The sequence below is a fragment of the Pseudoalteromonas sp. T1lg122 genome, from assembly GCF_002964825.1.
Lineage (GTDB): Bacteria > Pseudomonadota > Gammaproteobacteria > Enterobacterales > Alteromonadaceae > Pseudoalteromonas > Pseudoalteromonas gelatinilytica.
Genome location: NZ_PQCG01000001.1, coordinates 519,043 through 576,713 on the forward strand (window position 1 = coordinate 519,043; position 57,671 = coordinate 576,713).

The 57,671-nt window shown below is 42.1% G+C and carries 43 protein-coding genes and 2 pseudogenes (2 of these 45 only partly in view); 29 read left to right on the forward strand and 16 right to left on the reverse strand.

What is annotated here, in order from left to right; translation table 11 throughout:
* The 3 genes in view from C2M33_RS02415 to C2M33_RS02425 are tightly spaced (at most 39 nt apart) and all read left to right on the forward strand, a layout consistent with a single transcriptional unit that may run on beyond the window.
* Positions 1–1,162, forward strand: the 3' portion of a protein-coding gene (locus tag C2M33_RS02415; protein ID WP_105173601.1) for a methyl-accepting chemotaxis protein. It extends 464 nt beyond the left edge of the window; 1,162 of the gene's 1,626 nt are visible here — the last part of the coding sequence; its start codon lies beyond the left edge, outside the window; its stop codon occupies positions 1,160–1,162.
* Between the two features lie 39 nt (positions 1,163–1,201).
* Entirely contained in the window at positions 1,202–2,008 is an 807-nt protein-coding gene (locus C2M33_RS02420; protein ID WP_105173602.1) for a substrate-binding periplasmic protein, read from the forward strand.
* A 2-nt stretch (positions 2,009–2,010) separates the two neighbouring features.
* Positions 2,011–2,481 carry a DM13 domain-containing protein gene (locus C2M33_RS02425; RefSeq protein ID WP_105173603.1) on the forward strand — a complete coding sequence of 157 codons (471 nt, stop codon included), beginning with the start codon at positions 2,011–2,013 and terminating at the stop codon, positions 2,479–2,481.
* An 84-nt stretch (positions 2,482–2,565) separates the two neighbouring features.
* Here the strand turns inward: C2M33_RS02425 and ahpF are convergent, their stop codons facing one another.
* The 4 genes from ahpF to C2M33_RS02445 all read right to left on the reverse strand — a co-directional run bounded on the left by ahpF (position 2,566) and on the right by C2M33_RS02445 (position 6,631).
* A complete protein-coding gene (ahpF, locus tag C2M33_RS02430) occupies positions 2,566–4,146 on the reverse strand; it encodes an alkyl hydroperoxide reductase subunit F (RefSeq protein WP_105173604.1) in 1,581 nt (526 codons plus the stop codon).
* Between the two features lie 155 nt (positions 4,147–4,301).
* Positions 4,302–4,871: an alkyl hydroperoxide reductase subunit C gene (gene ahpC, locus C2M33_RS02435; RefSeq protein ID WP_063701183.1), complete on the reverse strand. Its 570-nt coding sequence runs from the start codon at positions 4,869–4,871 to the stop codon at positions 4,302–4,304.
* 195 nt (positions 4,872–5,066) lie between these two features.
* Positions 5,067–5,582, reverse strand: a complete 516-nt coding sequence (locus C2M33_RS02440; protein WP_105173605.1) for a 2,4'-dihydroxyacetophenone dioxygenase family protein — start codon at positions 5,580–5,582, stop codon at positions 5,067–5,069.
* A gap of 47 nt (positions 5,583–5,629) precedes the next feature.
* On the reverse strand, positions 5,630–6,631 hold the full coding sequence (locus C2M33_RS02445; protein ID WP_105173606.1) for an NAD-dependent epimerase/dehydratase family protein: 1,002 nt from the start codon (positions 6,629–6,631) through the stop codon (positions 5,630–5,632).
* Between the two features lie 148 nt (positions 6,632–6,779).
* Here C2M33_RS02445 and C2M33_RS02450 point away from each other — a divergent pair, with 148 nt between their 5' ends.
* The 8 genes from C2M33_RS02450 to C2M33_RS02485 all read left to right on the forward strand — a co-directional run bounded on the left by C2M33_RS02450 (position 6,780) and on the right by C2M33_RS02485 (position 14,678).
* Positions 6,780–7,793 (forward strand): AraC family transcriptional regulator, encoded by a 1,014-nt coding sequence (locus C2M33_RS02450; RefSeq protein WP_105173607.1) that lies wholly within the window; start codon positions 6,780–6,782, stop codon positions 7,791–7,793.
* A 103-nt stretch (positions 7,794–7,896) separates the two neighbouring features.
* Complete coding sequence (locus C2M33_RS02455; protein ID WP_158685551.1) at positions 7,897–8,577, forward strand: SDR family NAD(P)-dependent oxidoreductase; 681 nt, start codon at positions 7,897–7,899, stop codon at positions 8,575–8,577.
* Positions 8,578–8,586: 9 nt separating this feature from the next.
* Positions 8,587–10,125: a long-chain-fatty-acid--CoA ligase gene (locus tag C2M33_RS02460; RefSeq protein WP_105173609.1), complete on the forward strand. Its 1,539-nt coding sequence runs from the start codon at positions 8,587–8,589 to the stop codon at positions 10,123–10,125.
* A gap of 78 nt (positions 10,126–10,203) precedes the next feature.
* The gene (locus tag C2M33_RS02465; protein ID WP_105173610.1) at positions 10,204–10,623 is read left to right on the forward strand and encodes a DUF3429 domain-containing protein; all 420 of its coding nucleotides are present in this window, start codon (positions 10,204–10,206) and stop codon (positions 10,621–10,623) included.
* A 54-nt stretch (positions 10,624–10,677) separates the two neighbouring features.
* Positions 10,678–11,049, forward strand: coding sequence for a hypothetical protein (locus C2M33_RS02470; protein ID WP_063701198.1), 372 nt, complete (start codon positions 10,678–10,680; stop codon positions 11,047–11,049).
* Between the two features lie 3 nt (positions 11,050–11,052).
* Complete coding sequence (locus C2M33_RS02475; protein WP_105173611.1) at positions 11,053–11,853, forward strand: class I SAM-dependent methyltransferase; 801 nt, start codon at positions 11,053–11,055, stop codon at positions 11,851–11,853.
* A gap of 2 nt (positions 11,854–11,855) precedes the next feature.
* Positions 11,856–12,842 carry a Gfo/Idh/MocA family protein gene (locus C2M33_RS02480; protein WP_063701205.1) on the forward strand — a complete coding sequence of 329 codons (987 nt, stop codon included), beginning with the start codon at positions 11,856–11,858 and terminating at the stop codon, positions 12,840–12,842.
* Positions 12,843–13,001: 159 nt separating this feature from the next.
* Entirely contained in the window at positions 13,002–14,678 is a 1,677-nt protein-coding gene (locus C2M33_RS02485) for a methyl-accepting chemotaxis protein (protein WP_063701208.1), read from the forward strand.
* A 31-nt stretch (positions 14,679–14,709) separates the two neighbouring features.
* On the opposite strand, the gene C2M33_RS02490 is transcribed toward C2M33_RS02485, so the two are convergent.
* Positions 14,710–16,725 (reverse strand): TonB-dependent receptor, encoded by a 2,016-nt coding sequence (locus tag C2M33_RS02490; RefSeq protein ID WP_063701349.1) that lies wholly within the window; start codon positions 16,723–16,725, stop codon positions 14,710–14,712.
* Between the two features lie 444 nt (positions 16,726–17,169).
* Here C2M33_RS02490 and C2M33_RS02495 point away from each other — a divergent pair, with 444 nt between their 5' ends.
* The 5 genes and pseudogenes from C2M33_RS02495 to C2M33_RS02520 all read left to right on the forward strand — a co-directional run bounded on the left by C2M33_RS02495 (position 17,170) and on the right by C2M33_RS02520 (position 24,196).
* A complete protein-coding gene (locus C2M33_RS02495; RefSeq protein WP_063701211.1) occupies positions 17,170–17,460 on the forward strand; it encodes a hypothetical protein in 291 nt (96 codons plus the stop codon).
* Positions 17,457–19,028 carry a PepSY-associated TM helix domain-containing protein gene (locus tag C2M33_RS02500; protein ID WP_063701214.1) on the forward strand — a complete coding sequence of 524 codons (1,572 nt, stop codon included), beginning with the start codon at positions 17,457–17,459 and terminating at the stop codon, positions 19,026–19,028. Before C2M33_RS02495 ends, C2M33_RS02500 begins: the two co-directional genes overlap by 4 nt.
* Positions 19,029–19,178: 150 nt before the next feature.
* Positions 19,179–20,060 carry an EamA family transporter gene (locus C2M33_RS02505; protein WP_105173613.1) on the forward strand — a complete coding sequence of 294 codons (882 nt, stop codon included), beginning with the start codon at positions 19,179–19,181 and terminating at the stop codon, positions 20,058–20,060.
* A gap of 166 nt (positions 20,061–20,226) precedes the next feature.
* Positions 20,227–21,879 carry a hypothetical protein gene (locus C2M33_RS02510; RefSeq protein ID WP_063701220.1) on the forward strand — a complete coding sequence of 551 codons (1,653 nt, stop codon included), beginning with the start codon at positions 20,227–20,229 and terminating at the stop codon, positions 21,877–21,879.
* A 237-nt stretch (positions 21,880–22,116) separates the two neighbouring features.
* A pseudogene (locus tag C2M33_RS02520) lies at positions 22,117–24,196 on the forward strand (TonB-dependent siderophore receptor).
* Positions 24,197–24,242: 46 nt separating this feature from the next.
* Here the strand turns inward: C2M33_RS02520 and C2M33_RS02525 are convergent.
* Complete coding sequence (locus tag C2M33_RS02525; RefSeq protein ID WP_105173614.1) at positions 24,243–26,423, reverse strand: extracellular catalytic domain type 1 short-chain-length polyhydroxyalkanoate depolymerase; 2,181 nt, start codon at positions 26,421–26,423, stop codon at positions 24,243–24,245.
* Between the two features lie 221 nt (positions 26,424–26,644).
* Complete coding sequence (locus tag C2M33_RS02530) at positions 26,645–28,621, reverse strand: ligand-gated channel protein (RefSeq protein ID WP_105173615.1); 1,977 nt, start codon at positions 28,619–28,621, stop codon at positions 26,645–26,647.
* A gap of 118 nt (positions 28,622–28,739) precedes the next feature.
* Between C2M33_RS02530 and C2M33_RS02535 the strand changes: the two genes are divergently transcribed.
* Positions 28,740–29,648, forward strand: coding sequence for a LysR family transcriptional regulator (locus C2M33_RS02535; RefSeq protein ID WP_063701233.1), 909 nt, complete (start codon positions 28,740–28,742; stop codon positions 29,646–29,648).
* Between the two features lie 58 nt (positions 29,649–29,706).
* On the opposite strand, the gene C2M33_RS02540 is transcribed toward C2M33_RS02535, so the two are convergent.
* Positions 29,707–30,324, reverse strand: a complete 618-nt coding sequence (locus C2M33_RS02540) for a LysE family translocator (protein WP_105173796.1) — start codon at positions 30,322–30,324, stop codon at positions 29,707–29,709.
* A gap of 91 nt (positions 30,325–30,415) precedes the next feature.
* Positions 30,416–31,177, reverse strand: a complete 762-nt coding sequence (locus C2M33_RS02545; protein WP_199775191.1) for an SDR family NAD(P)-dependent oxidoreductase — start codon at positions 31,175–31,177, stop codon at positions 30,416–30,418.
* Positions 31,178–31,283: 106 nt separating this feature from the next.
* Between C2M33_RS02545 and C2M33_RS02550 the strand changes: the two genes are divergently transcribed.
* Positions 31,284–32,189: a LysR family transcriptional regulator gene (locus tag C2M33_RS02550; RefSeq protein WP_105173617.1), complete on the forward strand. Its 906-nt coding sequence runs from the start codon at positions 31,284–31,286 to the stop codon at positions 32,187–32,189.
* Between the two features lie 131 nt (positions 32,190–32,320).
* Here the strand turns inward: C2M33_RS02550 and C2M33_RS02555 are convergent, their stop codons facing one another.
* Positions 32,321–34,774, reverse strand: coding sequence for a S9 family peptidase (locus C2M33_RS02555; protein ID WP_105173618.1), 2,454 nt, complete (start codon positions 34,772–34,774; stop codon positions 32,321–32,323).
* Positions 34,775–34,936: 162 nt separating this feature from the next.
* Here C2M33_RS02555 and C2M33_RS02560 point away from each other — a divergent pair, with 162 nt between their 5' ends.
* The 4 genes and pseudogenes from C2M33_RS02560 (at position 34,937) to C2M33_RS02575 (ending at position 40,928) form a co-directional block, all read left to right on the forward strand.
* Positions 34,937–35,944, forward strand: coding sequence for a LacI family DNA-binding transcriptional regulator (locus tag C2M33_RS02560; RefSeq protein ID WP_063701247.1), 1,008 nt, complete (start codon positions 34,937–34,939; stop codon positions 35,942–35,944).
* Complete coding sequence (locus tag C2M33_RS02565) at positions 35,941–37,161, forward strand: glycosyltransferase (RefSeq protein ID WP_105173619.1); 1,221 nt, start codon at positions 35,941–35,943, stop codon at positions 37,159–37,161. The genes C2M33_RS02560 and C2M33_RS02565 overlap by 4 nt, the downstream gene beginning before the upstream one ends.
* Before the next feature lie 149 nt (positions 37,162–37,310).
* Positions 37,311–38,536: pseudogene (locus tag C2M33_RS02570) on the forward strand (threonine/serine ThrE exporter family protein).
* 151 nt (positions 38,537–38,687) lie between these two features.
* Complete coding sequence (locus C2M33_RS02575) at positions 38,688–40,928, forward strand: CDC27 family protein (RefSeq protein ID WP_233999076.1); 2,241 nt, start codon at positions 38,688–38,690, stop codon at positions 40,926–40,928.
* 55 nt (positions 40,929–40,983) lie between these two features.
* Here C2M33_RS02575 and C2M33_RS02580 read toward each other — a convergent pair whose 3' ends face one another.
* Positions 40,984–42,480 carry an arylsulfatase gene (locus tag C2M33_RS02580; RefSeq protein WP_063701256.1) on the reverse strand — a complete coding sequence of 499 codons (1,497 nt, stop codon included), beginning with the start codon at positions 42,478–42,480 and terminating at the stop codon, positions 40,984–40,986.
* Positions 42,481–42,869: 389 nt separating this feature from the next.
* Here C2M33_RS02580 and C2M33_RS02585 point away from each other — a divergent pair, with 389 nt between their 5' ends.
* From C2M33_RS02585 to C2M33_RS02595, 3 genes are all read left to right on the forward strand, one after another.
* Complete coding sequence (locus C2M33_RS02585; protein WP_063701259.1) at positions 42,870–43,661, forward strand: hypothetical protein; 792 nt, start codon at positions 42,870–42,872, stop codon at positions 43,659–43,661.
* A 44-nt stretch (positions 43,662–43,705) separates the two neighbouring features.
* Positions 43,706–44,875, forward strand: a complete 1,170-nt coding sequence (locus C2M33_RS02590; RefSeq protein WP_233999077.1) for a BamA/TamA family outer membrane protein — start codon at positions 43,706–43,708, stop codon at positions 44,873–44,875.
* A gap of 111 nt (positions 44,876–44,986) precedes the next feature.
* Positions 44,987–45,448 carry a hypothetical protein gene (locus C2M33_RS02595; protein WP_063701263.1) on the forward strand — a complete coding sequence of 154 codons (462 nt, stop codon included), beginning with the start codon at positions 44,987–44,989 and terminating at the stop codon, positions 45,446–45,448.
* A 91-nt stretch (positions 45,449–45,539) separates the two neighbouring features.
* Here the strand turns inward: C2M33_RS02595 and C2M33_RS02600 are convergent, their stop codons facing one another.
* The 3 genes from C2M33_RS02600 to exaC form a co-directional block, all read right to left on the reverse strand.
* Entirely contained in the window at positions 45,540–47,024 is a 1,485-nt protein-coding gene (locus C2M33_RS02600) for a S41 family peptidase (RefSeq protein WP_063701267.1), read from the reverse strand.
* Between the two features lie 591 nt (positions 47,025–47,615).
* The gene (locus C2M33_RS02605) at positions 47,616–48,101 is read right to left on the reverse strand and encodes an arsinothricin resistance N-acetyltransferase ArsN1 family B (RefSeq protein WP_105173620.1); all 486 of its coding nucleotides are present in this window, start codon (positions 48,099–48,101) and stop codon (positions 47,616–47,618) included.
* A gap of 139 nt (positions 48,102–48,240) precedes the next feature.
* Positions 48,241–49,761: an acetaldehyde dehydrogenase ExaC gene (exaC, locus tag C2M33_RS02610; protein WP_063701273.1), complete on the reverse strand. Its 1,521-nt coding sequence runs from the start codon at positions 49,759–49,761 to the stop codon at positions 48,241–48,243.
* A 177-nt stretch (positions 49,762–49,938) separates the two neighbouring features.
* Between exaC and C2M33_RS02615 the strand changes: the two genes are divergently transcribed.
* The gene (locus tag C2M33_RS02615; RefSeq protein ID WP_105173621.1) at positions 49,939–50,847 is read left to right on the forward strand and encodes an AraC family transcriptional regulator; all 909 of its coding nucleotides are present in this window, start codon (positions 49,939–49,941) and stop codon (positions 50,845–50,847) included.
* Here C2M33_RS02615 and C2M33_RS02620 read toward each other — a convergent pair.
* Positions 50,837–51,508, reverse strand: coding sequence for a YoaK family protein (locus C2M33_RS02620; protein ID WP_063701278.1), 672 nt, complete (start codon positions 51,506–51,508; stop codon positions 50,837–50,839). The two genes, C2M33_RS02615 and C2M33_RS02620, sit on opposite strands and share 11 nt — an antisense overlap.
* 129 nt (positions 51,509–51,637) lie before the next feature.
* On the opposite strand from C2M33_RS02620, the gene C2M33_RS02625 reads away from it, so the two are divergent.
* Positions 51,638–52,669, forward strand: a complete 1,032-nt coding sequence (locus tag C2M33_RS02625; RefSeq protein WP_063701281.1) for a LacI family DNA-binding transcriptional regulator — start codon at positions 51,638–51,640, stop codon at positions 52,667–52,669.
* Here the strand turns inward: C2M33_RS02625 and gtfA are convergent.
* Positions 52,666–54,138 (reverse strand): sucrose phosphorylase, encoded by a 1,473-nt coding sequence (gtfA, locus tag C2M33_RS02630; protein ID WP_105173622.1) that lies wholly within the window; start codon positions 54,136–54,138, stop codon positions 52,666–52,668. The two genes, C2M33_RS02625 and gtfA, sit on opposite strands and share 4 nt — an antisense overlap.
* Before the next feature lie 138 nt (positions 54,139–54,276).
* Here gtfA and C2M33_RS02635 point away from each other — a divergent pair, with 138 nt between their 5' ends.
* Together C2M33_RS02635 and C2M33_RS02640 are read left to right on the forward strand one after the other, a co-directional pair.
* Positions 54,277–55,497: an MFS transporter gene (locus C2M33_RS02635; protein ID WP_105173623.1), complete on the forward strand. Its 1,221-nt coding sequence runs from the start codon at positions 54,277–54,279 to the stop codon at positions 55,495–55,497.
* Between the two features lie 152 nt (positions 55,498–55,649).
* Positions 55,650–57,671 carry the 5' portion of a TonB-dependent siderophore receptor gene (locus C2M33_RS02640; RefSeq protein WP_063701290.1) on the forward strand. 378 nt of this gene lie beyond the right edge of the window, so only the first 2,022 of its 2,400 coding nucleotides appear in the window; it begins with the start codon at positions 55,650–55,652; the stop codon falls past the right edge of the window.

Sequence of the window (57,671 nt, forward strand, 5' to 3'; positions counted from 1 at the left end):
TGACCCACTCAGTGAAAGTTATCAAGGGCTAATAAACTTACAAATCAATGAGGCTAACAAGTTTAAAAACGCCGCAGATAAAGACTTTGCTCAAGTCACCATCGCTATGACCGCATCTATCACCATTTTAATAATTGTGTTGCTGGCTATTGCCTTTATCATTTACCGATCTATTCATAACCCATTGTTATCGTTAAGTGAAACGATAGGTTCTATCTCTGAAAATGCCGATTTACGTCTGCGCGCAAAAACCCATGGTAATGACGAAATAGCCCAAGCAGCAAACCACTTTAATGCCATGATGGAGCGCATTCATGCATTAGTAAATGATGTAACGAGCGCCACTCTCACCCTTTCATCTGCTGCTGAGCAAATGAACTCAATTAGCGACCAAGTTGCAAGCACAGCCACAGAGCAAGAGCATCAATCAGCGATGATTGCCACCGCCATTACACAAATGAGTAGTGCCATTGAACAAGTGGCCGCAAATGCATTATCAACATCAGAAAAAGCCACTCACACTGATAAAACAGCCAAGCAGGGTCAGCAGTCTGTGCAAGAAAATATCGATGCAATAAACCGTTTATCACATATCGTTAATGCGAATACAAAACTAATCAATGAGTTAAATACACAATCAACCGATATCAATCAAGTGGTGATGATGATCCAAGGCGTTGCAGAACAAACCAATTTACTTGCATTAAATGCGGCCATTGAAGCAGCACGCGCAGGTGAGTCGGGTCGCGGTTTCGCGGTGGTGGCCGATGAAGTCAGGCAGCTTGCGCACAACACGCAAAAAGCAACAGCCAGTATTAACGAAATGATCAGTAAACTACAAGCAATGGCGCAGCAAGCAGTTACCGCCATGGGTAATGCAGACGAAAGTGCTAAACAAAGTGTTGAATATGCAGAGCGCTCATCACAATTACTGACTGAAATTACTAAAGAAATGGCACTTATTGCCGATATGAACAACCAAGTATCAACCGCAACGGATGAGCAAACCACTGTTGCCAACGAACTAAGTTGTAATATTAATGAATTTAGTAGTAGCATTTCACTGGTTAGCGAAAGCTCGCAACAAAATGCGCAAGCCAGCCAAGAATTGGCCTCATTGGCTTCGCGTTTACAACAGCAGGTGCATGTTTTCAAAGTATAGTCGTCTAAAACTGCGCTCAAAAAGCAGAGACTCGAAATAATGAATAGAGCAATACTGATATTACTAATGACCTTTGCTCTGTCGAGTCTACAAGCCTTTTGCCATGAACAAATTGTTATACAGCTTGCGAAGCCAAATTATACCGATGCGGTAAAAAACCAATATATTCACGATATTCTCGACAAAAGTTTTGCCGCAATGGATGCGGATGTAGTGCTGCTATACAATGTTAAGCCAATGAATAATAAACGTATTGTAGAGCAGCTGAGTCACAATAAAACAATTACATTAGCATGGCTTTCTTTACCTCACGAGCACACTGATTCTCTCGTCAAAACGACAATCCCACTCTATAAAGGGCTACACGGCAAGCGCTTACTGATTATTCGCCATGAAGACCAAGAAAAGTTTAGCGGCATTAAAACCCTTGCTGATTTAACTCCCTTGGTTGGCCTGCAACAACAAAGTTGGTCAGATTATACCGTATTGAAAAACAATGGTTTAACAGTTAATGGCGAGCTTGATTACCCAGGAATGGTAAAAGCCCTTGAAACAGGACTCGGTGATTACTTTCCACGCTCAGTACTGGCTATTGGCACCGAACTGAATAGACTAAAACAGTTCAATTTTGTCATTGCGCCAAACATTATGTTGCAATACCCCAGCGACTATTACTTTTACCTAAGCAAAGAGAATCAACACATTAGAGATATGCTAGAGCAAGGTATGCAAAAACTGCAGCAATCAGGTGAACTTGAGCAACTCTATTTGCAATATTTTGGTGATGTTGAAAAACAATTTTCTTTAAAGCAACGTCACATCATCACGCTAAAAAATAAGGAGTAAGCATGCTAAAAGCGCTGCTAATTATCATTATGACATTGGCGATTTTTGCTGCGGGTTTTATAGCTGGCGTGTACAGTTTACCTATTTTAACTGAACAACCAGCACCCGATATTGCGGTTTTGAAGCAGCACCAAGGTCGAGCTCAGTTTAGTGCAACGTTTAAACCCGACCTTAAAGGCTCAGATCGCTTTCATTATGGTGATGGCATGGTGTATCTAACCAATGATGCTATTTCTATGCAAGGCACGTTATCACCAGGGCCTGACTATCAACTTTATCTATCGCGAAACTTTATTGATAACGAAGCCGATTTTTTAGCACAAAAAGGCACTATGCAGCGTGTTGCAGGGGTGCGTTCGTTCAATGGCTTTAAATTAGTTGTACCACAAGGTATTGATGTCAGTGATTACAATACAGTGGTTATTTGGTGTGAAAGTTTTGAGGAATTTATAACCGCAGCGCAATATCAGTAGCTGGATTAATAAAAACAAAGCCGCCTTTGGAGAGGGCGGCTTTAAAGCGGCAGCTATGGGTGTGAGCTGCCTAATCAAGAGTCATTAAGCTGCATCTTCTGTGCTTTGAGTCTCATCGCTGTGGCGAATTAAGTAATCAAATGCACCTAAACTTGCCGTTGCACCACTGCCCATTGCAATAATGATTTGCTTAAACGGTGTTGTTGTTGCATCACCTGCCGCGTAAACACCCGGTAGTGATGTCGCACCTTTGCTATCTATTTCGATTTCGCCAAAGCGAGTCAGTGATAACCCTGAATCTTTTAACCATTCAGTGTTTGGCACCAAACCGATTTGCACAAAGATACCTGCAAGCTCAAGTGATTTTTCATCGCCAGAAATGCGGTCAATATAGCTTAAGCCTGTTACTCGTTTACCATCACCAACAACTTCTGTCGTTTGCGCATTTTTGATAATCGTAATGTTCTTTAAGCTATTTGCTTTACGAATAAGTACTTCGTCAGCACGTAAAGTATCAGCAAATTCAAGCACGGTGACATGCTCAACAATGTTTGCAAGGTCGATTGCAGCTTCAATACCTGAGTTACCACCGCCGATCACCGCAACAGCTTTACCTTTAAATAACGGACCATCACAGTGAGGACAATAAGCAACGCCATGACCGCGATACTCTTTTTCACCTGGTACGTTCATTTCACGCCAGCGTGCACCGGTTGCTAATACCACTGATTTAGCATTTAAAACCGCTCCATTTTCTAGCGTGATTTGGTAATTACCTTGCTTAGTAAGCGATGCCGCACGTTGATTTTGCATAACATCAACGTCGTATTCTTTTACGTGCTCTTCTAGTTGAGCAACTAATTTAGGACCTTCGGTCGCTTTCACTGATATAAAGTTTTCAATTGCTAACGTGTCAGAAACCTGACCACCAAAACGCTCTGCAACCACGCCGGTATTTAAGCCTTTACGTGCTGAATAAATTGCCGCAGAAGCCCCTGCTGGTCCACCACCCACAACCAGTACGTCAAATAACTCTTTGTCGTTTAGCGCTTCGGCTTGGCGTGCAGCCGCTTTGGTATCTACTTTATTTAAGATATCAGTCAGATTAACTGCACCTTGACTAAACAGCTCGCCATTTAAATACACCGCTGGCACCGCTAGGATATTGCGCTCGTTAACTTCGTCTTGGAACAAGGCACCATCAATCATAGTGGCCGTAATGTTTTCGTTGTGTGCTGCCATTAAGTTCAGTGCTTGCACTACTTGCGGGCATGTTTGACAACTTAATGAAATATACACTTCAAAGTTAAGTGGCCCAGGTAATGATTTAATTTGTTCAATCTCAGTCTCTGATGCCTTACTTGGATGACCACCTGTGTGAAGAAGTGCAAGGATCAAGCTCGTGAATTCGTGGCCCATAGGCACACCCGCAAATGTGATTTGCGTATTGTTTACAGGTGAAGACACCACCATAGACGGACGACGTACGCTTTGGTTAGGGTTATCTCGCACCGAGAATTTGTCGCTTAACGATGCTAAATCGTTTGCTAAGTTTTTAAGTTCTGTTGATTTATTGCTGTCATCCAAGGCGATAAGCAGCTCAACAGGGCTGGTAATAGAAGCAAAGTGGCTTGTTAATTGGTTTTTGATATTCGTATCTAACATGGCTTAGCCCTTGAGTTCAGAATCAATAATCTAGAAAAAATTTAGGGATAACTGCCCATCACCCGCTAATGTGCTTAATGTGAGTTGTGATGGGCAATTAAGGTTGCATTGAGATAGCAAAGCAACACTTTGCTATCGTTTAATGCAGTGGCAAATTAGATTTTGCCAACTAGGTCTAGTGAAGGAGCAAGTGTCTCTTCACCTGGCTGCCATGATGCAGGACATACTTCACCGTCGTGGTTAGCAATGTACTGTGCAGCTTGTACTTTACGTACTAACTCTTTCGCGCTACGGCCGATGCCTAAGTCGTGAGTTTCGATTACTTTGATTTCGCCTTCTGGGTTCATTACGAATGTACCGCGAAGAGCAAGACCTTCGTCTTCAATCATCACACCGAAATTACGTGTAATACGACCTGTTGGGTCACCGATCATTGGGAATTTGATTTTACCAATTGTGTCAGACGTATCGTGCCATGCTTTATGAGTGAAGTGAGTGTCAGTTGATACTGAATAAACTTCAACACCCATTTCTTGTAGTTGCTCGTAGAAGTCAGCAACATCACCTAGCTCAGTAGGACATACGAAAGTAAAGTCTGCTGGGTAGAAGAAGAAGATTGACCACTTACCTAGCACGTCTTTTTCTGTTAGTTCAACAAAGTCACCATTGTGGTAAGCTGTTGCATTGAATGGTTGTAGTTTTGTGTTAATTAATGAAGTGCTCATAGTATTCCTCATTGATGTATTTAAAAATGTTTAATTAACGCAGCCTTGCGTCTGCTTGATTAATACAATAGAGGTGTGAGCGATTAAAATAAAATTGATTGTTTAGATTAAATTGATTTGTTTTTTAGATTGAAAATTAAAAAGAAGCAAAAACTACAAAGCCCTCAAACACTTACGTCATAGAGGGCTTTCTCTTCAGGGATTAAAGTTACTTACTAAAACCGTATAAACCTTTGGTTTAATGTAGTTAGGCTCAATTCCTTGCTCTTTTGCAGCTGCTAACATCACTTGTTCAATCCAACCTGCATCCATAATGTTCATATAGTTGCCATCTGGGTCAAAGTTAATGTTAGACCCCATAACCACCATAAAGGTATCGGTCACTTCAGTGTTGTCTGCTGGTACTTGAAATTGATGAATCGAACCGCCTGGTTCAAACAAATAGCTGCCTGCCACTTGTAAATCATCTGGGTATTCTGTGTAGTGCCAGCTGCCTGCTAATGTATACAAATGTACAACACCGGTATGAAAATGCTTTGGTAATACCGTGCCTGGCTCAAATAATACGCGTAAGACCCATACCCCATTCTCAGAATCCAGCATGAGTGGATAAATGTGTACCCCTGGTAAGGCGTTTTTAATCAGCTTTTCATCATTGGTATGAATAGTCAGTAAGAAATCTTGATGATTAATAATATCTGGTAATGCCATGTGTGTGCCCTCTTTTCACTTGCTTTCAATAAGTTAACTAGTTGTCTTTAATTTGCTGTGGCGGTATCTGTGTGTGGTTCTTTTTTACAAAGCCCTTGCCCATACGCCCACTGCAAAGCATGTTGCATACCTTGCTGTAAGGTAAATTCAGGTTTATAACCAAAAATATGCTGTGCCTTTTCATTACTATACGCTGCACTTTTACGACTCAACATGCGCATGGTCGACGGATTGATATCTGTGGTTTTACCAACTAGGTGATAACACCACTCAATAAACCCTGTTAGCTTTAACGCTAAAGCCAAATTCACTACTGTGACGTGCTTTTTCCCCTGTGCTTGAGCCAAGTAATTAAAATAAGTTTGGTTAGTTACTTGCTCAGGGCCCGATAGATTAAAAATTTCACCGCTTGCATCGTCGCTTATCGCACTTTGGTAAATACCTTTGACTAAGTCATCAATATAAACAGGCCCAAACATGCCCTCTGGTACCATAAACATGCCTTTAGCAATTTCTTGTAATGGGTAAGCTATCCACGGTCTTGAACCGGGCCCATAAACATCGCCCGGGCGAATTATTGTGACATTGAGCTTTTTACTGGCATGATAGCTTAGCGATAAATGCTCGCTCATCATTTTCGAATCGTTATAGGCTCTGCCATCAGGGAACAATAGTGCATCTTCTTTAATATCAGTTTGCCAATCACTGCCATAGACGGCCGTCGACGAAATATGAATAAAGCGCTTTACGGTGTTTGCAGCCACCGCTGCATCCAGTAAGTTTTTCGTCCAACCCACATTCGCCTGCCATGTTTGCTTATAACTAAACGCATTTGAAACAATTGCCGCTGTATGAATAACTAAATCGCAGTCATTCATTAATGAGCACCAACTCGCTGGTTCATTCAAATTACCTGCAACAATGTTAAACTCTTCACAGGGCGTTAAATCAACGCCGCATACATCGACCCCATGCGCTTTAAAGTAGCGTGCGAGTGTGCGGCCAATAAAACCATTGCCGCCACTGATAAAAACTTTTGAATAGTTCATTGTGTGTTCCTCTAAGCACGTTACAGCCTTAATTGCAGTTCGCAGGCTGATTGGTTAATACATTGTTAAACTTTAATGGCATCATTTACTTTACTTTTCACGCAATTTTTTTTACTTTTTACGCCAACGCACTAAAAAAGAGCACACTATGCCCCGGCTAACACACGCACCTGATCTAATTAGAGTATCTGCTCTACATGGTTATATTGAGCTGATCGAAAGTAAATTGGTGAACCCTGATGCACTACTATCGCGCGTTGGTTTAGATCGAAAGCAACTCTCTGAGCCAAATAATTTTGTGCAGTATCATCAATTGATCCAGCTGTTAGAAATCACGGCTAAAGAGTTAAACCTGCCCTATTTTGGCCTTGAGCTAGGCCGCTGGCAGAGCTTAAATATCTTGGGCTCAGTCGGTTACTTGATGGGGAACTGCGACACCCTTGAAATGGCGCTAAAGAACTTAACTAAGTACTATCATGTACATCAAAATAGTGCTGATTTACTGCTCGAAGTTGGTCAAGACTATGTAAAACTCTCGTTTTTAGTACGCAATAGTTTAAAAATAAGTGTTCACCATGGCGCGGATTTAGCTATGAGCGTAGGCGTCAATTTATTAAAACAATTAACCGATGACCAAATAAAACTACATCGCTTAGAACTTCCCCATAGTGGGAATGAAAATCCTAGCGTATATCGTCAAGCGTTAGGTCAACTCCCGGTATTCAACTGTGCCCATACTGCAGTGGTATTTGATAGAAAGTATTTAAAGATCCCTATCAAAAACTCAGATAAACAATTATTTTCGATACTTAGCCAGCAGCTTGGGGATCTTAAGGACACTAAACGAGAAAACATTTCAGATCACGTTGAGGTGCTGATCAAGCAATACCTACTTCACGAAGACTTTGGTGTAAACCTGATAGCTGAAAAACTATCAATGAGTGCCCGTAGTTTACAGCGGCACTTAACAAAGCATGACACAACCTTTCGTGAGTTAGTTGACGATGTACGTTGCAATTTAGCACATCAATATTTAACTGAAACTAGTCTCAGTTTATCGAACATCTCAGATATCTTAAGCTTTTCTAATTACAGCGAATTTACTCGTGCGTTTAAACGCTGGTATGGCATACCACCAAAAGATTACCGTAAATCACTTTAGCCTTTTTGGCGCAAAAAGTTAAAAACAGGTCGTGTAAAGCTAAGTTTTCGGTTAACAATTTATATATATTGACTAGCTAGTTTCGCTAATTAGTGGTCGTGCAATGTTAAGAAGAGTGTTTATTACCGGTGCCAACAGTGGTATCGGATTCGAATTGGCAAAGCAATATATTCTTAGAGGTGACGATGTTGCATTATTCGACTTACATTTTTGCGAACAAACTAAACAATCGCTCGGTGAGCTTGCCGATTATTATCAATACGTTGAGTTTTTTGCGACGCCTATCTGTGATACTGAAGCACTGCAAACCCAAGTGAATAATGCAATTGCAGCGATAGGAAAGCCTGATTTGGCTATTTTCAGCTGCCATACTTATGAGCAGCTAAGTAACGAAAATAGTATTGCTTGTCAGCACTTTGCAACAGTCATCACGCCACACTTGGGCATGAACAGTCACCTAGCACTGACCACACCGCTTATTGATGCCACTCAATTTACACCACAGCCCAGCGCCTTGATTTTAGCCAAAGAACTCCGTAAAAAATTTAAACCTAACAACATAAAAGTCAGTTTAATTTGCGCAAGTAAAACGCACAGTACTTTAGCCAACCCAGCCTATGCTGCAAAACACATTTTGCGCGGCTTGGATAAACAAAAATTAATGGTGATCCTAGGCTTACAATCTAAACTAACCTATATCATGAGTCGTTATTTGCCAAATTGGATAATGGATTCAGTGATGGATCGCTTGATAAAACAACAACTAATAAGAACAACACGCTAAGGAATACCCATGAACACACATGATAACCTCACGCAATTAATTGAGCATACGTGTCAGACTTATGCCGAACTTCCAGCCTATAACAGTGCGGGAAAAACGCTCAGCTATGCACAAGTTGAACAACAGTCTCGTTATTTAGCGCAGTGGTTTCAACAGCAAAGTGGCCTTGTTGCAGGGGACAGAATCGCCATTCAATTACCGAATATTGTTGATTACCCTATCGTTACCTATGCAGCATTTCGTGCCGGATTAATCGTTGTCAATACCAACCCACTTTACACCGCTCGCGAAATGCTACATCAGTTTAATGATGCCGATGTAAAAGCCATTGTTATTCTTGACGCCCTTACCGAAAAATTAGCAACGATTATCGATGATACGTCAATCAAAACCGTTATTGTTGCAGCCGCGGTTGCTGAGCCGACATTGCAAGAGGGTCAATTTTCGTTAAATGAACTTATTCGCCAAGGTGAAAGACTCGCTCCTCTTAACGCTCATCAAGCCAGTCGTGATGATATTGCTGTTTTACAATACACAGGCGGTACCACAGGAGTTGCCAAAGCAGCGATGCTGAGTCATGGCAACATATTAGCCAATGCCGAGCAAATGAATGAGCGCTTTGATGACATTTTAACGCCAGGTCAAGAAACCGGTATTTGCCCGCTTCCGCTTTATCATATTTACGCCTTTACGGTGAATATGGTTGGCCTATTTGCCATGGGCCAATTTAATGTACTGATACCAAATCCTCGTGATTTAGATGCCTTAGTTAAACAAATCGAACCATTTGATATTAATTACTTTTCAGGCATCAACACCTTATTTATTGGCTTGTGTATGCACCCGGGGTTTAAAGCACTGAATTTTTCAAACTTAAAAATGACCGTCTCTGGGGGCGCAGCCCTCACACATGCTGCAGCCGATGCGTGGATGAATACCACAGGTTGCACAATCACAGAAGGCTATGGCTTGTCAGAAACCTCGCCTGTTGCAACCTTAAACGACTTTAAAAAAGAAGAAATTGGTAGCATAGGCCGCCCACTTTCAAACACCACCGTCGAAATTTGGAATGAAAATGATGAGCCTGTAGCTGACGGTGAGTCCGGCGAGATCGTTGTTAAAGGCCCGCAGGTGATGATGGGTTATTGGCAGCGCCAAGATGAAACCGATAAATGCATGAAACGGGGCTTTTTCAAAACCGGTGATGTGGGTCTGAAGCTTCGAAGTGGTAATTACAAAATTGTAGACCGCTTAAAAGACATGATTATTGTTTCTGGCTTTAACGTGTACCCTAATGAAGTTGAAAACGTACTTTGTCAGCACCCTGCTATCTGCGAAGCGGCCGTAATTGGCGCAAAAGATGAAAAAACTGGGGAGCGTGTTTGTGCCTACATTACCTTAAAAGAGCAGATTGATGAGCAACAAGTGAGTGACTATTGCCGCGAAAACTTAAGTGCTTATAAAGTGCCTAAATCAATCATTTTTATGGAACAATTACCTAAATCGACGGTTGGCAAAATTCTACGTCGAGAGTTACGCCAACAATAAAGCGATCGTTTTAGCCGCCTAACTGGTATAAAATAACCACGAGTTATTTTATACCAGTTAGGCGGCTTTAAGGTCATTATGGAAAAGTTTATTAATCACATTCAACTCGGTTACTTCGGTTTACTGCCATTTTTAGGCTGCGTTGGCTGGCCACTCATTGCTGGCAGTAATGCCGTCAACTTAGACTTTTTCACTTTTTATAGTATCGCCATTTTAGCCTTTATGGCTGGTAACTTATGGCATGCAGGCCAGCAAACCCATGCTGATGCCATTAAAGCGATTATTCCTATTCTACCGATTGGCTTTTTAAGCTTTTTACCAACAACCTGGACTCTCGCTTGGCTCGCTGCAAGTTTCTGGTTGGTGCTGTTATTCGAAAAAAGCTCACCACAGTGGCAAACCTATCATATTGATTATCAAAAAATGCGTTTCGTTTTAACGTCTGTGGTTTTTGTTTGCCATATTTTTGTAATTGGCATGAGTATCTATCCTGAGTAGCCCTTTTATCGCGATTGCGGTAACATCCGCGGCTCAGTTTTTTAAGGACTTGCTATGATAGATCAACTTCGCGCTAAACTAGATCACCTTGGCGAAAATTACGTCGAGAAGAATGCTCACTTCAAAGTGAAAGTGATCCCGTTTTTCTGTTCCATTCAAATAAAAAAAGACCATAAAAAACAAGGTGGCTTAACTTTTTATTCGAATCAACTGATTGAAATCTTCTTGGCAACACTATTTTTGTTGTTTGGCTTAATGCTGTTTGATGCCGATGCTGGATTGACCCACGGACCTATACATATCGCCTTTGCAGTGCTAATAAGCTTTAACTTGATCATCAAGCAAATTGCCATCGAAGGACTCAAAACGCGCTTAGCGCTTTGCCCTGAAATAACCATCGAAGAACAGCCTGAGCAAGGCAAATAAGCTATGTTTTTAGACCCTAGTTGGCGCATCTTAACGGTGGGCGATGGTGACTTATCTTTTTCTTTGGCCTTAGCTCGCCATTTAAAACCCGCCATGCTGATTGCATCAACCTATGATGATGCAAATACCATAGAGCAAAAATACAGCGTCAATGCGCTTAGTTCACTGCAACAGTTAAATATAACAACCTTAACTGAATTTGATGTCACTAAACCCGATGCATGGCAGCGCTTAGGCGACGCTCGTTTCGATGTAGTTATTTTTCAATTTCCCCTTATACCTGCGTTTAAAGGTGAAGCAGCATTTAAAGCAAATACCCAACAAGGCGGTATGAATGTTTTAAACCGAGCCTTGTTGCATCGCTACCTAGACTACGCAAGCCAGTTTGCATTAGATAGAAATGGCCCGATGTTGTGTTACATCACCTCTAAAGATGTAAAACCGTATCGTGAATGGAATATTGAAGGCAGCTTGAATCAAGGGCTAAACTGCCATTATCTTGGCCAAATGCCATTCGATATTAATTTATTCCCGGGCTATAAAATTCGTAATGTTGACCGCGATAAACACGTTAAAGACACCAGCGGCATTACCTATGTATTTAGCGAAAAAACTGACAATGAGATTACTGCTAAGCTGACTTTACCCGCTTATTTAGGCGATAAACACTGTGCATTATGCCGCGTAGGCCCTTATATGGCACAGGAAGATGAAGACAAACATGTGTTAAGCAAAAAGCACAAACAAATGGAAAAATTTGAACAGGATTGGCAAGCATGGCTTGCACAAAATAACGAGGAGTAACCATGAACTTTGTCATTGTTGGTACCAACTTTATAAGCGACACATTACTGAGTGCAGCTAAACAGCTAGAAGCGTTTTCCTTATATGGCGTGTGCTCACGAGCGCAGCAAACTGGCGAGGCTTTTCTTGCTAAACATGACCTTGCAGATGCTAAAGTGTTCACCCACATTGAACAAGTATGCCAAGATCCATTGGTCGATGCCGTCTACATTGCTGCACCAAATAGCTTACACAAAGACTATGCTGTAATGTGTTTAAAAGCCGGTAAACATGTTTTAGGCGAAAAGCCTTCGGCTGCTAATAGCAAAGAACTTGAGGCTATCATTCAAGCGGCAAAAACGCATCAACGCTTATACATGGAAGCGATGATGACCACGCATTTACCAAACTTCGCACGCTTAAAAAATGCCCTCACAAAAATTGGCACACCCCGCAAATACATTGGTCAATATAGTCAGTATTCATCACGTTACGATAAATATAAAAATGGCGAGCGCCCAAACACTTTCTTGCCAGAATTTGCTAATGGTGCATTAGTCGATTTAGGTATCTATCCGCTGTATATTTTACTCGCAATATGGGGCGCGCCTCAGAGTGTAAAAGCCAGTGGTGTGTTACTTGAAACCGGTGTTGATGGGGCTGGTGACGTATTATTAAATTACGCTGATAAGCAAGCGGTGATCAGCTACTCAAAAATCTCACAAGGCGATAACTTTACTGAAATCCAAGGTGAAAAAGGTCGCATTCGTATCGAAGCCGTCTCTTTATTAAAGCGCATGCAATATATCGGTAACGATGGCACGGTTGAAGAACTCTCTGAGCAATTTGATGAACACTTTATGCGCCATGAAGTAAGCCACTTTATTCAAGCAGCGAATGCAGGACAGATTGAGTCATCAGTTAATACTCATACACTGTCAAAACAAGTTATGGCGGTGCTTGATGAAGCGCGAAGCCAACTTGGCGTTGTGTATCCCGCAGACCAATAAATACATTATTCAAGGGCAGTTAACACTGCCCTCTTTCATTTTAGCCACTCAACATAAGCTTAAATAATTACCCACAATTAAGTTTCTCATAACTTTTATTCAAATTAGATTTTTGTACTATGGTTAATAGTATTTACTTTCAATAAGAAGGGTAATACTTTGACTATTCGCTTTTTACTCAGAGCCGTTTTCGCAGCAACTATTACCCTTGCTGCTGGGCTACTTTTAATTATTCTATTCTTGCAGTCAGGCCAAGATAAAAGTATGGACTCTGCTCAGCAACGTTATGAGCTCAGTCACCTTGCCAAGTTTTCAGCTGCAAACTCGATTCATTTAACCGAACTTGCCCGTCAGCATGTTGTGACCTTAAACCCTCGCTATGCAGATGAGTACCACCAGCTTGTTGATCAAATTGAAGGCAAAGCAGCTTGGCTTAACGGCGAAAAGAAAAGTTTCGAACAACGTCTAAAAGCGTTTAATGTAGCCGCTGATGATTTAGCCCTGTTGCAAAAATCAAATGATTTGTCGCTCAAACTGGTTGAAACAGAAGAACAAGCATTTAGTTTAGTGGGTGACTTGCTTGGTCGCGATACAAATAACTTAACTGCAAGCGAGCATAAAAAGTGGGTGCAAGCTATTACGCTTTTAACCAATGATGCATACATGGCCGAAGTTGAAAAAATTCAGCAACCTGTACAAGCATTTTTAAGTTCAATTGAGAAAAAAAGTGCGGCTGAAGTCAAAAGCAATCACGACCGTGTGGTTACCTTAAGTTTAATTAGCACAGTTTTAGTTCTGACTATTATTGCTACCTTGATAGTGTGTTACTGGCAATTAGAGAAAAAAGTAATTAAAGCAACCCATGCCTTAATTGATGAAGCTAAGCGTATTTCTGAAGGGGATCTGTCTCGTTATATTGACCACAAAGCCGATGACGAAATAGGCCAGCTTGCGAGCAGCTTTAATATTATGGTTGATAAACTGTCTCAGCTTCTTAAAGAAATTCATGATCAATCAGAGCAAGCGCAAGTGGCTGCAAAAAGCCTCGACGAAATTTCACAGCAAGCTAAAACGCTCAATGATATTCAAAGCCAAGCGATTGAAGTGATTTCAAGCTCAGTCTATGAAAACTCAACGGCTGTTAAAGAGGTTTCTCAGAACTGTGCAGCCGCAGCAAGCAGTGCTACCGCAGCCAATCAAAAAACCCAAGAAGGCCTTTATGTTGTAAAACAAGGGGTGAGCTCAGTTGAGTCTGTGGCCGATACATTAACAAAATCACTCACTGACCTTAACCAACTCGAGGCCTCAGTGAATGAAGTCACGGTTATTTTAAGTGTTATCAGTAATATTGCCGAACAAACTAATTTATTGGCACTCAATGCCGCAATCGAAGCTGCCAGAGCGGGTGAACAAGGCCGAGGCTTTGCCGTTGTTGCCGACGAAGTACGAACGCTGGCAAGCCGTACGCAAAGCTCCACCCTTGAAATTCAAGATAAAATTGACTCATTACAATCGGCAACTAATGCGGTGACACAAAGGATCCGCTCTAGTGATAATCAAATTAAAGAGGCAGTGATCAATTCGGAAAAAGTGGGCCATATGCTCGATGAAATTAGCGTGCAAGCAAAAGCCATTTCTGAGGCCAATATGACCATTGCTTCTGCATCTGAACAGCAATCTCAAGTGACAGAAGAAATCGCCCAGCGCTTAAATGAAGTACAAGACACCAGCCGTAAATCACAGCAACAAACGCAAAGTATCTCATCTTCATCGAGTAAGCTGGCTAACTTGGCAAATAACTTAAACGGGCAAATTAACCGATTTAAATTAAGCTAGTCGCTGAGTAAACCAGCGACTAGCGTTTAGTTTAAAATCGGTAAGTAACAGATGCACCGATTGTTTGTGGGTTTACAACTGCCACATAGCCTTGTGGGTAGCGACCACTGACAGGTTCTTGTGAGGTATACGCCTCTTCATCTAAGGCATTGTTGATGAAGGCACTTATCAACCATTGTTCAGTATCGTAAGTCATCGATAAACGCGTAATGGTGTAATCACCTGCAACGCGTTCTTCTGTATTTGTTAAGTCACCATAAAATTCATCAACATAATTGGCACTTAAATTCACTTTTAGACTATCGGTAAACCAATGCGACAGACCTAAACTCGCCGTTAACTCCGGTGCAGAGTTTAAATCATTGCCGACGGCATCAGGAAAGGCTGATGATTCATCAATTTTAGTTTTCAATAAACCAAAGCCACCATGTAACTGCCACTGATCGCCCAGCATGCTGTAGGCTTCTACTTCTAAACCATAGCTATGAGCATCTTCAATATTAGTGATTTTACGCTCTGAGCTTAGCGCTTGATAACCGTTAAAGTTATTGTAAAACACATTAGCGCTGATATTTATGTCACCATTATTGATTACGCTGCGTGAACCAATTTCATAAGTATTAACGGTTTCTTCATCGTAGTAGTAATAATCTTCAGCAGTAAAATCAAGTGCGCCGCCCCCGGCATTGTAACCACGACGAGCACTGGCAAATAACGTTGTTTCGTCGCTAATATCATATTGAATCGCGAGTTTTGGTAAACGCAGTGTGTGTGAATTATCAAGTTGCTCAACAAGCATATCACCACGAAATGCCATATTGAAATTACGTAATTGTTCTTCACGCTCAATGCGCAGACCCGCTGTTAACGTTAATTCGCGGCTTAAGTTAAAGCTTGTTTCACCATAAACTGCGGTCGATTTACTGCTATCGTCGCCGTAATAATTGGTTGCTCCGACACTTTCAAAGTCTTGGTCACGGTCAAAATAAGCAAGACCAACAAAGCCTGAGTAAAAATCATTGCTTAAACCAAAGTTCAATTTGGTATCGACAGTGATGTTACTTTCATCCATTGATACGTCAGATTCTGCACTTTCAAGTGGTTCGTAAGCTTCAAATCCCCATTTGTAATCCATATAAGCAACTAAAACATCTAACGAAAAATCATCGTTAATTTTGTAATCAACATTCACTTGCGTGGTATCAGATTCAGTATCCATAATACGTTGATATAGCGGCTCATAATCAAATGGCTCATCCGCTAAAAAGTACTTACGACCCGAATTACCTTCTTCACTGTAAGTTGAATAAGTTAGCTGTACAGCAAGATCTTCGCTAGGTGTGTAAAGTAATTTAGCGCGTGTGCTACTGGTATTTAACTTGTTTAATTCACGATCAGTGGGGTTTGTTTCGTATACCGGTGGATTTGAAAATGTTTCGCCATCAACGTACTGAGTTGATAGACGAAATGCTAATACATCTTCAACTAACGCACCGGATACCACTGCGGCAGTATCTAGGTAGCTATCTTGGTTACGATAACCAACGCGCACAGCCCCTTCAAATTCTTGAGTAGGTGCTTTAGTTGTCATGTAAACGGCACCCGCAATACTATTACGACCATTACTGGTTGATTGCGGCCCTCGGTAAACTTCAATTTGTTCTACATCCCACAGACCCGTATCACCGGTTAAATCTGCAACAAACGGTTGGCTTACACCATCGATTAAGGTTGAAACACGGGCTTTGGAACCACCGCTAAATGAGTTAAAACCCGTTGCACCACCATTACCTGACACGCCTCGCATATCTGGTACCGAGCCCGTTAACACAACAACGTTCGCCATTTCTGACAGCGCTTCAGATATAGAAGCAAGTTGACCGTTTTCTAGTAAAGACTTATCAACAACCGCCACTGACGACATGGTCTCTTTAAGTGACTTCTCTGTTTTTTCACCTGTAACAACAATGGTATCCATTGATTTTCGACTGCTTTGGTCGTCATCGGCCCACGCTGAGCCTTGTGTAACAAGTAATGATGCAAGCATAACTTTGGTGAGTGAATTAAGTTTAAATGCAGTAGCCAATGTCCTTTCCCCGTAAGAGATTATTAGAATTAAACAAATTGAGTTTGATAAAAAAGCGCTAGGAAATTAACACAAGCTTAATGATATTGCAATTGAGTTTAGTTATCATTTACAATGAGATTTAACATCAACTACAACTATAATCTTATGCTCACTTTTACCGTTACCCTGCTTGTCGTTTTTGCTGTCAGTACTGTGTACTGCACTAGAAAGCAGCAGCGATTCTTAAAAAAACCTATTAAAAAACAATGGCGATTACTTTCGATTGCGTTAATCGTTTGCGCATTAATACTTGCCTTTCAACAATACTCAGTCACAGCGGCCGTGTTCTATATCATTTTTAGTTTGATGCTAATGTTGATGCTGATCCCTTTTATTAGCCTGCTGAAAAGAAAAGGATAATTCATGACAAGCTCATCTAAACGCCAACCAACTTGGTTAGGGAAAACCCTTGCGGGTGCATTTTTAGGGATAGCCCTCTCATTTATTTTCGTTGCATTTTTTGCTTGGTATGGCCCAGGAGGCATTGATGCTCGCGATAAAGTGCAATTTAACATGTGGATGATCACGCCTGTTTGGCTAACCATTTTTAGCTTTAGTTATTTATTCAACTCAGCAAAGCAAGCGTGGCTTGTGCTTGGCAGCTTAACTGTGTTGCTTTATGGCGTGTTTTTTATGCTAAGGAGTGCATCATGAAAGTCAGATCGGATATTCTTCGCACCTATCAAGGTGTACATACATGGACAGGTATAATTGCAGGTTTAGTGCTGTTTATTGGTTTTTATGCGGGCAGTTTGACCATGTTCAAACACGAAATACAGCAATGGGCAGCACCTATTCAAGCTCCTAAAATCACCAGCTCTAATTATGACTACCAAACGCTGGTAGATACGGCAATTAATGAGCAAGGCGAACAACTTGCTAAAGGCTTTAACCTTGATTTACATACCCAAGATGCACCTCTTTCGTGGTATATCAAAGGCAATGCCCGAGGCATGGAGCTTGATAAACAACTCAACTTCGCACACCTAAATGCTGATGGCACTTTAAACGTCAGCGCACAAACCGAAAACGAACTTGCCGATTTAGTTGATTATTTACACCGTACAGCTGGTTTTATAGGCGAAATTGGTCATGACCAATCAGGGGTCTATATTCTTGGTATTGCCTGTATTTTGTATTTTTTAGCTTTGGTCTCAGGAGTGATTATTTTACTGCCAACATTAGTTAAAACCTTTTTTGCACTGCGAAAAGAAAAAGGGCCTAGTCGATTCTGGCTCGATAGCCATAACCTTGTCGGTATAGCGAGTTTACCGTTTCATTTAGTCATTGCTTTTACCGTAGTAGTGTTTGCATTTCATGACTTTATTTATGGTGGTTTAGCGCAATTTTATGATGGCAAGCCACTGTTTCAGCGCCCTACGCCTGCCGCGCAAAGTTTTCATATTGAGAACTTACCACGCATTGATGAACAAGTACTCGCAGCGAAAAACTATGCCCCCGGCTATGAGCCAATCCATATTCGCTATAGTAATTTAAATTCGGCCTCACCTTCTGCGGTGTTTATGATGAGTAACAATAATGCGGTAGTGCGCGGACCAGATACTGATTACCTATTCATGAACCCGTACACACTAAAAGTGGTTAACTCAAGCTACCCGCAAGGCGAAGGTGCAGTGTGGGGTAACATGGTTGCCAGTATTTTCTCACTCCATTTTGGCACCTATGGGGGAGACTGGGGTCGTTGGGGCTACTTCGTTATGGGGTTACTTGGCGCCTTCTTATTCTATTCAGGTAATTTACTGTGGATAGACAAACGCTTTAAAAAAGATGCTAATAAACGCAGTACCTTGTTTATGGCAAAACTCACCATTGGCGTTTGTTTAGGATCTATGATTGCCGTAGCCTTCACACTCGTTGCTGCCAAATGGCTACCTATATTTGTTAGCAACACAAACTACGCCACCCTATACAGTTACTACGCCGCTTTTTTTGCTTTTGTGATTTATAGCTTCTTAAAACCTGTAAAAAAGGCGACTATTGTTGGGCTTTACTTGCTTGCAGGCCTATGTGCATTAATGGTGCTCTCAACCTTACTAAAACTTGCTTTAAGTAACGTTAATTCGCTTTTTTACACTAGCTATTGGGTTGATATTGTCGCTGCTATTTTTGCCGCTATATTCTTTAACATGGCCAAACGCCAGCAGCAAAAACAGGCCACGCAAACCATCATGCCGGCCTTTCAACAAGCAAGCCAAATTTAAGCATTTTGAGCATGGGTATCAAAGCAATTTGATACCCGCAATTTTGCTTTATCGAAAATCCGTGTCTGTTTAACGAAAAACATTTCTTATCCCACAAAACATCAGTAAAATCGCCGCAAACTTAAGGTATTAACTTTCATAAGGACAGTGATGCAGCGCACCATCCCACCGTTTTTTATTGCTGTTATTTGCGTGCTTCTTGCGATGGTCACCATTCAATCTGGTGCCTCCGTTGCCAAGCAATTATTCCCTTTAATTGGCCCTGAAGGCACAACCGCACTGCGCTTGGGTTTTTCTGCTGCTATTTTGTGTCTTGTGTTTAGGCCATGGCGCGCATTTCCGCCAGTGGGACAGCGCATGCCTATTATCATCTATGGCCTAAGTTTGGGTGGTATGAATATCTTGTTTTATTACGCGATTGAACGTATTCCTTTAGGGATAGGTGTTGCACTTGAGTTTACAGGTCCCCTTGCGGTTGCTCTGCTTTCGTCACGTAAAAAACGCGACCTATTTTGGGTAGCCTGCGCCATTGCTGGCATAATTTTATTATTACCCGATATGAAAGGCGAAGACAGCCTCGACCCTGTAGGTGTTATTTTAGCCCTTGCGGCGGGTGCCTGTTGGGCATTTTATATTTTGTTTGGTAAAAAAACCGGAAATCAAGGTTCAGGCGGGATGACCGTTGCTATGGGTATGAGCGTTGCCGCGATTGTACTTGTGCCCTATGGTGCTGCTTCTCAAGGCACTGCACTATTAAGCTGGGAAGTGTTACCGCTGGGTCTTTTAGTCGCCATCATGTCTAGCGCACTACCCTATACCTTAGAAATGGTGGCACTGCGTAATATGCCTGCGCAAGGGTTCAGCATTATGATGAGCCTAGAACCAGCCATTGCAGCATTGGCTGGCTTTATGATCCTAGGCGAATTTTTAAGCCTATGGCAATGGTTAGCTATTTTATTAGTGATTACCGCTTCGGTTGGCAGCTCAATGTCGAGTGATTCAGAAGATCAGAAAAGTCAGAAAAACAGCTGATTTAACATTAAATATGCATTTTTTAGTACTTAAAGATTAAGTTTCAGACTTAAAAACAGCTTTTATCGGCATTCGTAAAGTGAGGGTTCTCACTATAATGCTCACTATTAATACAAAGTGGTCTTATCTCTTTGTGTCGCAACAAACCTAATAGTGGGATTTACTTATGTCGATAAAAACTAACTTGTTACTTTCAAGCCTTGCAGTTGCAAGTACACTCGCTGCATCAAATGCTGTGGCAGCAAGCTGTCAGGGCGAAATTTTTGCAATGAACTCAGGCCGTGGTGAAACCGGTGTTGTATTTAGCCTAGACGAGCAAAACAAATCGGCTACGGCACATTCAATCGCCCAGTTTAGTTCTGCTGCGATTGCTTATGATGCCTCAACAAACCGTACTTATTATGCTTCATCACCTATTCCGTTAGAGTACAAAGTTGATGTAAGTCACCTAGACATCAGTGATGAGCAGTTTTCTCACCTACCAATTCGTGCCGATAAATTCAAATATAGTCGCTTGGCCTATTTAGATCATGCTACAGGTGAACATGTTGTGGTTGGTACAACTAAATCTGTAATTGGTATGACATATGATGCAAGCTCTGATTCACTACTTGCAGTAAGTTTTACCAAGCTTTATAGCATTGATAAAAACACTGGCGAAGCAACTGTGCTGGCTGATTATAGCGACCTTGATGGCTTGAGCCGCGCTGATTTAGTCATTAAAAATGGCGAGCTTTTACTAATAACCACAACATCTGTTTACAGCATTGACCGCACAAGCTTTGCGGCAACAGAGCTTTCAAAACACGATTTAATCGCGGTAGGTGGTGCCACAGTTAACAAAAATGGCGACCTTGTGATCAGCCGCTCTGTCATTAACGACCATGGCGATAAAAACGAATCTAAGCTATACCGTTTAGATCCGTACTCAGGTGAAACCTGCCTTGCAGCAACATTGCCAGTTCGCATTAATGACTTAACGACCAATACGCAAAATGCTGTTGCATGTGATGTAGAACCTAGCTGCTCATTACCAAGTGAATTAATCCCTTACTATTCAGAAGCAGTGATTAAACAGCTTGATAGCAACTGGAAAAACTATGATTTTGGTGACCAAGAGTTTACAGCGCCAGCTGTATTTACCTCTGCGCCAACATTTAATGGTAAACACGGTGGTACAAACCGTTTAACGGATGTAACACCAGAAGGTTATTCTGTATCTTTCCAAGAGTGGCAATATCTGCAAGACGGTAACGGTCACCCTAATATTGAGTCATTTGACTTTTTAACGATGGACGAAGGTCGTTACACAATGAGCGATGGCACCATTGTTGAAATTGGCAGCTTTACTTTAAACGATACTAAAGCTTTTAAAGCGGTAGAATTTAGCGAAGCATTTACTGCAAAACCATATGTATTCTTGCAAACACAAACCTTTAACGGCCCACATACAGTATATACGCGAGTTGCAGGCTTAAATAACGCAGGTTTTAGTGCCGCATTTTATGAGCAAGATACTCTAAATGAAGGCCACCGTAATGAACGTGTTGCTTACTTTGCGATTCTTCCTGGATCAGGTACAACGGGTACTCTAGAAACTCGTGCAGGTAATAAGCAATACAGCTTACACCAAGCTGATATAGATCATAACGGGGGCCAAATTGGCGATCATTTCTACCTGATACACGAAGAGCAATCTTTAGATGCTGAGGTAGTTCACACTAAAGAGCGAGTACAAGTAATGGATATCGAGGAAGTGAGCCTTGCTCAATCTATTACAAGTAGAGGTCCAGATAACTTTAGTATCCGCAGAAAATAAATACTCCTAAATCTAGGCGCCTCAGGGCGCCTTTTTCTTGCCCAATTAGTAAACTCGCCTTTTCATATACACAAAACTCTTTGACATAATTTGTTACATTTATTTGTATTAACATATCACTTTTTCGATGAATGATGATGATAATTATTATCAGTTGTGATAACTTACCCGCCAATTGTTTCCTTATTAAAAACAATAACCCTATAAAAATTTGCTAAATAACACGCGGAGATAAAAATGAAATTCACTCAGTTGCCTGTTGCAACCGCTATTCTTTGTGCACTTTACCCTCAAATCAGTTTTGCAGAACAAACGACTGACGTAGAGGCTAATCTCGAAAAAATCGAAATTGTAGGTATTCGACAAAACCGTATTAGTTGAAGGCGCGACAGGTTTAGCGCTAGAAATTGATGAAACTCCGCAATCAATCAGTGTGATCTCTGCTGAGCAATTAAAAAATTATTCTGCTTTTAACATTAATGATGCTTTACGCTTAGCGCCAGGTATCAATGTTGAAGAATGGGAAACTAACCGTACCAACTATACATCACGTGGTTTTGAAATTAAGAATACACAAATCGATGGGGTTGGGTTACCGAATGATTGGGGCATTGTTACCGGTGCAATGGAAGCATACGGCTACGAAAAAATTGAAGTGATTCGTGGTGCCAACGGCTTACTTACTGGTGTAGGTAATGCATCGGGCACGCTTAACTATGTACGCAAACGCCCTAAAAACGAAAACGGCGGCGAAATCGGTGTCTCTGTTGGCTCATGGGATTTTAAACGTTTACAAGCTGACTACTCACTATTATTAACCGAATCAGGTAGTTGGGCTGCTCGTTTTGTGGCTGCTGCAGAAGATAAAGAATCATATCTAGATGGCCTTGAGAACAATCGCGAGTTTTTCTCTGCGGTGGTAGATGGGCAGCTTACAGATAACTCAACAGTTACTATCGGTTACTCATATCAAGATGCAGATACCGATGGCAATACTTGGGGCGGCCTTGTTTATAACTACACAGATGGTACGCAAGCTAAATGGGATGTCAGCGACACAACCACCCAAGAGTGGACAATGTGGGACACCATTAACACCTCTGCATTTGTTGAATACAACTATGTTTTTGCAAACGCATGGCAGCTTCAAGCGAGCTACAACTTCCGTGGTTTTGAAGAGCAAGACAAACTATTTTATGCCAGTGGCAGCATTGATAAAGACACCAATCTTGGTCTAAGTGGTTGGCCGGGTCGTTATGACAGTGAAGTAGATGCTGATTTATTTGAAATCAAAGCATTTGGTGCCTTTGAATTGTTTGGTAAAGAGCACCAAGCAAGCTTTGGGGTAAGCCATGCTAAAAGTGATGATGTGATGTATCAACACCCGTTTGATTTTGATAATACACCCGCTTATGGACCAACGCCTGCGTTTCCGTACGATTTAGATGCGATCCCAGAACCGGATTGGTTTACGCCGGTTCTGTATTCAGATATTGAACAAAAGCTAACCCGTTACTTTGGCTCGGCTCAGTTAAATATTACTGATAAATTATTTACCGTGGTTGGTTTTAACGCTATTGAATTTGAACGCTCAGGTATGAATGCCGGTGCATCAATCGATAATGACGAAAGCGAGACAAGCCCATATATCGGTTTTACCTATAAGTTAAACGACGATTTAAACTTATATGCTAGTTACTCAGATATTTATCAGCCGCAAGAGCAAGCTGATTACAACGGCCAATACTTAGCACCGACTAAAGGCACTAACTTTGAAACCGGTGTTAAGGCTTCTTGGTTTGATGATGCTCTAATGACAACATTTGCCTATTTTACTGCTGAGCAAGATAACTTTGCACAATATGCGGGCCTCACTGAAGATGGTATTTATTACTATGAAGGCGTCTCTATTGAGTCAGAAGGCTATGAATTTGAAGTCACTGGTAAAATCACCGACGCTCTAAATATCGTCGCATCTTATACACATATTGATGTAACAGATGAAAATGGTGATGACACCAATAAATGGGCACCTCGCGATGTTGTTGGTGTAACAGTGGATTATGCACTAACAGATGCAGTGGTTGTTGGTTTAAATGGCCGTTGGCAATCTAAAATCGAAAGCACTGATTACAATGTTAAGCAAGGTAGTTACGCGCTGCTAAACGCCTTCGCTCGTTGGAATATTAATGACCAAGTTGCAGTACAGGCTAACGTTAATAATATTACTGATGAGCAGTATATCAACAGCTTACAAACCGTGGGGTATTACGGCGCGCCAACAAACGGAAGCCTAACTCTGACCTATAAGTTCTAAACGCTGTTTAGAAAAAAGTGTCGCCCGTTTGGGCGACACACATCTATTAATTAGGGCAATTACCTAATTCATAATACCCAGCACTAGTTTGCGCTAAGGTACTGGTATAAAAGGTGTTATAAAGACCAAGGTTATCACCTGAGCCTACCGCATAGGCGTAAGAGCCATTCGTGGTTGCGCGATTTGCTTGCACATGCGCATAGTTGCTTGAGGTGGTTTCAGTGCATTGGTAATCACCATTCGGTGTTGAGTCACACGCATCACCCACACCATCTGCATCACTATCTAGCTGATCACTATTGGCTACCAGCGGGCAGTTATCTAGGCTATCACTGACACCATCGCTGTCGGAGTCACTCGTTTCACCATCAGGAGTGCTGTCACACACATTACCAACCCCGTCATTATCGTTATCGGCTTGATCAGCATTCGCCACATTCGGGCAATTATCTGCGCCGTCGAGCACACCGTCATTGTCTGCGTCATTAGTCGGTTCGGTGGTGGTTTTGCATGCTTGTAATGGCCCTGCACAACTTGAATCATCATCAGCAATCCACTGACATTGATTTGTGCCCGCTGAATACTCGCGCATAGTAAAGGCTGCGGTTCCAAACGCTAAATAACAGGCAGAATAGCCTTCGCCCCAGCTAATGTGGCCTTCGTTGATATGAAGATTGTAATCGCCTGTTACGCCAGCATCGATGACAAAACTAATGCTATCTGTTGATGTAAGCGCAGTATCATCAGTTGCGGTGATCACTGCGTTATTATTGCCACCAGCCAAATTGCATTGCTCAGCAAAGTACTCTAGCCCATTCACTGTAGCCGTCACATCACCATTGCTAAAACTGACCACGACAGTGCTTAAATTTTGATTATCATCAATCACCGTGCCCGTTACCGTAGCGCACTGCCCGTTTACACTAGCCGCAGTGTCACTCAGTAGCGGTGCTGTAGCCGCAGGCTCTGGTCCAACGCGTACCGTTAGATTAGCTTCATTACCTTGTTTCGCTTCATTATCTGTGGCACTGACACGCACTTCATAAAGTCCATCGCTGAGTGCACTTGTCACCCCGCTAAAAGTATTATTCGCATCGACTTGCACGTTCAGTGACTCAATTAAGCTTGCCGCGCCACCGGCTAGGCTATACACGTTAATATCAACATTCGTTACACTGCCTTCTGGGTCGACTGCACTGCCTGTAATGGTGAGCTGATTATTACTGTCTGTGGCAGTTAAATTACTAATTTCAGGGCCTGCATTACGATCAACTCGTTTATTATTAGCCGCAAAGTACTCACCGAGATAGGTTGCAAAATTAATACTGTTTGCCGCCACATAATCGCCAGACGCACCTTGCCCGCCCGACCACGAATGATCCAAATTATTAAACCACAGCATAGCAACCCGATTGTCTTGCCAAAGTGACTGCTCAGCGGTACGCGTTGCATCATCACTTATTGTTGTCGTACCTGAAAGTTGATTAACCCCATAAAGGGCAGCAAAGCCATCTGCGTTTTGCTGGTTATAACAGGTATTGACTGTGGTATCGGCAGTACCGTGACCAATCACCGCTATTTGTGTGGAAAAATGATCTTTATAACTGCCAGCATAGCTTTCACAGCGGGATACAAAGGTGTTTTCAGACACTGTTTCACAGGTCGAAATTGCCCCACTTGAACTTGTGCCGATGGTCGGCCCGGCGCTGGGTGCAACCCCGGCAAATACATCAGGCGCTACACAAGCCGTTTGTGCAGCCATTGCAGCCCCAGATGATAAACCTGCAATATACACTTGTTTGGGATCAATATTACGCGCTGCATCAGAACTTAATACATTGGCTAAATTAATCAAATTCTTATAATCGCCAGAGCTTCTATTGATTGCTCCTTGCCAATATGACCAGCAGCTATAACCTGCCTTATTCATAGCATCAGGAACGGCTATTACCATGCCATGGGCTTCGGCTGCATCTTCAAGATTCGCAGTTAAGTAGTTATTAATGGGTTGTACGCAGCCATGTAATACCAGCATCAAAGAATGGCCATTGCCTATGCTTGATTGCGTATCAGGAGTGTAAATATGAACATTATTAAAACCGCCAATGCTGACATTTTGCTGCCAACTCCCTGCAAAACTTGGCTGTGAGAAAATAGCAGCACAGAGCACTGCGAGCGGAGTAAACGACGCTGATTTTCGTTTACATAATTGTGTTACTTTTTGCATATATCGCCTTTATAGTCGTTATCATTGTTGTCTGTCAGTTGATGACTAACCCAATGTAGTAGAACTATTTAAAAAGCGAACTATAACTATAGTGCTATACAGCCATTAAAAAACAACCCAAAGGTAGCACCACTGGATTTATTGTCATTTTCAAAACTAAAGTTAATTTTATTAACAAAGCCAACGTAACTCGTTGGCTTTGCTTTTACTAAGGTATGGGCTTAAAAATTAAACCCTACTGATAGCCAATAACGACGACCATCTTCAACATATCCGTATTCAGCTTCGGTAATTTCTTTATTAAACAAGTTATAAACACCAAACCCTAACTTAATGCTGCGGCTTAAATCGTAGTTACCGCCAATATCAGCCAAGGTGTAATCTGGCGCAATTAAGCTGTCTTGCGACGGGCCTGTTGTCGGCTGGCTTTCTTCGCCGCGGTAATGAACACGCAGCCACGTACCTAGCTTATCAACCGGGCGCCAATTAACTGAAGTTTGTAAAATATGCTTCGGTAATTGATTAAGTGGGCTGCCTTTGTATTCACCGGTTTTTTGCTCAGAATCGGTGTAGGTGTAATTGGCACTGACATCAAGCTCACTGGTAATGTCGTAAGATACTGATAACTCAAAACCTTGTGTAACGGCTTCATCCACATTGACATAGGTTGTTGGCATCGAACCAAACTGGTTTGGTCCATCCGTACACTGGGTGAGTGGGCACGAAATACGGGTAATTTTATCTTCAAATTCGTTGTAAAATACGGTGCTTGAAAGCGATAAATCACGGCTGGCATCATAGTAGATACCCATTTCGTAGTTTACTGATTTTTCAGGGCTTAAATCTGGGTTACCGTAAATATTACCACCTCGACTCACTTGCCCCCAGGCCGCGGTAGATTGACGAATATTCGGCGCTCTAAAGCCTGTAGAGATACCCCCTTTTACCGTCAACGATTTAGTCGCTGTATACACACCATACAAACGTGGGCTGAAATGCCCTGAAAAGTTACCATCATGGTCATAACGAAGACCCGTTGTGAGTTTAAACTGCTTCGTTGCTGACCACTCATCTTCGGCAAACACTGACCACTGCTCGTTCTCTACATGCGTTAGATCACTAATTTTGTTACTGGTGTAATCATCAAGCTCTTCTTTTAAATAAGCTGCACCAAGTGTTGCGTTGTGATCAGTAAATGGCAGCGTCCAACTGGTTTGCGCATCGGTATTTTCGACGTACATTTCGCGCGAAGTATTATCAAATTTATCGTACTTTAGGTAGCTGCGTGATGAGCCAAAATCATAAAAACCATTATGACTTAGTGAATATGTTTCTTGGTCGTACTCTGTGGTTGATGACTCTGGGCAGCCATTTCGGCCACAGCTTTCACCTTCAGCTAAAGGAGCAACTGTTTTGCCTAATGTTTCGTCAAGTTTTTGTTTTGCAGAGCCTACTTCCAGCATGATTTCGTGGTTATCAGAAGGCGTTAAGATAAACTTCGCTTTGATATTGCTTTGCTCTTTGCCACGAAAACCTGCTTCAAAATCGTCTTCATCACGCTTTGAAAATTGACCTGATAATTGCATACCTAATAACTCAGGAATTAAGCCACCCGCGGTGAAAAAGCTTCCTTGGTTAATATTGCCCGATTCACTTGATTCTTGAATCGTGCTATCTAAACGCAGTTCGCCGTACCACTTTTCTGGTGTTTTGCGGGTAATAATATTGATAACCCCACCAATTGCATCTGAGCCATATAACGACGACATTGGCCCGCGAATAACCTCAATACGCTCAATTGCCGAAATAGGCGGAGTCCACGCCCCTTCTACACCTGGGCCATCGCTGTTTGGGCGTGTTTCGCGTGAGGTTTGACGCTGGCCATCAACTAAAATTAAAGTGTATTGGTTGGCCATACCACGAAGGCTAATATCTTTTCTGTCGCCACCACCTGTGACAACCACACCGGGAACATCGGTCATCGCATCGGTTAGATCACGATAAAAACGTTTTTCAAGCTGCTCTCGATCGATAACACTGATACTGGCTGGCGCCTCTTTTAGCATTTGCTCGTAACCTGAAGCCGAAACGACGATGACTTCCATATCTTGTTTTTTGTCATCAGCGTATGCAAAATGGGAAAGACCTGCTAACACAGCAGCGGTGAGTGGTAAAACAGAAGAAACAACCCTCGTCATAATAATACTCCGTGACTTTTTGTTTATAAATGATAATAATTAGCGTTTGCATACTAATGAGAAGTCCCGATTTTCACAATTTACGATTTCTTAAAACTGAATTAAGAAGGCCTGAACCATGAATTCCAAGCTGATCAAAACATTGCGTGTATTTTCTCGTACTGTTGAAACGGGCAATATGAGCAGTGCAGCTGCAGAGTTATCGATGACCACATCGGCTGTCAGTCAACACATTAAGCAATTAGAGCAAGAAATCGGGTTAAGCCTATTTAACCGCAGCCCACGCGAACTCACATTAACCGAAGCAGGCCACTTGTATTATCAAAGCTGTTTGAAAATGTTGGCACTGGCTGATCAAGCCAGTACACAGTTACAACACTTACAAAATAAACCCAGTGGTGAGCTCAAATTAGTTGCGCCTGTGGGATTTGGCGGCGGCCTATTAAGTGAGCCTTTAGATCGCTTAATCAACGAGTTTGATGATTTACGTATTCAGTTAATTTTGACTGATGAGCCAATTGATATGATCAAATGCGGCGCTGATCTAGCGATTGCGATTGGCCCTTTAACTGACTCAAATCTCGTTGCTCGTAAGTTAGCTACTTGGCCGTTAAAGCTATGTGCTCATAAAGACCATGCAATTAGCAAACTTGATAAGGCCAGTTGGGAAGATCTAGGTAACTTTGCCCGTATCGCGCACAGCAACGCCGACAGTAATGCGTTTAACCCGTTAACGCTGGCAAGTAAGCCATTACCAAAAGCAAAAATCACCGTAAATAATATGCAAAGCTTAATTAAATTAGTGTGTGATGGTGTTGGCTATGGCGTGTTACCAGAGCCAGAAGTAAGGCATTTATTAAAATCGAAAGAGCTGGTTGAAATTGCACCCGAATGGGCAATGCCAAATTACACTGTTTATGCCGTGACTCCAGCGAGAGACAGCTTAGCGGCAAAAACAAAAACCGCCATTGATACATTAAGACTGTGCTTTAACCATGTGTCTAAGCAAGTTGAGTTAGTTGATTAAGACGCTACAAGGATAATACCCATTTGCCATATGCGGATGGGTATTCTCCAAACTAGCGTTAACCCAGCGCCAGCCAAACGCCCACACACATCATTAGCGCACCAGCAATACGGTTTAACCACTTCACATTATCGCCTTTATCTAAAAACAGCCTTAAGCTCTTTCCGCCGGTAGCATAAATCAACATGCAGATAAATTCGCTCAGCATAATAATGCTCACTAATACGGCAAGCTGAGGGGCAACCGCTAAATCAACATTAATAAACGGAGGGAGTAAAGAAATCATAAATGCCCACCCTTTTGGGTTTGCAATGGCAGTGATATAACCCTGCGAGAATAATTGCCCACGACCAATTTGTTGCTGTTTATCATCGTTTGGTTTAAAGCTGGTTTTAGCGCGCCACATATTAACCCCCAAGTATATTAAGTACGCACCACCTAAGTATTTTAAAAAGGCAAATAATTCAGGGTAATTAAGCATAATACTGGCAACCCCTATCACCGCAGCAATGGCTACCGTAGCAACGCCTAACACCTCGCCGACCATCATCCACAGCGTACGTCGAATGCCCACACTCATCCCTAACGTCATGGCGAGCGTCATACACATACCAGGTGTAATAGAAACAAAGAAAAAGGTCGGAATAAAAACCGCGAGTACTGCTAAATCGAGCATAAATGCAATCACATGTTTATTGCTTAAAAAGAGAAAGCGATTAAATCACATTCACTTAAATAAGCAAACAAACACGCGATTGCTAACAGACTTATAAAAACATACCGCCCGATGCTTCAATGCGTTGCCCGGTCACCCAACGGTTTTCATCACCGAGTAATTGCGCAATCATAGGACCAATATCATCAGCTTGGCCAACGCGTCCCATGGCTGTAAATGAACTGACTAATTGCGCAACCTGCTCATTATCACGGACAGCACCGCCACCAAAATCAGTGGCAATTGCACCGGGTGCGACGACATTCACGGCAATATTGCGACCAGCAAGTTCTTTTGCCAGGTATTTGGTTAATACCTCAACGGCCCCTTTCATGGTGGCGTAGGCCGCTTTTCCTGGTAATGCGAAACGTGTCAGCCCTGAAGATAAGTTAATAATACGCCCGCCATCATTGATCATCTCATGCAGTGTTTGCGTTAAGAAAAACACCCCTTTTACATGTACATTCATCAAATTATCAAACATAGCTTCACTGGTATCAGCAAATGCGCTATCACTGCCATGACCTGCATTATTGATTAAATAATCAAATCGAGAGGTTTGCCATTGTGTTACTAAGGTACTTTCAAGTGTTTGTTTGAATTCAGCAAAACCTAAAATATCGCTCACATCAAGTTGGATGGCGACGGCTTTTGCCCCTAGCGCTGCGACTTCCTCTACAACTTGCTGCGCTTCATCTTTATGGCTTCTGTAAGTAAATACGCAATCAATGTTCTTACGTGCCAAACTTAAAACTGTATTTTTACCTAAACCGCGATTACCACCTGTGATCACTGCAATTTTGTTGCTCATCATGTTTACCTTTTGCTTTGGAGTTATTTTGAGCAACCAGTATATTTACACTGCAAAACCAGATAAACCATGTAAAATTGAATTAACTGTTCGTAAATAACAAACAATCATGAATGAACTAAATGCCATGAAAACCTTTGTTCAGGTTGCAGAGCTAAAAAGCTTTTCGGCTGCAGCACTTGCACTGAGCATGCCTAAATCATCTGTCTCGCAGTTGGTCAAACAACTCGAAGATACGTTAGGTGCTCGGCTTCTAAACCGCACAACAAGGCGAGTCACGCTGACCAACGAAGGCACAGTTTTTTATCAGCGCTGCAAAGATATGCTTGCTGATATAGACGAACTACAAACCCTATTTCATAAAAAAGACGAAGCGTTATCAGGGCGTCTTAGAGTAGATATGCCACAGCCAATTAGCAGACGTTTAGTGCTGCCGAATCTAGACAGCTTTTTATCTGCACACCCACAATTAGAGATTGAACTGAGCAGTTCTGACAGACGAGTTAACCTCATTGAAGAAGGCTTTGATTGTGTAGTGCGAGTCGGTCATTTAGAAGACTCATCGCTGATTGCGAAAAGAATTGGCCACTGCCCGATGATTAACTGTGTAAGCCCAGGTTATATTAAAAACTATGGCAACATCACAAAGCTTAGCGATTTAGCCGAGCACTACATTGTTCGCTATAGCCAAACACTCGGCCAACTTGACCCCGGCTTTGAATACCAAGATACACAAGGCGATTGGCAAACCCTGACCATGAAATCACAGCTCACAGTTAACAATACGGATGCCTATAAAGCAGCGTGTTTAGCAGGGCTTGGCCTTATTCAAGTGCCTCGTCATGGGGTTCTCGACGAGCTCAGCCGTGGTGAACTTATCCAAGTTTTACCTGACTACAATTTACCACCCATGCCTATGAATATCGTCTACCCAAATCGACGTCACTTACCAAGGCGCACCCGAGTATTTATTGATTGGTTAAGCGAGCAATTAAAACCGATTACCCAGAGCTAGTGTTAAATAAATACTCGGCTCATTGTTGAATCGATTCTTTCAAAGCGGCTTCCAATAAAAACAAAACGCTACCATTAATACAAAAATCCCCGCCATAAGGCGGGGATTTTTAATATAAGTAATTTTACTAATTACTGAGTAACACCGTCAGCGGCAACTGGCTCTGCGGGCTTTTCGTCACTTAATAAGTATTTATCTAACCACTGCTCTTGCTCCCAAAGTACATGTAGCAAGCTCTTACGAGCACGATAGCCATGCGCCTCATAAGGTAACATTACTAAGCGGGCTTCTTTACCTAGGCCTTTTAATGCAGCGTACATACGCTCACTTTGCATTGGGAAGGTACCCGAGTTTGGATCTTCTTGACCGTGGATCATCAGCATAGGCTCATTGATTTTCTCAGCGTGGAAAAACGGTGACATCGCCGCGTACACATCTTGCGCTTGCCAAAAATCACGCTCTTCACCTTGGAAACCAAATGGCGTTAGGGTGCGGTTGTAAGCACCACTGCGAGCAATACCGGTTTTAAATAAATCGCTGTGCGCTAACAAATTCGCCACCATAAAGGCACCATAAGAGTGACCGGCAATGGCAATTTTGTCTTTATCTGCCACACCCTTTTCAACAAGTACATCTACCGCAGCTTTAGCACTTGCAACCAGCTGCTTACGGAATAAGTCGTTCGGCTCTTTACCATCAACACCCACAATTGGCATTTTCGGGTCGTCAAATACGGCAATACCTTTTGCAAGATAAGGCATTGGCCCCCAATAACCGATATAGGTAAACTCATATGGCGATTCGCGCATTTGTGACGCAACGGCTTTATCTTTGTATTCAAGCGGATAAGCCCACATTAGAACTGGTAACGGGCCTTGAGTTGCATCATAACCCGGCGGCAAATAAAGCGTACCACTAAGCTCAACGCCGTCATCACGCTTGTATCGAATTAACTCTTTAGTCACTCCTTTAAACTCTGGATAAGGGTGCTCAAAAGTCGTAAGTTGGGTCAGGGTTTTATCGTCTAGGTCGCGAATAAAGAAGTTAGGTTGCTCAGTTTTAGATTCGCGAATGGTAATTAAACGCTCGCCTTCGTCATCAAGCATGGCACGCACACGCTCATAATATGGCGCTTCTGATTGCCAAACGCGAGTTGTGGTATTGGTTTTTACATCATAACGGTCTAAAAACGGAATATTGCCCTGTTCAGAGGCACCATTACCACGTAAGAAAAGATAACGGCCGCCAACAACTTTTAATACGTCAGCGCCTAAATCATTCTTTTCATAGATTGGGTAACCTGGATCTTTATAAGCATCGTTATAGCTGCGCTCTGAAAATAGCACACGGTTTTTATCTGCATTACGCGGTTGAATTACAAAGACGCGCTCTTGTCGATCGCTAAAGCGCCACTCAGATAACAAAGCAACATTGCCATTGCCCCAAGCGATTGAATCAAATCGGCGTTCGACTTTAGCAAATAACTGTGGATCACGTTTAAAAGGTGCTCTTAGGCTATAAAGGTGATCGTGATAAGGCACGTCGGTTTTCATATCGCCGCCGTCTTGCGCTTCTGCCCAAATGACTTCAGCGCCTTGATCTGCTCGCCATTGAAAATCACGGCGACCAGTACGCACACTGTCATAGCCTTGTGGAATGTTATCTGCTAAAGACTGCTTCGCAAGCTCTGCTAACGTATAGCCACGCATGCCCCAAATTTGCCAAGTTGCAGCAAATCGGCTGTAAGGCACTTGATACGAAAAAGGCTCATCAATCATACCAACCAAAATATTGGTAGAATCAGGCGAGACCGAAAACGATTTAATTAAGCCCGGTTGACCAATTGGTTGGCCTTGACCACTGAGCGGAATATAAGTCAATTGGCTTTGTGCAAAGAATTTAAATTGCGCTTCATCATATGGGCTAGTTAGCAAATTTTGATATGTACGCGCAGGTGCTTTTTCACCACTGCTTTGTTGGATAACCGGCACGACTTGCGTGCTGTCATTGCTGATGCGCGTTTTACCAATATTGACCGCGGCATTAGCAACAATGGCGCTACTATCTGGCAGCCAAGTGTAAGGTGTGCTGGTTAAAACCGAGTTCAGCGAGGTATCACTGAGCTGGCGGGCTTGTTTAGTGCTTACATTATAAACCCATAGATTAGCACTCGTTGCTTGCTCAACCACAAACGCCAAGTACTGGCTGTCGCTTGACCAACTTGGTGAACGTAAAATACCGTTTGGCAAACCCGACACAACAATTTCAGAACCGGTTTCGACATGCTTAAGCACTAAAGATGTAAATTTATTTCGTTCTCTCGAGCGCGAGAAATTAGCTGGATTAAGCTTAATACCTGCAAGCTTTAACTCTTCTTTGGCTAAGTCTTGTAAGGTATCGATGCGTTTTCTATCAAATAACGCCAACCACTGACCATCATTGGATAAATAACTACTCGGTGCAAGCTTAGCATCAACCACAGCAGCCAGTGCAGGCGATGGGATTTGATAACCTTGATTGGCAAAACTGGGTGTGCAAACAGCTGCGCCAATGACCAGCGCAAAAAGCAATTTGAATGCTTTCATGTTCGTTCCTTTTTCGTTTTTATTTTCTATTCTGTAAACAAGTAGAACATGTTTGCAGCATTTCATAAAGAGTTTCGACTCTTTTAGCAGCCAATCAGTGACTTAAACTGCTAAATTACGCTAAAATAAAAGCACTCTATTCACCACTTTTTGCTAATAAAAATGAAAAAATCGACAGGCAAAGTCACAATTTGGGATGTTGCTGAACAAGCGCAAGTTTCAAAATCAACCGTGTCTTTGGTCCTTACCAACAGTGATAAGGTCAGTAAAAAAAGTAAAGAAAAAGTACTGGCTGCCATTGATAAGCTTGGTTATGTGTATAACCGTGATGCTGCAGCACTTCGCAGCAAACGCTCAAACCTCGTTGCGTTGGTTATAAACGACTTAACCAACCCCTATTCAGCTCAGCTTGCTGTTGGTCTCGAAAAACACATTTTTGAACTTGGCATGCTGCCAATGCTGGTGAATATTGCAGAGTGTGTAGAAAGACAAACCCAAGTGGTAAAAACCTTAAAAGAATACAACGTTTCGGCGTTCATCATGTGTCCGGCTCCGGGCACACAACAGCAGTGGCAGGATGATTTAATAAATAGCGGCTTTCCGGTTATTAATATCATGCGTGAAATTCCGTTTTCAGCAGCGCCGTGTATTTTGCCTGACAACAAAAAAGGCACGCACATTTCAACCAGCCATATTTTATCACAAGGCATTGAAGAAATAGCCTTTTTAGGCGGCACGGCAGAAATATCTGATTACCATGAACGGTTAAGTGGTTTTTTGTCTGCGCTTGATCAATTTAATATCACCGATGAAAAACCCGTTATTCAAGCGCCGACAAATCGCCAAGGGGGCCGAGAAGCCTTTAATACCCTTATAGAGCAAGCACCAAATACCAAAGCCATTGTCTGTTTTAATGATGTGATTGCTTATGGCGCGATTGAAGCAATGCGTCAACACGGCCTCGAGCCGGGTCAAGATATCAAAGTTATTGGCTTTGATGACTTAGAAGATTCGCGCTTAATGCTGCCTTCTCTTTCAACCATCGCCATTAATGCCGATGAAATCGGTAAACGCACCTGTCAGGTGTTAAAAGAACTCTTAGATAAATCAACACCCCCAGTTCGCACCTTAGTGGATGTTAACTTAAAAATACGAGACTCAAGTCAATGAAAAAAGTGTTAGTGATCGGCTATGTATGGCCTGAGCCTAATTCGTCGGCAGCCGGCACCCACATGATGTCACTCCTGCGCGCCTTTCGCGCAGAAAACTGGCAAGTTGAATTTGCAAGCCCAGCGCAAAAAACCGAGCACATGGTGGATCTCAGCGTAGATGGCATTACCACACAGGTCATTGCATTAAACTGCTCAAGCTTTGATGAGTACGTGCAAGCGTATAACCCCGATATTGTGATGTTTGACCGCTTTATGATGGAAGAACAGTTCGGTTGGCGAGTCGATAAATACTGCCCTAATGCACTTAAGATCCTTGATACCGAAGATTTACAGTGCCTAAGAAATGCCCGCCACGACGCTCATAAAGCAGGTCGAGAATTCAGCCATAGCGATTTACACAGTGATATTGCAAAACGAGAAATCGCCGCTATTTTACGCTCAGACATCAGCTTAATTATCTCGCACTACGAGATGCAGCTGCTCAATGATGTTTTCAAAGTCGATAGCGCCCTACTTCACCACTTACCATTTTTGGTTGATTTACAGCATATTCCCACCAGCACCAAAGCATTTGCAGAGCGTAAACACTTTATGACCATAGGTAATTTTCGTCATGCGCCAAACTGGGATGCTGTGTTGTACTTACAACAAATTTGGCCGCTGATCCGCAAACAATTACCCGATGCCGAACTCCACATTTATGGCTCTTACCCGCCACCAAAGGCGACAGCCCTTAACAATCCGAAAACCGGATTTTTAATTAAGGGCTGGGCAGATGATGCCTATAAAGTAATGGAAGATGCCCGTGTGTGTTTATCGCCACTGCGTTTTGGGGCGGGTATTAAAGGCAAGTTACTCGAAGCGATGATCATGCAAACGCCAAGCGTAACAAGCCCAATTGGTAGTGAAGGCATGCATCAAGACGAACCATGGTCAGGTGCAATCTGTGAAGATGCACAGCAATTTGCTGATGCAGCAGTGGCACTTTATCAAGATGAAGCGTTATTTACTCAGGCACAGCAAAATGGCCAGCTGTTATTGCAAAAATATTATGACAAATCAAAACTTCAATCGCAGTTAATCGCTAAAATTACCGCTATTAGTGAGTCATTAGCACAGCATAGAGAGCTAAATTTTACAGGCCAAATGCTCAAACATCACACCATGCGTTCGACCCAATATATGGCGCAGTGGATTGAAGCAAAAAATAAGTAATTTTGCCGTAAATAACACTAGACATAGCGGCTTTTGCCGCTAAAATCGCGCTGGTCAATTTAAGCGATATAGTCTTGCTATTAGACTATATCTTATTGAATTTTGGTCTATCCTTAACTGAACAATTTAACCTTTGGTTCAAAACGCCTTTGAAAACCGCAACGTTTACTGAAAAACGAAAATTTATCGTGAAGCTTGGCAAAATGCTTCATAAATACGGTACACCTGCATACCGACTAGAAGCGCACTTAATGGAAGTTGCGACTTACCTCGGCTTAAAATCATCTTTTGTTATGTCGCCAACATCTGTCACCTTTGTTATTTGGACAGATGGTCACGAAGAAGAGTACACCCATGTTGCGCGTGTTGATCCGGGCGATCACGACTTAGGCTCGCTGGCAGATACCGATGACTTAGTAAACAAAATGCTCAACGGTGAGCTAACGCTACAAGAGGTCGATAAACAACTCGACATCATTTATAACCTGCCAAACCCATATAATAGATTTATGACCGGCGTTGCTTTTGCAACCTCTGGCGGTGCATTTGCCATGTTAATGGGCACAGGCTGGAATGATGTATTTTGGTCAGCACTGATCACCTTAGTGGTGTATTTGTTTGTGCTTTGGTCAACACGCTCAAAACGCGTTGCGCATATGCTTGAGCCTTTAGTTGCCATTGTTTCTGCAATTATCGCGTGGCGGTCAGTGTTTACCTAGACGCCGAAATAAACATTCGATTGGTGGTGCTTTCAGCCATCATTGTGTTTATACCCGGTTTAGCATTAGCACTTGGATTAGCTGAGCTTGCAGCAAGGCACTTGGTGTCTGGTACAGCACGGGTGATGGACTCATTCATGCTGCTGTTTAAGCTGTATTTTGGTGCTTTCATTGGTATTGGTATTGGCTTCGCTATTTTTGGTCAAGCAGACTACGTGCAACCAGAGCCTTTACCAAAATGGACCGCATGGCTTGCTATATTCATGCTCTGTAGCAGCCTAATTGTCATTTTTAGAACCAAACTAAAGCATGCGGGTTGGTCTATTGCTTCTGGCTTTATCGCGTATGGCACAAGTATTGGTTCTGCCATGTATCTAGACTACACATTGGGCACATTTGTTGGCGCTTTATCTGTTGGAGTGTTCAGTAACTTGTTTAACCGTGTTGCTAATGCACCCGCCTCCATTGTTGCCATGCAAGGCTTGATAGTATTGGTGCCAGGCAGTAAAACCTATATTGGTTTGAACTCATTGATTGAAGGTCAAGATTTCGTGTATGCCGAACATATTGGTCAACAAACCTTCTTGATATTTATGTCATTAGTGGCGGGGCTTATCTTTGCTAACGTCGCGCTGCCACCGAAGAAAAGTCTATAACTTACTTAGCCCGAGTTTCTCGGGCTTTTTCTTTTTATTTCACCTTACATCCCTGATTTTATTGCTGCTGTTTGCCTACCTGACTTTGCTTATCAATAACAAACTGATATAACTCTAAGTGCATGTGGTAAAAATAAAAAGGATTTATTCAGTGATAAGATTGGCTTGGCTGTTATGCAGCTTTTTCGCATTTAGTGCATTTGCAGAACCCCAGTGTGTGAACTGTCATCAAAGCCAAGTTGAAGACTGGCAAACCTCCCATCATTTTCATGCTATGGAAAAAGCCACTCCCGCTTCAGTGCTTGGTAATTTCAACGAACAAACCCTCGACTATCAAGGCCAGCAAGCGCGCTTTTATCAACAAGACCAACAACTTTTTATAAGCATGCCAAACCTTGAGGGCAAGCTGACTGCTTACCCTGTTTTATACACATTTGGCTATGAGCCATTGCAGCAATACATGTTTGATATGGGTCAAGGCCACATTCAGCTGTTTCCATTTGCATGGGACTCACGCAGTAAAACAAACGGTGGCCAGCGCTGGTTTGTACTGCATCCTGAGCAGAAAAAACATGACCTATTTCATTGGTCGCAAAAAGGCCAAAACTGGAATCACATGTGTGCCGATTGCCATTCAACGGATTTCAAAAAGCAATTTGATCTTAAAACAAATAGCTTTGATTCAACTTATTCAAGTATTAACGTGAGCTGTAAAGCGTGCCATGGCGATACACAAGCTCATTTAAAATGGGCTGATGGCGATAGCAGTATTGCTGAAAAAGGCTTTACGCATAATATTAAAAAGCAAACCCCACTGTTTACTCAACACGCTGATGGCAGTATGCAGAGCGTGCAGCCTCTGGTAAAAAGCGAGCAAGTGCAAGTGTGTGCAACCTGTCACTCACGCCGCTCACAACTCGACGACCGCAAAGACCCTCATAGTTTTTTACAACACTTTCAAGGCTCATTACTGACTCCTGAGCTTTATCACGTTGATGGTCAAGTGTGGGACGAAGATTATGTTTGGGGCTCATTTTTACAAAGTAAAATGTTCAATGCAGGGGTAACATGTAGTAACTGTCATAACCCTCATTCGGGAAAATTAAAGCTGCCGGGTAATCAAACCTGCACGCAATGTCATAGCCAAGAGGTGTTCGATACGCCTAAACATCACGGTCATAAAGTGGCAAGTACAGGCAGTCAATGTGTTGATTGTCATATGCCCACTACTACTTATATGCAAGTTGATGCAAGGCGCGACCACAGCTTTCGGGTACCGCGTCCAGATTTAACATTAAAAACCAATGCCCCAAATGCCTGTAATAGCTGCCATGAAGATAAGACACCGCAGTGGGCGGTTGCCAAAATAAAAGACTGGCATCCTCATTCAAAACACCTTGGCACTGCGCATTTTTCGGAGGCGTTTTATGCTGCCGATAATCGTTTACCTAATGCCTCAACCATGCTGACCAAAATAGTGCAAGATAAAAGCTTTCCTGAGATTATTCGCGCTTCAGCATTAAGCCGCTTAGCAGCAAGCCCAGATAATAATGCTGTCGTTGCGATTGCTCGCTCAGTAAAAGACAACGAACCATTAAAACGCCAAGCCGCCATTGAAGCGGCTATGCCATTTGATATCAATCAGCGCTGGCGCCTATTAAACCCGCTTTTAGATGATGAACATTTACCCATCAGAGCCGAAGCTGCAAGAGCACTGGCGGCCATGTTAATTCAGCCATTTCCGGCTGGTCTTAATGAACAAGACAGCAAGCGCTTAAATGCAGCCCTTGATGAGTACAAAGGCATTCAAGAGTATCAAGCAGAGCGTGGCTATTCCCATACCAATTTAGGCAATTTGGCGCTCACATTACAAAAGCCTGAGCAAGCCAAAGCACATTACCTGCAAGCAATCAGTGTTGAGCCTATTTTTGCTCCTGCTTATGTCAATTTAGCAGATTTATATCGTAATCAAGGTGATGAAAAAGCAGCGCAAACCATCTTAAAACAAGGCTTAGACGTAAATGCAGAAAGCGGCGATATTCATTATGCCCTTGCAATGAGCCTTATTCGCACAAAACAAAAAGACACGGCCCTTAACCATTTACAAAAAGCCGCGCAGTTCGCACAAGAAAATGCAAACTATCAGTATACCTACGCGTTACTGTTACAAGATTTAGGCAATATGCCCGCAGCCATAGCGGCCCTTGAGCGCGCCTTTAATCTAACACCGAATAACCCGGATATTAGCTACAGTTTGGCACAGTGGTATGTGGCACAAGAGAACTACAAACAAGCGCTGTTTTATGCCAGAAACCTCGCCCGCTTGGTACCGGGTAACCAACAAGTTGAGCAGTTTGTAAAACAGCTCGAAATGATGAATAGCATCAATTAATAAGTATTAAAAAAGGGCCTAACAGGCCCTTTTCAACTTAACTTATGGATAATAATTAATGACCATAGTTTAGTGATTTTGCTTTTTCGATTGCTTCATTCACGTTAAGAGACGCTGACTCTTGACGTGGTGGGAACTCTACAAAAGATTGTACATGTTCGTTTAACTTAGCAATGATTGGCTGTAGCAACCAGCTCTTACGCATGATTTGGTGGAAACCTGTTACTCCATCATAGTGCTCTAATGGATCTTTACGTAAGTTAAATAGCTTAGGCATGCTATGAGTTACCATGTCTTCGTAATATAAGCCATTTGGTTTAGTCGCAAAGTGCATTTTCCATGGACCAAAACGCACTGCTGTAAGCTGTGACTCATAGTAATAGAAGAAATAGTTACGCGCAGACTTATCCGCCTTGCCAGTCCAGTAAGCTAGGTTATTTTCACCATCAATATACACTTTATCTGACTTTTTAAGCTTTTCACGTAAGTTCTTTTCACCTAATGCAGCCGCAATTGTAGGGAAAACATCTTCATGCGATGAAATACCATTTAGCTTTAAGCCTTTTGGTATTTTGTTTGGCCAACGAACTAAGAAAGGCACACGTACGCCGCCTTCCCAAGTTGTCATTTTTTCACCGCGGAATTCAGTTGTACCTGCATCAGGCCAGCTTGATTGCTCAGGACCATTATCACTGGTGTAAATAACAATGGTGTTATCGGCAATTTTTAGCTCATCAAGTTTATCAAGCAGCTTGCCTACATGACCGTCATGTTCAATCAGGCCACTACCAAATACGTCTTCTTCCGAACTAATGCCCGTCGCTAAGTTTCGGCTTTCAGGTTTTAAGTGAGTGTAAACGTGCATACGGCTAGACGCATGCCAAATAAAGAAAGGTTTTTTTGCTTTAACTGCACGTTCCATAAAGTTAAGTGAGCGCTCTAACACTTCTTCGTCAAAAGTTTCCATACGTTTACGAGTAAGTGGGCCAGTATCGATGATTTTGCCGTTGGCGTAAGATTCGATAACACCACGTGGACCAAATTTTTTCACAAACTTAGGATCTTTCGGGTAATCCGCTTGTTCAGGCTCTTCGGATACATTGAGGTGATACAAGTTACCGTAGAATTCATCAAAGCCATGCTTTGTTGGTAAGTGCTCATCTAAATCACCTAAGTGGTTTTTACCAAATTGCGCAGTCATGTAACCGCGATCTTTTAAAAATTCAGCTAGCGTAGGATCGGCTTCTTTAATGCCAAGCGGGTTACCCGGTTGGCCTACCGTTGTTAAGCCTGTTCGAATTGGTAATTGCCCCATTAAAAACGCAGCGCGACCCGCTGTACAACTAGGTTGTGCATAGTGGTCTGTAAACAACGCTCCTTCGTTAGCAATGCGATCAATATTGGGGGTTGGGTAGGTCATACCGTGCGAGTATGCACTGAGTGAGATTGGCGCAACGTCATCAACCATAATGGCTAATACGTTTGGTTTATCTGCTGCTAGGCTTACCGTTGAAACTAAGCCACAAATAGCCGCCGCTATTAGTTTTTTCATAAATCATCCCTTTTCATTAATAGTACTTTTTACTCTAGATGAGCAGCTTTCAGTATAGATTAAAAAACAAACCAGTCTAGTCTCTAAAAGCGGCAAAAACGATTTAAATCAAATTTCCACAAAAATCACACATTTTTATTAAGCCACTGAAAAACAATAGCAAAACAATACTTAAGTGCTTTTTGATTGCCTCGTTTTATTTACTGAGGCTTGTTCGATTTTTGTTCTCGCATTTGTCACTATTTTTATGCTATTTTTATTTCAGAAAGGAATAAATGGATGCCTCTTTAGAGGCTGAAGTCGAGAATTTATTAAGCTAAAAGTATCTAATTTCAACTTATATAAACTAAAAAACATTAATTTTTCAAACTTTTGTGTAAGGAAAACACATGACTTCTCTTCGATTCCCCTCTTTACTAACGCTTATGATTGCAGCTTCGAGCCATGCGGCTGAGAAAAAAGAAGTACAAGACATGTCAGACCCTCTGGCCGTTTATACTCAAGTAGGAGTTGGCGCTACAAATAAAGGGCTCAATTTCAAAGTTGGCCAAGCATACGATACGGGCATAGCAACAACTGCCGGCATGAATGTGATTGAAGTAAAAGGCATATATGGCGATGCGCTAGGCTGGGAGAGCGATAGCAAAACGACGGATTCAATTGACTCATTCCGCTTTCGAAACTTCTCAGTTGACTTAAGCACTATGAGTGCAACACAGATTGATGCCAACTATAACCTAAATGCCAACCTTGTTGCTGACGAAAGTATGGATGTTTCGTATAGCTATATAAAAGCACTAAAACCTATGGGGCGTTTTACCTTTTACCCGTTAGCTGGTGTGGGTGCATCGCTCGGTGAAAATACGTTAGAAGATGATGGTAGTCGTGACAGTGGTTATTCCATTATGGGAGCCTATGGTTTAGTGGGTATGTATGCAAAAATTACTATTAACGATAAAATTTGGCTTAACTACAATCCATTTTGGCTAACAACTATCGGAGGTAGCGATAACTATAAAGACCACTACTACGGTCTAAACCAAAGTCATATTTTGACCCATGAGTTTGCAGCAAGTTATCAAATTAACCCGCGTATGAATCTACGCTATTTCGCAAATTGGAATGAAAACGTTGACTTTATAGATGGTGATCATCGTCTAGAATTTAATTATCAGCTATAAATTAAAATGTGAAATAAAGAATAAACAACAAGGTAAGGGATTAAGTGAAAAAAGTTGTATTAATAACTATGCTTGCAGCAAGTTTGTTAAGCACACAAGGCGTTGCATCAAGTTACGATGAATATGCAATAAAACCTGCAGAGCAGCAATTAAGTAATCAACAGCAAAAAGTTGATGAGCCCATTTCATTTTTACCTATTCCGACTTTTATTACGGAGCCAGCTGTAGGGCCTGGTCTTGGTGTTGTTGGCTTATTTTTTCATGACAACGAAAAGAAAGCCAAAAAGAAGAAAAAAGACGGCTCTACTCTGCCACAAAGTATAAGTTTGGTTGGCCTCATGGGCACTAAAAATGGCACCAAAGGCGGCGCTGTTGGTCATATTACGTTTTGGGATGAAGACCGTATTCGCTATCAAGGGATTGTTGGCTGGGCGAGTATAAACCTTGATTTTTATACCTTCGACGAGATCAAGCTACTCACACCATTATCGTTGAATATTGAAGGTCCGGCGGTGTTTCAAAACCTTAAGTTGCGCTATGACGACAGTAACTTTTTTTACGGCTTTAAACAGATTTATCGTCAAGTAGAAATAAGCTTAGCCGAAAACCCTATCGAAGATTTTCTGCTCGAAAACGATATTATCAAGGACCACCTTTCACTTGATGTAAATACGTCAGGTATTGGCCCATTAATAGAATACGATAGCCGAGATAACCCGCTTAACCCTGAGCGAGGTTTTAATTATAAGGCCGAATATTTATATTATGATGAGGCAATTGGCAGTAAAGTTGATTACACGAGCTTAAAGCTTACCGCCTTAAATTACTGGCGTTACACCGATAAATTCAATTTTGCTCTGCGCATGCAGTATGACTCAGTTAATAACCGAGGAGAGAAACGCTTACCGGTATATATTCCGCCAAGTATTAGCCTTCGCGGTGTGTCTGCAACTCGCTATCAAGGCCTTGATGTATTTGTTACCGAAGCAGAAGCGAGCTATAAAATCACTCACAAAATAAAACTCAATGTGTTTACTGGCATGGGCTGGGCAGCCGATAACTTTTCTGACTTATCAAAAGCTGAAACCATAGACACTGTTGGTGCAGGCTTTCGCTATTTAATTGATGAGCATTACGGAATTAGTATTGGCTTAGATGTAGCCCATGGCCCTGAACAAAACGCAATTTATATTCAGGCGGGGTCTACTTGGTAACTCAAACTAATACTTTTGTTATTAATTTAACAATAATTTAAACCTAAAGATTGAATTAATTTATTTCATTGCTATTATCAATAGCTCATTAAATATTCAGGGATTGAACGGATGCATAAAAAAGTATCAACCAACCATTATCCATTCAAAGATTTTAAACCCCATGGGCTTGTCGAGTTTTATCAGCGTGAACATGTGCTTTTAACGACTGCTACAGGGCCTTTCAACGAAGAGATTATTGACGCGCACTCTTTTATGCAAAAAGATTACATCAACAAGCTCAGCGCTGATTATGGTCAATGGTTTGAATTGGTTGAGTTTGAAAACTCATGCATGGCAACACCAGGGGCGCTTGAAAAACTAATGGTGTATTTTGTTGAGCTTAGACGAAAAGGCATCGCACCGGCCAAAACAGCTTTAGTGATAAAAGAAGGGCTTGAAGGCGGTAGTTTGCTTAGCGATACCTACTGCAATTTATATAAACGAGCTGGCATGGTAATGAGTGTATTTAAGTCAAAAACAGCGGCCCTTAACTGGTTAGCAGAAGAGCCTGTGACTGAATTAGCCAGTTAACACACAATTTAATTTAAAAAGTGTTGCTCTTCTTCACGCAAGGTCACTCCCCTTAGGGTCTACCAAACGCTTAGCTAAAGATACTGCTTAATTACAACTCAGCTATCATTTTAACAAGCGCTTGAGTTGTCCATTCAAGTTCATTGAATTTAATATCAGGTTGATAATAAAAGCCTTTTTCACGTGGTCTATTTACATAAACCTTTATCGGCAGAATGACTTTAGCAAAACCTGAAGGTAAGGTTTCGAGCCTCACTTCCATATAGGTAGAGTCAGTACTACTTGGTGCGCCAACTAATTGTGTGTTTGCAAACAGCTTAAAACTATCCAGTGCATCTAGACAAGCGCTGGCACATTGCCCTGGCACAATCACATAAACGGGTGTGGTAAACTGACTGGCGTTTTTTGGCATTGCTTGTTGCTCTGCTGAGACTATCTCGACATAAAATTGTTCACCCTTATCATAAGCCGCCTGCATACTTTCGTGGGTTGTCTTTAACCATTGATACCAAGGGCTAGCCGTATCATAGCTTGCGACTACATCGCCAAAATAGTCAGTATTGCCTTTAGAAGTTCGCCACCACACTTGGGTATTTTTGTGTAACTTATAGCGGCCATATTTAAATTGTTCACTGCCCCAAAGTGCTGAGGCTATTTGCTCACTCCACATCGATGAGCCACCTTGATTATGGCGAAGATCAAGTACCACAGCTTTAGCTTGCATTAACTTATCATGTTGCTGTTCAATGGCGCTCAGCATCGTTTGGTAATCTGCTTGTTGCTGCTCATTGGGTGCATACGTTGGCATACTGATCCACGCAATATCCTTTAAAGGCCAATTAAGTTCGATTGGTAACTTATCGCCATTGTAAGCATGTTTAAGTTTGCCACTGACATCATCAGGCCTAATACGCCAATTTAACTTTAAGCTGTAAACAGAGCCGTCGGCTTTTTCAAACGTGCAGTGATTAAGCGGCGACAAAAATGGGTTTCCGTCATCAATAGTTAGTCGCCAGCCATGATTCCACCAACTACCGGGTTGCTCAACTTCGCCGTAATAGCGAAAAACACGCTCAACGAGCAAAGTATTAATTGCTGTATTATCACAGCTTACGAGCTTATCACCCTTGGCAACTGTATCTAATTCGCTGTAATACACTTTTAACGCATCACCGCGCCATACAGTTGAAAAACCCGGCCAACTTCTTTGTGGTTTTAATTCACTTGGTAAGGTATCAATCGCTCCCGCGTGACCATCTTGTAGAACAGTTCTAAAACGTGCAATAGCCGCAGCAAAACCTTGTGAACTATGCGCTTTTACAGCCAGCTTTAAGCCTTCTTGCTTTGCTTTTTCAAGCTGTTTAGCAAAGCCTGGATTACGTACATCATGCATACCAGGGTGATTGATAACCGATAACTGATAAGCCGCTTCAACATCTTTTATAGCAAGTTCAGACCAATTAATTTCAGAGTGAGTGACTGTACGACCCTCATCGGCGCGACATAGATTCACACCAAAAGGGCTAAAGTTTAGAGCTGTAAAGATGAGTGAAAAGTAAAGCGTCAAGCGTTTCATAAAAATCCATTTTAAATAATTATTATGTTTAAAAATCACCCTATTTAATCACTAAGGCATTGTTATGGCAATAAAAAGGACTTCACATGTGAATAGATTAAAAAAATTCATCTATCAGGTTTATTTTAATCGTTTGTCGATTTAGAGGGATTACTCTAAAGTTAACCCATCAGCGCTTTTAAGCTAAACAGCTTCACACCATTGAGAGTGTATGCGCTAACCGAATTGTTGTCACAAAAAGTCTAGCTTGTGTGTTCTCTGGGCTTTTTTATATACCGAGTTACTGCACACGCGGTAACTCAACCACATTGTTGTCAAAAGCTTAGCTTGTGTGTTCTCTAAGCTTTTTTATTCCGAGTCACGGCACTTGCGGTGACTCTACCATATTGTTGTCAAAAGCTTAGTTTGTGTGTTCTCTAAGCTTTTTTATTCCGAGTCACGGCACTTGCGGTGACTCAACCAAATTGTTGTCAAAAGCTTAGTTTGTGTGTTCTCTAAGCTTTTTTATTCCGAGTCACTGCACTTGCGGTGACTAACCAAATTGTTGTCGAAAAGCCTGGCTTGTGTGTTCGCCGGGCTTTTTTATGCCCGTTATAAAATAACTTGCCAATACGCTACATCAATCCACTGCCCGAACTTTTTACCAACTTGCTTAAAATGCGCGACTTTTTGCATATTATGCTTCTCATGCAAGGCGATACTTGCTTCATTAGGTAATGCAATGCCTGCCATAACAGCATGTACATTTTGCATTTTTAACTGAATAAACAGAGCGGCGTAAAGTTGGGTGCCAATCCCCTTTGTATGACTATCAGCATCTAAATAAACCGAGATTTCCACTGAGTGTTGGTAAGCTTTTCGTGCTTTCCAAGGTGTTGCATAACAATATCCAATGACATTACCTTCAGCTTCAGCAATCAACCAAGGTAAGTCAGCATCAAGATTAGCCTGTATTCGCTTGGCTATTTCAGTACCTGTGATTGCCTCAACTTCAAATGTCACCGTACTATTAACAACATAGTGATTGTAAATTGCAGCAATGGCATCACTATCTTCAATCCTTACATTTCTGATCATGATTGAAAATTCCTTACTCAACATTAATTAATTGGTTAATTAATAACAGAAAAGTAAGTTTGGAAATACATATACGCAAAAATAAAAACGCCACTAGATGTGGCGTTTGGGTAGTTTCGACAACAATAAGAAATTGCTTTTAAAAGAAGCCCAGTGGATTCTCACTGTAACTTACTAATAGGTTTTTAGTTTGTTGGTAATGATCAAGGGCGAGTTTATGTGTTTCGCGACCTATGCCTGACTTTTTATAGCCGCCAAACGCAGCATGCGCAGGGTACATGTGATAGCAGTTGGTCCAAACACGACCCGCTTCAATCTTACGACCAAAGTGATATGCACGGTTCATATTTCGACTCCACACACCTGCCCCTAAGCCAAACTCTGAGCTATTAGCAAGGGCTAACGCTTCGTCTTCATCTTTAAAAGTCGACATTGAAATAACCGGGCCAAAAATCTCTTCTTGGAACACACGCATGTCGTTAGTGCCTTTTAATAGCGTTGGTTGAATGTAGTAACCGCCATTAAACTCATCAGACAGTTGCTCGACTTCGCCGCCCGCAAGCACTTCGGCTCCTTCTTGTTTACCAATTTCGATGTAGCTTAGGATCTTATCAAACTGAGCTTGTGATGCTTGAGCACCCACCATGGTTTCGGTATCAAGTGGATTACCCCGTTTAATTTGTAGAGTTCGGGCAAGAACACGTTCAATAAATTGCTCGTAAATATCTTCCTGAATAAATAAACGCGATGGGCACGTACACACTTCACCTTGGTTAAAGTACGCAAGTACAGCCCCTTCAATCGCCTTACTCAAAAACTCATCGTCTTTTTCCATGACATCGTTAAAGAAGATATTTGGCGATTTACCACCTAGCTCAACCGTCGAAGGAATAATATTATCAGCAGCACATTTTAAGATATGTGAACCCACTGGCGTTGAACCAGTAAAGGCAATCTTCGCAATTCGAGTACTGGTTGCCAGCGCTTCGCCCGCTTCTTTACCATAGCCATTTACCACATTTAGAACACCTGCAGGCAACAAGTCACCAATCACTTCAAGCAGTACTAATATAGATGCAGGGGTTTGTTCAGCTGGTTTTAAAACAATACAGTTACCCGCAGCAAGGGCTGGTGCAAGTTTCCACGCAGCCATCAACAATGGAAAGTTCCAAGGAATAATTTGCCCTACTACACCTAGTGGCTCATGAAAATGATAGGCCACCGTGGTTTCGTCTATCTCACCGATTGAGCCTTCTTGCGCGCGCACACAACCTGCGAAATAGCGAAAGTGATCAGCCGCGAGTGGCACATCTGCCGCAAGTGTTTCACGAATTGCTTTACCGTTATCCCAGGTTTCGGCCACAGCCAGCATTTCTAGGTTTTGTTCAATGCGATCAGCAATTTTTAATAAAATATTGCTACGCTCTGTGACTGACGTAGTTCCCCATGCCGCTTTTGCATCGTGGGCTTTATCAAGTGCCAGTTCGATATCTTCTTTTGATGAACGAGGAACTTTACAAAACACTTTACCATTTACTGGGCTGATGTTTTCAAAGTACTCTCCCTTTACAGGGGCAACCCATTGGCCACCAATATAATTCTCATACTGCGCTTTAAAGTTAACTTTTGCGCCTTCACTACCTGGATTTGCATAAATCATAATGTGTTCTCTCTTCAAATTGTTGTGTTTTATTTAGCATTGACTAAATTATGCGGTAGGTTATTGTTTAATGAACCGCTAACAGTTGAAGTTAGCTCAGTTACTGAAAACACACTTGATTCCCAGTCCAGACTTTTTGACTATTTGTCCAGAATTTAGGACGACAGCGAGGCAACAATGAACACATCAGTTAGCAATAGAAGTTTAGATAAAAAACGACAACGTATTGATGTGCTTATTGAAAATAAAGTCAGTTTTGCGGGCGAACATGCTGAATTAAGTATTTACGACACCTATTTAGATGCCCAAAAAGTGGCGTTACATTCCACTGAATTATTATTTTGCGGCATGATCAGCGGTAAAAAAATCATGCATGTCGCCGACAGTGATTATCATGAAGAGTTTTTACCAAACCAGTCATTTGTACTTGCCCCAGAGCAAGGGGTGCTAATCGATTTTCCCAATGCATCTCTTAATCAACCAACAACCTGTTTAGCGATTGAAATCAGTACCGACAAAATAAGCCAAGTAGTTGATGCTCTTAATTTTAACCAGAAAATTACCCAGGATGACTTTTTTCAATATCAAGCCAAGTTAGTGCACGCACAGCATAACCTGCAAACTCAACAACTGCTTGAGCGGATGATCACCCTGTTTAGCGAAAATGAGCAACACCGTGATTACTTAATTGATTTATCACTTAATGAACTCATAACCCGCCTGTTACAGCAGCAAAGCCGAGATTTAATGATTGCAAGTTGTAAGCAAGGCAAGCTCACAACTCCATTAAGCCATGTAATTAGTTATATAGAACAGCATCTTGCAGAGAATATTGATATTGATGTGTTATGCAAGATAGCCTGTATGAGCCGCAGTAAATTTTATCAGCAATTTAAGCTGGCATTTGGTGTTACGCCCGCTCTTTGGCAACAGCAATTACGCTTACAAAAAGCGTATAAACTGCTCGAAAAAGGCGAGGCAATTAGCCAAGTTTGTTACCAATTAGGCTTTAATAACCCAAGCCATTTTAGCCGTGTATTTAAACAAGCCTTTGGCGCAACCCCAAAGAGTATCGCTAATCATTAAGTTCTGGATTGCGATGAGAATAAACGCGATAGGTTAAGGCAAGTAGAATACAAATAGCACTTGGCACATAAAGCGCCGCAAAGGTCATTTTTGCAAATAACCACGCCCCTGCTAAGCCACCAAATATAAAGCCAATAATGATTAGGCCGAACAGTTTAGCCTTACGTTTATCAAGCGCCTCGCCACGTAAAACCCGACCAAACATAATACCTAAATCAGTAAAAATACCCGTTACATGGGTTGTACGCACAATTGCACCACTGTAAGTTGTTGCCAAGGCGTTTTGTAATCCACATGCCGCAGACGCTAAAAAGTGCCCGTAGCCAGAGCCATTAAACAATAGCCAAAGTGCGCCCAGTAAAAGCCCTGCTTCAATGAATAATGCTGTGTCGTAATGACGACCTAGTTTAAGTGCTGAACTATGTAGCAAAAAACCAGCAATACCAGACCCAACTAAAAATGACAGTAATACGCCTAATAAATGCAAAGCATCAAGGCTATTGCCATGTATAAGATCTGCGCCAAGCAAGGTGGCAGTTCCCGATAAATGCGATACCGCTTGATGTTCAAAGCTAAGTAAACCAACTGCATTCACACACCCAGCCACCAGCGCCAAAATAAATGCGCCAATCTCAACCCATTTTGGTAACTTAGAAATCACTCGCTACTCGCCTTTTTCTCACACTCGTACTCATTCTTTTATGGTACGCCTATTTTTATGACTAAAAACACTTTTTTTCGACTCTTTATATGGTAATTTACAATTAAGTAAATCGATTAAGAACCTACAATGACAAAGCCAAAAAGTTGGACGCTGAAAAGTATTGCCCAAGAGTTAGGTGTTTCAAATGCCACCGTATCAAATGCGTTTAACCGCCCTGATCAATTATCGAAAGCACGCCGCGAAGAAATTTTGGCTGCCTGTAAAAAGCTCGGCTACTTTGGCCCTAACAAGGCGGCGCAATCATTACGCCGAGGCACCTTTAATATTGTTGCTTTAGTATTGCCAGACAGCGTTGAATATATGGTATCAGATCCGGTTGCTAGCAGTTTTATGCGCGGTGTATCAGCAGTGCTCGAAAAAAATGGTATTAACCTTTTATTATTTTCTGGTAACAGCGATAACCTTAATAGCGTGGTCGATTTTGTTGATGGCTTTATTTGTTATGGTCGCCCTCGTAACAAGCAACTTGTGGAACAATTAAAACAGGTCGCAAAACATGTGGTAACGGTTGATTTTAATATCGGTCGCGATGCCTCAGTAAACGTAAACAACCAACAAGCCAGCTTTGATATTGCCAAACATGCACTGCACAAAAGTGATGATCGGGTTGCTATTTTAGGCCTACGCTTACTCGATAACGACGTATTATGCCGAGTATACGAACATCATGAGTTTGAAGCCGGTCAGTCGATTGCTCATCAACGACTGCGCGGTTATCACCAAGCAATCAGCGATGCTGGCATCACCCTGGGTGATGATAGGACATGGAATATTCCTGAAAGCAGCGAGCGCTTTGCAAGCATTGCCGCCAAAGAAGCACTTAGCAGCACACCAAGACCAAACGTGTTGTTGTGCATGAGTGATTTAATCGCCCTTGCCGCCATGCGCGAAGCATTAAAAATGGGCTTATCTATTCCTGAAGATGTCAGGATTGTTGGCTTTGATGGCATCGATGAAGGCCAACGATTTGTGCCAAAACTCACCACTGTCCATCAAAATAGTGAAGAAAAAGGCCGCATTGCTGCGACCTTGTTTCTATCGAAAGAGCAGCAAACAGCCGAAATCGACTATCAACTGCAATTGGGTCAAAGTAGTTAAGCTAAAAAGTCAGCCAAATCAACAATGCGTTGTTCGCCTTCACGGTGATCAACAATGATCACTTCACGGCTAGCAAAATCAACTTTTAACTCGATTGAGCTGGTATCATCATGCCAGCTTAAACGACACACACTGCCTTCACCTTTTGCAATAAACTCACCGTTAAATGCTGGGTGCTCATTACGTAATTGAATCAGCTTGATCAAACCTTTCACCACAGGTTTAGCAAGTGCAGCATCAATGTCTTGTGCATTTAAGTAAGGGCGATTGATATCACGACCTACATTGGTACGAGCCAATAATTCCATATCGTTTTCACAAGCAAACAGGCCACCATAATAAACTTGTGGAATACCTGGCGCGAAGAACTGAATCGCACGCGCTAATAAATAATCGAAGTCATCTGCGCCTAAAGCATTGTAATATGTGCAGTTTACTTGATATAAATCGACATTACTTGCTGCTGCACCAGTTGCTAGACGGCTTTGCCCTTCACTCTTTTCATGAATGGTTTCAACCAAGTTATCAATTTGCGCTGCGTTTAATAGACCCGGTTTATCACCCATTGGGCCTGCGTCAATGATGCCAATGCCATCATGGGTATCGAGAACAGTTAAACAGTTACGCGGCGAAATGGTTAGCCAATTCAGTAATGCTTGCGCATCATTGCTAAACAAGCTGTGTAAAATAAGGGGTGGTAAAGCAAAGTCATAAACCATATTTACACGCTTTGCGACTTCAACCTGAGTTTGGAAATGGCTGTGGATCTCGGCAATGGTTTCCATACCCGCTTCATTAGCTTGTGCCGAAAGCTTATTTAAATACTCAAAAGTTTCATCCAACATAAAGCAGTTTGTGCCAGCTTCTTTAATCGCATAGCCTGCCGCATCTAAACGAATAATGTTGACATTATTATCAGCGAATTTGCCAAGCACCGTATTTAAATACTCGATACCCGCCGTTGATTTCACATTAATATCAATTTGGTTATCGGTAAATGTGGTCCAAAAATCATAGGTTTGGCCATCACCACACGCAATAGGTGTAAAGCAGCTACCCGGACGCGGACGGTAAATTGCTTGTTGCTCAGCCTCAGACATGCCATTTGGGAATACATCGTCTTTAGTTAAAAATAAATCCCAAAATTCAGATTGCTTACCTTTAGCGAGTACATCTTTAAATTGGAAAGATTGTGCTGAAACATGGTTAACAATTAAGTCAGCCATAAGGTCATAGTTTGCACCAAGCACGTTAATATCGTCCCACCTACCAAGGCGCGAGTCTACTTCACTATGATCAATAGGATCAAAGCCAGCATCACTGCCATCAATCGGATTATAAAATGGCAACAAATGTACACCTGCAAACACATTGTTAAGTGGGCCATTTAATAAATTACTTAATTCATCAATACCTTGACCAGTAATACGGTCTGCATAGGTGATTAATTGCACTTTATTGTTGATCATAATTGTTAATACCAAGTTGAAACTTAATCGATTAAGATATATCTTTAACCACGACAGCAAATTATTCAAGCAGTTTTTATAGTTTTTATACACTAATATACATAGTAAAGGCGCAGACCTTTCGGTGGGGATACAACAATGAATAGAACACACGATCCTTTGCAAACCATTAGATGGCTGACATACATGATGTTTTTTATGTTTGCGATGACCTCTGATGCGGTTGGTATGATCATTCCTGAGCTTATCGAAGAATTTAATTTAAGCATGACCCAAGCCAGTGCTTTCCATTATGCACCTATGGCACTTATTGCTTTTAGTGGCCTATTTCTAGGTTTTTTGGCCGACAGTTTTGGCCGCAAACAAACCATCATGCTGGGGCTCGGCATATTCACTATTTGTTGTTTTCTGTTCGCCGTTAGCAGTAGTTTTAGCATATTTGTAGTGTTACTTAGCTGTATTGGTCTTGCAATTGGCTTATTTAAAACCGGTGCTTTGGCGCTGTTAGGTGATATTTCTAAAAACAATTTAGAGCACACAAAAACCATGAATTTGGTCGAAGGCTTCTTTGGTGTTGGCGCCATTGTAGGCCCTGCCCTTGTCAGCTTTTTAATCACCCAAAAGGTAAGCTGGACCTACCTTTACGTTATCGCTGGGGTTTTATGTTTAATTTTAACCTTAATTGCTTGGCGTGCAGATTACCCTAAACCTAAAAAGCTTGAAGAACACGCTAAACCGGCCTCTCTTGCAACCACCATGAGTATGATGAAAAATCCATATGCACTGGGCTTTTCGTTAGCGATTGCCCTTTATGTTGCAACCGAAGTGGCTATTTATGTATGGATGCCTACTCTACTTGGCGATTACAACGGCCCGTGGCAATTACTGGCAACCTATGCACTGACCTTATTTTTCATTTTACGCGCTGCTGGGCGTTTCTTAGCGGTATGGCTGCTGAACCACTTAAGCTGGCAAGCGGCAATGCTGTATTTAAGCTTAGGAATTGCACTGTGTTATCTAGGTTTAATTTTCGGCGGCGTTGATTGGGCGGTGTTCTTACTCCCTTTATCTGGGCTATTCATGTCGATGATCTACCCAACTTTAAACTCAAAAGGTATTTCTTGCTTTGCGGTGCAACAGCACGGTGCAGTTGCTGGGGTTATTTTGTTTTTTACTGCCCTTTCTGCGGCAGCAGGCCCATTATTAATGGGTGTGATCAGTGACTATTTTGGCCACATTCGTTACGGCTTTTATCTCGCAACAGGTTTCGCATGTTTACTGTTTTTAGCCATGCTATATAACTACTTACGTAACCCTGCTGAGCAAGCTTTAGCGCAGCACAGTGCATTAAGCCACTAATTAAAAATCGTTAAAAATCAATTATCGAACATAAATTGTGCAAGTTTTTCACTAAAAAGACTTGCACTGTGTAAAATTATTGTTATCTTTACTTAATCGATTAAGATAGCAATTTAGACAACAAACCATCTGGGATTGAGACGAGGCACATTATGACAACACACAAACATGCCCTTTACACATTAAGCGCGCTTGCATTAGCAGTAAGCCAAAACTTACACGCCGAAGAGCAAGCACAACCTGAGGCTAAAAAAAGCGGCCTTGAAACAATCGTTGTAACCGGTGTACCACGCCGTACAACCATCATGGCATCGAGTTCTTCGGTTAGCAGTGTGACATTAGCTGAAATTGAAGTATCAACACCACGTTCTACCGCAGAAGCATTCAGAACAATCCCGGGTGTACGCTCAGAGTCGACGGGCGGTGAAGGTAATGCGAATATCGCGGTACGTGGTTTACCGGTTGCATCGGGCGGTGCTAAATTCTTGCAACTGCAAGAAGATGGCTTACCTGTTATGCAGTTTGGCGATATTGCCTTTGGTAACGCAGATATCTTCATGCGCTTAGATTCAACAGTACAAAGTGTTGAATCAATCCGTGGTGGCTCAGCGTCGACAGCAGCAAGTGATGCCCCAGGTGGTATTATCAACTTTATTTCAAAAACGGGTGAGAACGAGTCAGGTAGTGTATCAACCACTGTTGGCCTTGATTATGACTCAATTCGTACAGACTTTGAGTATGGTACTTACCTAAACGACAGTGTGCGCTATCACATTGGCGGCTTTGTTCGCCAAGGCGAAGGCCCGCGTGAAACTGGTTATACATCTAATAAAGGTGGCCAAATTAAGGCAAACCTAACCAAAGAGTTTGATGCTGGTTATGTACGTGTGTACTTTAAACACCTCGATGATAAGAGCGTAGGTTACCTACCTATGCCTATGTATTCAAATGGCGACTCAATCCCAGGTTTTGATTCACAATCAGATACGCCGCATTCAGCACTTTTCACACAAACGCTGCGTTTAAATGGTGATAACCAAATCAGCACGGGCGATATGACCGATGGTATGAACCCAGTTGTTACCTCAGTGGGTTTTGAGGCGGCATTTGATTTAGAAAACGACTGGCGTATCGAAAACCGCTTTAGAACATCATCAGTAAGCGGTAACTTTATTTCTCTTATTCCTGCAGAAGTTGCATCTGCAAGCTCTATCGCTTCTAGTATTGCTGGTGATGGTGCATCACTTGTATATGCCAATGGCGGTTCAGCTGGCGAAGCCTATGGCGATGACGATTTAGCAATGCGTATTCACACATTCGATGTAACGCTAAATGACATGGGTTCAATTGTTAATGACCTTAAATTAACTAAGTCGTTCTCTGATGACACCAGTGTAACCTTTGGTTACTTTGCATCAAGCCAATCAATCGATATGTCGTGGCTTTGGAACTCATATGTTATGGAGCTTAAAGGCGACAACGCTGCATTACTTGACGTTTACGCTGCAAATGGCGACAGCTACTCAGATAATGGCTTGTACGCTTATGGCACACCTTACTGGGGTAACTGCTGTCAACGTAACTACGATACTGAATACGAAACACGCGCACCTTACATTAACTTAGCCACTAAGTTTGGCGATTTAAGCATTGATGCAAGTGCTCGTTATGATTCAGGTGAAGCACGCGGTAACTACGCAGGTGCAGTAACATCGACTATTGATATGAATGGCGACGGTACTATCTCAATTCCTGAGCAAAGTGTTGTTGGTATTGATAACGCGAACCCAAGCATTGTTAACTACGACTGGCACTACAGCTCATACTCAATTGGTGCGAACTACCAAATTGATCCAAGCTTTGCGACATTTGCCCGCTTAAGTAAAGGCGGCCGCGCAAATGCAGACCGCTTACTATTCGGTAAAGTAGAAGCTGACGGCTCAGTTGCCGAAGCGGATGCAATTGATGAAGTAAACCAATACGAAATCGGTGTGAAAAAACGTTTTGATTCATTATCAGTTTTTGCTACAGCGTTCTACGCAGAAACTGAAGAGCAAAACTTTGAAGCAACATCACAAAAATTCTTCGACCGCGAGTACGAAGCAAAAGGTATTGAGGTTGAATCAACCTACTACGTTGGTGATTGGGATTTCCGTGGTAACTTTACTTGGACA

What these genes read in the sequence shown, in the direction of transcription:
- C2M33_RS02420 (WP_105173602.1), top strand. Translation starts at nt 1,202, where the DNA reads ATGAATAGAGCAATACTGATATTACTAATGACCTTTGCTCTGTCGAGT.
- C2M33_RS02425 (WP_105173603.1), top strand. Translation starts at nt 2,011, where the DNA reads ATGCTAAAAGCGCTGCTAATTATCATTATGACATTGGCGATTTTTGCT.
- ahpF (WP_105173604.1), bottom strand. Translation starts at nt 4,146, where the DNA reads ATGTTAGATACGAATATCAAAAACCAATTAACAAGCCACTTTGCTTCT.
- ahpC (WP_063701183.1), bottom strand. Translation starts at nt 4,871, where the DNA reads ATGAGCACTTCATTAATTAACACAAAACTACAACCATTCAATGCAACA.
- C2M33_RS02440 (WP_105173605.1), bottom strand. Translation starts at nt 5,582, where the DNA reads ATGGCATTACCAGATATTATTAATCATCAAGATTTCTTACTGACTATT.
- C2M33_RS02445 (WP_105173606.1), bottom strand. Translation starts at nt 6,631, where the DNA reads ATGAACTATTCAAAAGTTTTTATCAGTGGCGGCAATGGTTTTATTGGC.
- C2M33_RS02450 (WP_105173607.1), top strand. Translation starts at nt 6,780, where the DNA reads ATGCCCCGGCTAACACACGCACCTGATCTAATTAGAGTATCTGCTCTA.
- C2M33_RS02455 (WP_158685551.1), top strand. Translation starts at nt 7,897, where the DNA reads ATGTTAAGAAGAGTGTTTATTACCGGTGCCAACAGTGGTATCGGATTC.
- C2M33_RS02460 (WP_105173609.1), top strand. Translation starts at nt 8,587, where the DNA reads ATGAACACACATGATAACCTCACGCAATTAATTGAGCATACGTGTCAG.
- C2M33_RS02465 (WP_105173610.1), top strand. Translation starts at nt 10,204, where the DNA reads ATGGAAAAGTTTATTAATCACATTCAACTCGGTTACTTCGGTTTACTG.
- C2M33_RS02470 (WP_063701198.1), top strand. Translation starts at nt 10,678, where the DNA reads ATGATAGATCAACTTCGCGCTAAACTAGATCACCTTGGCGAAAATTAC.
- C2M33_RS02475 (WP_105173611.1), top strand. Translation starts at nt 11,053, where the DNA reads ATGTTTTTAGACCCTAGTTGGCGCATCTTAACGGTGGGCGATGGTGAC.
- C2M33_RS02480 (WP_063701205.1), top strand. Translation starts at nt 11,856, where the DNA reads ATGAACTTTGTCATTGTTGGTACCAACTTTATAAGCGACACATTACTG.
- C2M33_RS02490 (WP_063701349.1), bottom strand. Translation starts at nt 16,725, where the DNA reads ATGCTTGCATCATTACTTGTTACACAAGGCTCAGCGTGGGCCGATGAC.
- C2M33_RS02495 (WP_063701211.1), top strand. Translation starts at nt 17,170, where the DNA reads ATGACAAGCTCATCTAAACGCCAACCAACTTGGTTAGGGAAAACCCTT.
- C2M33_RS02500 (WP_063701214.1), top strand. Translation starts at nt 17,457, where the DNA reads ATGAAAGTCAGATCGGATATTCTTCGCACCTATCAAGGTGTACATACA.
- C2M33_RS02505 (WP_105173613.1), top strand. Translation starts at nt 19,179, where the DNA reads ATGCAGCGCACCATCCCACCGTTTTTTATTGCTGTTATTTGCGTGCTT.
- C2M33_RS02510 (WP_063701220.1), top strand. Translation starts at nt 20,227, where the DNA reads ATGTCGATAAAAACTAACTTGTTACTTTCAAGCCTTGCAGTTGCAAGT.
- C2M33_RS02525 (WP_105173614.1), bottom strand. Translation starts at nt 26,423, where the DNA reads ATGCAAAAAGTAACACAATTATGTAAACGAAAATCAGCGTCGTTTACT.
- C2M33_RS02530 (WP_105173615.1), bottom strand. Translation starts at nt 28,621, where the DNA reads ATGACGAGGGTTGTTTCTTCTGTTTTACCACTCACCGCTGCTGTGTTA.
- C2M33_RS02535 (WP_063701233.1), top strand. Translation starts at nt 28,740, where the DNA reads ATGAATTCCAAGCTGATCAAAACATTGCGTGTATTTTCTCGTACTGTT.
- C2M33_RS02540 (WP_105173796.1), bottom strand. Translation starts at nt 30,324, where the DNA reads ATGCTCGATTTAGCAGTACTCGCGGTTTTTATTCCGACCTTTTTCTTT.
- C2M33_RS02545 (WP_199775191.1), bottom strand. Translation starts at nt 31,177, where the DNA reads ATGATGAGCAACAAAATTGCAGTGATCACAGGTGGTAATCGCGGTTTA.
- C2M33_RS02550 (WP_105173617.1), top strand. Translation starts at nt 31,284, where the DNA reads ATGAATGAACTAAATGCCATGAAAACCTTTGTTCAGGTTGCAGAGCTA.
- C2M33_RS02555 (WP_105173618.1), bottom strand. Translation starts at nt 34,774, where the DNA reads ATGAAAGCATTCAAATTGCTTTTTGCGCTGGTCATTGGCGCAGCTGTT.
- C2M33_RS02560 (WP_063701247.1), top strand. Translation starts at nt 34,937, where the DNA reads ATGAAAAAATCGACAGGCAAAGTCACAATTTGGGATGTTGCTGAACAA.
- C2M33_RS02565 (WP_105173619.1), top strand. Translation starts at nt 35,941, where the DNA reads ATGAAAAAAGTGTTAGTGATCGGCTATGTATGGCCTGAGCCTAATTCG.
- C2M33_RS02580 (WP_063701256.1), bottom strand. Translation starts at nt 42,480, where the DNA reads ATGAAAAAACTAATAGCGGCGGCTATTTGTGGCTTAGTTTCAACGGTA.
- C2M33_RS02585 (WP_063701259.1), top strand. Translation starts at nt 42,870, where the DNA reads ATGACTTCTCTTCGATTCCCCTCTTTACTAACGCTTATGATTGCAGCT.
- C2M33_RS02595 (WP_063701263.1), top strand. Translation starts at nt 44,987, where the DNA reads ATGCATAAAAAAGTATCAACCAACCATTATCCATTCAAAGATTTTAAA.
- C2M33_RS02600 (WP_063701267.1), bottom strand. Translation starts at nt 47,024, where the DNA reads ATGAAACGCTTGACGCTTTACTTTTCACTCATCTTTACAGCTCTAAAC.
- C2M33_RS02605 (WP_105173620.1), bottom strand. Translation starts at nt 48,101, where the DNA reads ATGATCAGAAATGTAAGGATTGAAGATAGTGATGCCATTGCTGCAATT.
- exaC (WP_063701273.1), bottom strand. Translation starts at nt 49,761, where the DNA reads ATGATTTATGCAAATCCAGGTAGTGAAGGCGCAAAAGTTAACTTTAAA.
- C2M33_RS02615 (WP_105173621.1), top strand. Translation starts at nt 49,939, where the DNA reads ATGAACACATCAGTTAGCAATAGAAGTTTAGATAAAAAACGACAACGT.
- C2M33_RS02625 (WP_063701281.1), top strand. Translation starts at nt 51,638, where the DNA reads ATGACAAAGCCAAAAAGTTGGACGCTGAAAAGTATTGCCCAAGAGTTA.
- gtfA (WP_105173622.1), bottom strand. Translation starts at nt 54,138, where the DNA reads ATGATCAACAATAAAGTGCAATTAATCACCTATGCAGACCGTATTACT.
- C2M33_RS02635 (WP_105173623.1), top strand. Translation starts at nt 54,277, where the DNA reads ATGAATAGAACACACGATCCTTTGCAAACCATTAGATGGCTGACATAC.